The sequence below is a fragment of the Algibacillus agarilyticus genome (assembly GCF_003286125.1).
Taxonomy (GTDB): Bacteria; Pseudomonadota; Gammaproteobacteria; order Enterobacterales; family Alteromonadaceae; genus Algibacillus; species Algibacillus agarilyticus.
In genome coordinates this window covers 57,672-115,342 of record NZ_QMED01000008.1, presented here as the reverse complement: position 1 = coordinate 115,342, position 57,671 = coordinate 57,672, and the positions used below count along the sequence as shown (strand labels likewise).

46 protein-coding genes, 1 tRNA gene and 1 pseudogene (1 of these 48 only partly in view) are annotated in these 57,671 nt (G+C 38.4%); 24 read left to right on the top strand and 24 right to left on the bottom strand.

Translation table 11 applies throughout. From position 1 onward, the window contains the following. Positions 1-150: 150 nt before the first annotated feature. Positions 151-2,175 carry a carbohydrate-binding protein gene (locus DPX34_RS22270; protein WP_111978011.1) on the bottom strand — a complete coding sequence of 675 codons (2,025 nt, stop codon included), beginning with the start codon at positions 2,173-2,175 and terminating at the stop codon, positions 151-153. Positions 2,176-2,762: 587 nt separating this feature from the next. Between DPX34_RS22270 and DPX34_RS08625 the strand changes: the two genes are divergently transcribed. The 6 genes from DPX34_RS08625 (at position 2,763) to DPX34_RS08600 (ending at position 9,763) form a co-directional block, all read left to right on the top strand. Further along, positions 2,763-3,569 carry a UDP-2,3-diacylglucosamine diphosphatase gene (locus DPX34_RS08625; RefSeq protein ID WP_111978010.1) on the top strand — a complete coding sequence of 269 codons (807 nt, stop codon included), beginning with the start codon at positions 2,763-2,765 and terminating at the stop codon, positions 3,567-3,569. Positions 3,570-3,771: 202 nt separating this feature from the next. Next, positions 3,772-5,688: a bifunctional ornithine lipid synthase OlsF gene (gene olsF / locus DPX34_RS08620; RefSeq protein ID WP_111978009.1), complete on the top strand. Its 1,917-nt coding sequence runs from the start codon at positions 3,772-3,774 to the stop codon at positions 5,686-5,688. A gap of 131 nt (positions 5,689-5,819) precedes the next feature. Beyond that, positions 5,820-7,253, top strand: a complete 1,434-nt coding sequence (locus DPX34_RS08615; protein ID WP_111978008.1) for a sensor domain-containing diguanylate cyclase — start codon at positions 5,820-5,822, stop codon at positions 7,251-7,253. A 461-nt stretch (positions 7,254-7,714) separates the two neighbouring features. Next, complete coding sequence (locus tag DPX34_RS08610) at positions 7,715-7,987, top strand: hypothetical protein (RefSeq protein ID WP_111978007.1); 273 nt, start codon at positions 7,715-7,717, stop codon at positions 7,985-7,987. 66 nt (positions 7,988-8,053) lie between these two features. Further along, a complete protein-coding gene (gene hmpA / locus DPX34_RS08605; protein WP_111978006.1) occupies positions 8,054-9,235 on the top strand; it encodes an NO-inducible flavohemoprotein in 1,182 nt (393 codons plus the stop codon). 135 nt (positions 9,236-9,370) lie between these two features. Next, on the top strand, positions 9,371-9,763 hold the full coding sequence (locus tag DPX34_RS08600; protein ID WP_111978005.1) for an MmcQ/YjbR family DNA-binding protein: 393 nt from the start codon (positions 9,371-9,373) through the stop codon (positions 9,761-9,763). A 3-nt stretch (positions 9,764-9,766) separates the two neighbouring features. Here DPX34_RS08600 and DPX34_RS08595 read toward each other — a convergent pair whose 3' ends face one another. Then, positions 9,767-10,558, bottom strand: coding sequence for a helix-turn-helix domain-containing protein (locus DPX34_RS08595; protein ID WP_111978004.1), 792 nt, complete (start codon positions 10,556-10,558; stop codon positions 9,767-9,769). Positions 10,559-10,658: 100 nt separating this feature from the next. On the opposite strand from DPX34_RS08595, the gene DPX34_RS08590 reads away from it, so the two are divergent. Together DPX34_RS08590 and DPX34_RS08585 are read left to right on the top strand one after the other, a co-directional pair. Next, positions 10,659-11,036 (top strand): DUF3224 domain-containing protein, encoded by a 378-nt coding sequence (locus tag DPX34_RS08590; protein WP_111978003.1) that lies wholly within the window; start codon positions 10,659-10,661, stop codon positions 11,034-11,036. 59 nt (positions 11,037-11,095) lie between these two features. Next, entirely contained in the window at positions 11,096-11,845 is a 750-nt protein-coding gene (locus tag DPX34_RS08585) for a DNA alkylation repair protein (RefSeq protein ID WP_111978002.1), read from the top strand. A gap of 16 nt (positions 11,846-11,861) precedes the next feature. Here DPX34_RS08585 and DPX34_RS08580 read toward each other — a convergent pair whose 3' ends face one another. Then, positions 11,862-12,737: a LysR family transcriptional regulator gene (locus DPX34_RS08580; protein ID WP_111978001.1), complete on the bottom strand. Its 876-nt coding sequence runs from the start codon at positions 12,735-12,737 to the stop codon at positions 11,862-11,864. A 102-nt stretch (positions 12,738-12,839) separates the two neighbouring features. On the opposite strand from DPX34_RS08580, the gene DPX34_RS08575 reads away from it, so the two are divergent. Next, positions 12,840-13,970: an S-(hydroxymethyl)glutathione dehydrogenase/class III alcohol dehydrogenase gene (locus DPX34_RS08575; protein ID WP_111978000.1), complete on the top strand. Its 1,131-nt coding sequence runs from the start codon at positions 12,840-12,842 to the stop codon at positions 13,968-13,970. A gap of 73 nt (positions 13,971-14,043) precedes the next feature. Next, the gene (gene fghA / locus DPX34_RS08570; protein WP_111977999.1) at positions 14,044-14,889 is read left to right on the top strand and encodes an S-formylglutathione hydrolase; all 846 of its coding nucleotides are present in this window, start codon (positions 14,044-14,046) and stop codon (positions 14,887-14,889) included. A 51-nt stretch (positions 14,890-14,940) separates the two neighbouring features. On the opposite strand, the gene DPX34_RS08565 is transcribed toward fghA, so the two are convergent. The 3 genes from DPX34_RS08565 to DPX34_RS08555 all read right to left on the bottom strand — a co-directional run bounded on the left by DPX34_RS08565 (position 14,941) and on the right by DPX34_RS08555 (position 17,205). Beyond that, positions 14,941-15,783 carry a lipase family protein gene (locus DPX34_RS08565; protein WP_111977998.1) on the bottom strand — a complete coding sequence of 281 codons (843 nt, stop codon included), beginning with the start codon at positions 15,781-15,783 and terminating at the stop codon, positions 14,941-14,943. Between the two features lie 69 nt (positions 15,784-15,852). After that, positions 15,853-16,374, bottom strand: coding sequence for a DUF1993 family protein (locus tag DPX34_RS08560; protein ID WP_111977997.1), 522 nt, complete (start codon positions 16,372-16,374; stop codon positions 15,853-15,855). 171 nt (positions 16,375-16,545) lie between these two features. Next, positions 16,546-17,205 carry a dUTP diphosphatase gene (locus tag DPX34_RS08555; RefSeq protein ID WP_111977996.1) on the bottom strand — a complete coding sequence of 220 codons (660 nt, stop codon included), beginning with the start codon at positions 17,203-17,205 and terminating at the stop codon, positions 16,546-16,548. Between the two features lie 344 nt (positions 17,206-17,549). Here DPX34_RS08555 and DPX34_RS08550 point away from each other — a divergent pair, with 344 nt between their 5' ends. The 5 genes from DPX34_RS08550 (at position 17,550) to speD (ending at position 22,799) form a co-directional block, all read left to right on the top strand. Next, entirely contained in the window at positions 17,550-18,767 is a 1,218-nt protein-coding gene (locus DPX34_RS08550; RefSeq protein WP_111977995.1) for an aspartate aminotransferase family protein, read from the top strand. A gap of 2 nt (positions 18,768-18,769) precedes the next feature. After that, entirely contained in the window at positions 18,770-19,813 is a 1,044-nt protein-coding gene (gene astA, locus DPX34_RS08545; protein ID WP_111977994.1) for an arginine N-succinyltransferase, read from the top strand. Positions 19,814-19,885: 72 nt separating this feature from the next. Beyond that, the gene (gene astD / locus DPX34_RS08540; protein WP_111977993.1) at positions 19,886-21,355 is read left to right on the top strand and encodes a succinylglutamate-semialdehyde dehydrogenase; all 1,470 of its coding nucleotides are present in this window, start codon (positions 19,886-19,888) and stop codon (positions 21,353-21,355) included. A gap of 91 nt (positions 21,356-21,446) precedes the next feature. After that, positions 21,447-21,785 (top strand): DUF3802 family protein, encoded by a 339-nt coding sequence (locus DPX34_RS08535; RefSeq protein WP_111977992.1) that lies wholly within the window; start codon positions 21,447-21,449, stop codon positions 21,783-21,785. A 204-nt stretch (positions 21,786-21,989) separates the two neighbouring features. Further along, on the top strand, positions 21,990-22,799 hold the full coding sequence (gene speD, locus DPX34_RS08530) for an adenosylmethionine decarboxylase (RefSeq protein ID WP_111978056.1): 810 nt from the start codon (positions 21,990-21,992) through the stop codon (positions 22,797-22,799). 92 nt (positions 22,800-22,891) lie between these two features. Here the strand turns inward: speD and DPX34_RS08525 are convergent, their stop codons facing one another. Further along, positions 22,892-23,752, bottom strand: coding sequence for a transporter substrate-binding domain-containing protein (locus DPX34_RS08525; RefSeq protein ID WP_111977991.1), 861 nt, complete (start codon positions 23,750-23,752; stop codon positions 22,892-22,894). 275 nt (positions 23,753-24,027) lie between these two features. Here DPX34_RS08525 and DPX34_RS08520 point away from each other — a divergent pair, with 275 nt between their 5' ends. Further along, positions 24,028-24,753, top strand: coding sequence for a sulfite exporter TauE/SafE family protein (locus DPX34_RS08520; RefSeq protein WP_111977990.1), 726 nt, complete (start codon positions 24,028-24,030; stop codon positions 24,751-24,753). Between the two features lie 142 nt (positions 24,754-24,895). On the opposite strand, the gene DPX34_RS08515 is transcribed toward DPX34_RS08520, so the two are convergent. The 4 genes from DPX34_RS08515 to DPX34_RS08500 all read right to left on the bottom strand — a co-directional run bounded on the left by DPX34_RS08515 (position 24,896) and on the right by DPX34_RS08500 (position 29,005). Then, entirely contained in the window at positions 24,896-26,698 is a 1,803-nt protein-coding gene (locus tag DPX34_RS08515) for a TIGR03545 family protein (protein ID WP_111977989.1), read from the bottom strand. 2 nt (positions 26,699-26,700) lie between these two features. Continuing rightward, the gene (locus tag DPX34_RS08510; RefSeq protein WP_111977988.1) at positions 26,701-27,210 is read right to left on the bottom strand and encodes a TIGR03546 family protein; all 510 of its coding nucleotides are present in this window, start codon (positions 27,208-27,210) and stop codon (positions 26,701-26,703) included. 87 nt (positions 27,211-27,297) lie between these two features. Beyond that, complete coding sequence (locus tag DPX34_RS08505) at positions 27,298-27,609, bottom strand: DUF2845 domain-containing protein (protein ID WP_111977987.1); 312 nt, start codon at positions 27,607-27,609, stop codon at positions 27,298-27,300. A 31-nt stretch (positions 27,610-27,640) separates the two neighbouring features. After that, positions 27,641-29,005, bottom strand: a complete 1,365-nt coding sequence (locus DPX34_RS08500; protein ID WP_111977986.1) for a peptidoglycan DD-metalloendopeptidase family protein — start codon at positions 29,003-29,005, stop codon at positions 27,641-27,643. Positions 29,006-29,164: 159 nt separating this feature from the next. Between DPX34_RS08500 and tyrS the strand changes: the two genes are divergently transcribed. Next, positions 29,165-30,361 (top strand): tyrosine--tRNA ligase, encoded by a 1,197-nt coding sequence (gene tyrS, locus DPX34_RS08495; RefSeq protein ID WP_111977985.1) that lies wholly within the window; start codon positions 29,165-29,167, stop codon positions 30,359-30,361. Positions 30,362-30,463: 102 nt separating this feature from the next. Here tyrS and DPX34_RS08490 read toward each other — a convergent pair whose 3' ends face one another. After that, a complete protein-coding gene (locus DPX34_RS08490; protein WP_111977984.1) occupies positions 30,464-31,309 on the bottom strand; it encodes a DUF3014 domain-containing protein in 846 nt (281 codons plus the stop codon). 601 nt (positions 31,310-31,910) lie between these two features. Here DPX34_RS08490 and DPX34_RS21880 point away from each other — a divergent pair. The 3 genes and pseudogenes from DPX34_RS21880 to DPX34_RS08470 all read left to right on the top strand — a co-directional run bounded on the left by DPX34_RS21880 (position 31,911) and on the right by DPX34_RS08470 (position 34,652). Beyond that, positions 31,911-32,925: pseudogene (locus DPX34_RS21880) on the top strand (response regulator). Next, positions 32,925-33,884 carry a sensor domain-containing diguanylate cyclase gene (locus DPX34_RS08475; RefSeq protein WP_111977981.1) on the top strand — a complete coding sequence of 320 codons (960 nt, stop codon included), beginning with the start codon at positions 32,925-32,927 and terminating at the stop codon, positions 33,882-33,884. The pseudogene DPX34_RS21880 and the gene DPX34_RS08475 overlap by 1 nt, the downstream one beginning before the upstream one ends. Positions 33,885-34,256: 372 nt before the next feature. Next, positions 34,257-34,652 carry a DUF2750 domain-containing protein gene (locus DPX34_RS08470; RefSeq protein WP_111977980.1) on the top strand — a complete coding sequence of 132 codons (396 nt, stop codon included), beginning with the start codon at positions 34,257-34,259 and terminating at the stop codon, positions 34,650-34,652. Positions 34,653-34,792: 140 nt separating this feature from the next. On the opposite strand, the gene DPX34_RS08465 is transcribed toward DPX34_RS08470, so the two are convergent. From DPX34_RS08465 to DPX34_RS08455, 3 genes are read right to left on the bottom strand one after another with little or no spacing between them, the layout of a single operon-like run. Then, the gene (locus DPX34_RS08465) at positions 34,793-37,888 is read right to left on the bottom strand and encodes an efflux RND transporter permease subunit (protein WP_111977979.1); all 3,096 of its coding nucleotides are present in this window, start codon (positions 37,886-37,888) and stop codon (positions 34,793-34,795) included. Beyond that, positions 37,885-39,249, bottom strand: coding sequence for an efflux RND transporter periplasmic adaptor subunit (locus DPX34_RS08460; RefSeq protein ID WP_111977978.1), 1,365 nt, complete (start codon positions 39,247-39,249; stop codon positions 37,885-37,887). The genes DPX34_RS08465 and DPX34_RS08460 overlap by 4 nt, the downstream gene beginning before the upstream one ends. Continuing rightward, positions 39,249-40,628 (bottom strand): efflux transporter outer membrane subunit, encoded by a 1,380-nt coding sequence (locus DPX34_RS08455; protein ID WP_111977977.1) that lies wholly within the window; start codon positions 40,626-40,628, stop codon positions 39,249-39,251. The genes DPX34_RS08460 and DPX34_RS08455 overlap by 1 nt, the downstream gene beginning before the upstream one ends. A gap of 181 nt (positions 40,629-40,809) precedes the next feature. Between DPX34_RS08455 and DPX34_RS08450 the strand changes: the two genes are divergently transcribed. Next, positions 40,810-41,571, top strand: a complete 762-nt coding sequence (locus DPX34_RS08450; RefSeq protein ID WP_111977976.1) for a hypothetical protein — start codon at positions 40,810-40,812, stop codon at positions 41,569-41,571. Between the two features lie 29 nt (positions 41,572-41,600). Further along, positions 41,601-42,374, top strand: coding sequence for a 4'-phosphopantetheinyl transferase family protein (locus DPX34_RS08445; protein ID WP_111977975.1), 774 nt, complete (start codon positions 41,601-41,603; stop codon positions 42,372-42,374). 126 nt (positions 42,375-42,500) lie between these two features. Here DPX34_RS08445 and DPX34_RS08440 read toward each other — a convergent pair whose 3' ends face one another. From DPX34_RS08440 to DPX34_RS08410, 7 genes are all read right to left on the bottom strand, one after another. Next, the gene (locus DPX34_RS08440) at positions 42,501-43,979 is read right to left on the bottom strand and encodes a right-handed parallel beta-helix repeat-containing protein (protein WP_111977974.1); all 1,479 of its coding nucleotides are present in this window, start codon (positions 43,977-43,979) and stop codon (positions 42,501-42,503) included. A gap of 435 nt (positions 43,980-44,414) precedes the next feature. Continuing rightward, a tRNA-Ile gene (locus DPX34_RS08435) sits at positions 44,415-44,491 on the bottom strand. A 222-nt stretch (positions 44,492-44,713) separates the two neighbouring features. Next, on the bottom strand, positions 44,714-45,892 hold the full coding sequence (locus DPX34_RS08430) for an alginate export family protein (RefSeq protein WP_111977973.1): 1,179 nt from the start codon (positions 45,890-45,892) through the stop codon (positions 44,714-44,716). A 51-nt stretch (positions 45,893-45,943) separates the two neighbouring features. After that, entirely contained in the window at positions 45,944-46,792 is an 849-nt protein-coding gene (locus DPX34_RS08425; RefSeq protein WP_111977972.1) for an ABC transporter ATP-binding protein, read from the bottom strand. Positions 46,793-46,874: 82 nt separating this feature from the next. Then, positions 46,875-47,861 carry an ABC transporter permease gene (locus tag DPX34_RS08420; RefSeq protein WP_111977971.1) on the bottom strand — a complete coding sequence of 329 codons (987 nt, stop codon included), beginning with the start codon at positions 47,859-47,861 and terminating at the stop codon, positions 46,875-46,877. A gap of 160 nt (positions 47,862-48,021) precedes the next feature. Beyond that, complete coding sequence (locus DPX34_RS08415; protein ID WP_111977970.1) at positions 48,022-49,407, bottom strand: CmpA/NrtA family ABC transporter substrate-binding protein; 1,386 nt, start codon at positions 49,405-49,407, stop codon at positions 48,022-48,024. A 521-nt stretch (positions 49,408-49,928) separates the two neighbouring features. Beyond that, positions 49,929-51,467 carry a DUF3369 domain-containing protein gene (locus tag DPX34_RS08410; protein ID WP_111977969.1) on the bottom strand — a complete coding sequence of 513 codons (1,539 nt, stop codon included), beginning with the start codon at positions 51,465-51,467 and terminating at the stop codon, positions 49,929-49,931. 218 nt (positions 51,468-51,685) lie between these two features. On the opposite strand from DPX34_RS08410, the gene DPX34_RS08405 reads away from it, so the two are divergent. Then, the gene (locus tag DPX34_RS08405) at positions 51,686-53,011 is read left to right on the top strand and encodes a PAS domain-containing sensor histidine kinase (RefSeq protein ID WP_111977968.1); all 1,326 of its coding nucleotides are present in this window, start codon (positions 51,686-51,688) and stop codon (positions 53,009-53,011) included. A gap of 34 nt (positions 53,012-53,045) precedes the next feature. Here the strand turns inward: DPX34_RS08405 and DPX34_RS08400 are convergent, their stop codons facing one another. Together DPX34_RS08400 and DPX34_RS08395 are read right to left on the bottom strand one after the other, a co-directional pair. Further along, positions 53,046-54,263 carry a glycosyltransferase family protein gene (locus tag DPX34_RS08400; protein WP_111977967.1) on the bottom strand — a complete coding sequence of 406 codons (1,218 nt, stop codon included), beginning with the start codon at positions 54,261-54,263 and terminating at the stop codon, positions 53,046-53,048. A gap of 17 nt (positions 54,264-54,280) precedes the next feature. Beyond that, positions 54,281-56,059, bottom strand: a complete 1,779-nt coding sequence (locus tag DPX34_RS08395) for an HAD-IIB family hydrolase (RefSeq protein ID WP_111977966.1) — start codon at positions 56,057-56,059, stop codon at positions 54,281-54,283. A 342-nt stretch (positions 56,060-56,401) separates the two neighbouring features. Between DPX34_RS08395 and DPX34_RS08385 the strand changes: the two genes are divergently transcribed. Further along, positions 56,402-57,671 carry the 5' portion of an alpha-amylase family glycosyl hydrolase gene (locus tag DPX34_RS08385; RefSeq protein WP_111977964.1) on the top strand. Its footprint extends 443 nt past the window's final position, so 1,270 of the gene's 1,713 nt are visible here — the first part of the coding sequence; its start codon is at positions 56,402-56,404; its stop codon lies off the right edge, out of view.

Genomic DNA, 57,671 nt, shown 5'->3' with positions numbered 1-57,671 from the left:
CTTTTCTGATCAAATCAACTGTACGATTAGGTTAAACCTAAAATGGTAAAGTGTAAGATTAGATATGAGTTAATACACATTAAAAGAACAGATAAAATACTTTATCTGCTCTTTTTATACCTTGGCGTATAAATTCACCATTAAGTGGATCTATTCATTAACCAATGACCAAGTGCGTATCCAATCTACTTTCATGATGTTGTTATTGTCGTTTAACAAATCACTTTTTTGCGGCAAACCACCCACCCATGAAGAGTTTTGTGTCCATAGATCCCAAATTATATGTTGTTCAAGCGTGAAAGCTTGTTGGGTGTTCACTTTATTGACCGGCTCGCCATTTAGGTAAAATTGAACGGTATGAGCGTCTTTCCACCAAGCACCAAACACGTGATACTCTTCAGTCCAAAGTACACCTTGTAAGGTATTGCCGTCGGATAGATCAGTACGATTGTCTGAGTTACCGTGGTGACGTTCGGTTACGCCATTTTTAGTAATAAAATACTGCGAGTTCATTTTCCAAGGGTAGTCTGGTTGACAGTTACAGGTTGGTACTGGGTTTATTTCAATAATATCGATTTCGTCTCGGTTGTTAATGTCACCATTGTTCAACCAAAATGTACTGTAAGCCGATATATTGGCCACTTTTATTCGGCTTTCGGTATACATCGGAAACTTAATTTTGGCGTTAGAGCGAACGCGAGATGTTTCAAACCATTGGTCTGGATTGTTCTCGTTTAAGGTGGCTCGTATCCATAAGTTACCGTTTTCTACGCCAGAATTTTGATTCAACATGTTGACGGGAGTGCCGCCATAGTTCCAATTGGTTTTGATCCACTTTGAACTGTCCCACACATCAAACTCGTCTGACAAATTATTTACTTTTTGCCACTTTTTACCTTGCGGTGTATTGTCGTTAAACGATACAAATGATGGCAATGTTGGATCTGCCGTGTTGACATCAATGATATTGCCGCTTGGCAGAGCACAACCCGTATTGTCAACGGAGGTACCCGCTGGTGTTGCATTACACTGATCTATTTCATCATTTACGCCGTCATTATCACTGTCGAGTTGTGATAATGCACAACCGTTGGCATTTACGCTCGCATTGGCAGGGGTATTGGCACATTGGTCATTGGCATCAATGACACCATCGTTGTCGGCATCTAAATCTTGAACCGGGCCATCGGTTATATCTTGCTGCCAAACTAAACTAAATGATTCCAAGTTCCATTGCCAAGCATTGCTGCCGGATGCGTGAATTCTGACTTGTTGATTACCTGCAGGTAATTTGACGATCGCGGTGGCGGTAATGGGTCTAAAGTCATCCCAACCAAATGCAGGCACCGAGGCTTGAGCATAAGAAACCCATTGGCCTGCTTCTTTAACCAATATTTCAATTGCGCTATTATTTGTAATAGCTGTACCCACATTAAACGTAACTTGATACATGCCGGCTTCGCTAACCGCAACCGCATAATCGGTAAAATCACCCGCGTTGATATAGTTAATTGCGCCTTGGCCAGCTACATTATAGGTTGTTACCGGTGTTTGCTGTTGGTCGTTATAAGTGCCACCTTGGCTCACAAAACTTTCAGCTTCAACTTTAATGGTGCCTACGACTGGGTTATTACCTTCATCGTCATCATTATCATCTGCACTTTCTAAGCTAAATAAAACCGATTCTAAGTTCCATTGCCAGTCGTTATTGCCCGCTCCGACTAATTTAATTCGGCTAGTACCCGCAGGTAATGATATTTCATTTGTTAAGCTCAGCGCCTGAAAATTATCCCAACCGGCCGCCGGTACCGTGGTTTGCCCTTGGCTTTGCCAAGCGCCATTTTCATACATAAATAATTCAATGGCAGAACCAGAAGCAACATTCGTCCCAATAAAATACTCAACTGAATATATACCCGCCGTGGTAACAGCAAGATCATATTCTACATAATCACCTGAATTGATGTAGTTAATTGCTTGAGCGCCATTAACGCTATAGACATTAATCGGGTTGGCATTGCCGTCGGCAAATGTACCGCCACTCGCCACAAAACTTTCTGCTTGTAAGCGCACTGATTCGGCTTGAGCAGAATTGGCCATCCCCAGTAAAAATAGTGACGATAACGTAACATTCAGTGCTGAATATTTTAACCCCTGTTTATTTCTGTTATTCATTTTATCTCTGTTTTTTTATTGTTGATTTGAGCGTTCTGAGTTCGCCAATGGTTAAATAGAGAACAAACAGAACATAAATAGACCAAGATGGTCGATAAACAATCTATTTGTTTTTTAAAATAAATCAAGTTGTTAGGTGTTATTTGTTAACAATAATGTAAAGTGTCCACTTATTTGTGATTATTTTGTTTGTTTTTGCACGCAATTTGGTGTTTTTAGTTAAGGGGTTTAAGCGTGTTTTTTTATTTTAGAGTGTTTTTTTTGTTTATTGTTAAATTATGGGTCTGTTTTTTTTGATGTAGATGGAAGGGGTTGTAAGGCATTGGCTTCTTTTGTTGTTTTTTTTGATATTAAATTAATTTGTCTTTATGTTTTAAGCCATTAGTGACGTGTTTTAGCAAGATTTACTCACGTGATCTTAACGAGGATACTATTGGATTAAGGCCATAATGCGGCTCCGAAGATTAATGTGGTAAACAGGGGGAGTTGGGCAATATTTTTAGCCGTCATTTAATTTTAACCATTTGGTCAATTAATCGTCATCTAGCCTCACCATGCTATAGCTAATTTCTAAAACGAGAAACGTTATGGCTAGAGTTAGCAAACAATACAATGCAGTTTGGCTTTCGGATATACATTTAGGGTGTAAAGATTGCAAAGCTGAATTCCTGCTCGATTTTTTGGATAAAGTTAACGCTGATGTCATTTATTTAGTCGGCGATATTGTTGATTTTTGGGCGCTTGAAAAGCGTTTTCATTGGCCTGATTCGCATAATCAGTTGGCTTATAAATTGATGGACCTTGCGCGTTCGGGCTGTCGTATTGTTTATGTGCCGGGCAATCATGATGAAAAAGTGCGTAAATATGTTGGCCTGACCTTTTCTGATATTGAAATTCACCGCGAATTTGAACACACCACGTTAGAAGGCAAACGATTGCTAATTGCTCATGGCGATGATTTTGATGCTGAGGTGTGCTTAGGTAAATGGCATGCGCTTATTGGCGATGTGATGTATGACTTTTTACTTTTTCTTAATCGTTGGTGTTATTGGTTACGTGGCAAACTGGGTTTTGGTTATTGGTCGTTAGCGGGTTATATAAAAAGTAAAGTTAAAGGCGCTAACCAAGCCATTGAACGTTACAAAAAAGCCGCCGTTGATTATGCGCGTGAAAAAGGGATGGATGGCATTGTGTGTGGCCATATTCATCAACCCGGTTTAGAAGAAATTGACGGTATGTTGTATTGCAATGACGGTGACTGGATCGAAAACTGTACCGTTTTAGTTGAAAATCAAGATGGCTCGCTTGAATTGTTATATTGGACAGAGCAAGTTAAAAGCTTAAGCCAATATGTTAACAAGCCTATTTTAGTGCCAAATCGTCAAGCGGCTTAAACTTCTGTTTTATCTGCGCTGAAGCCTGTTAAAGCTAAGGTTTCACATTGGCTCGCCAAGCAAATATTGCAACAGTATTTGTCTTGGTGGCTAACTTTTGTGCGTATTGACATAAAAGTGCCATCAAAATAACCACATTCCGTAACATATTATTCATACATTGCCCAACAGAGAGTGTTCGTTAATCTAGTTGGAAAATGAAATGTTTAGTGTCGATAATATTTTAGAGCAAACTTATCCGCAATTAGCTGCACGTCCGTTATGGGGACGCTTTGCCAAATTTGTTTTACGCGGATTATTACACGAAAAAGACTTTGTTGAATTCGCCGAAAAATATCCACATTTAAGTGGCTTAGATTTTGTTGAGCAAGTGCTAGAGCACTTTGAATTTGGTTACAATATTAACGATAAAGAGCTAGAGCGCATACCGGCAACGGGGCGTTGTGTAATTATTGCGAATCACCCTATTGGCACGCTTGATGGTTTGGCGCTGATTAAATTAGTGAGTGAGGTGCGTAAAGATTTTAAAGTGGTCGCGAACCAATTGTTGATGTCGATCAACCCATTGCATGATTTACTTTTGCCTGTTAATAACATGAACGGCAGCACGCCAAAAGAAAACATTCAACGCATACACGAATACTTGGCCAATGAAGGCGTTATTATTATATTTCCGGCGGGTGAAGTTTCGCGTTTAAGCCCTAGTGGTGTTAAAGATGGCGAATGGCGCAGTGGTTTTTTACGTATGGCGACGGCGGCGCAAGCGCCTATTTTACCTATCTTTGTAAATGGTAAAAATTCGCCGATGTTTTACAGTTTATCTATTTTGTGCAAACCCCTCTCGACAATGCTTTTAGTTAAAGAGATGTTTAAGCATAAATCGAAAATATTGCCGATGCGGGTAGGTGATTTAATTCCTTACGAAAGTTATCGTAATTTACCAATCAGCTCAAAAGAGAAAGTGCGTTTATTTCGTCGTCACTTGTACCGTATTGCAAAAAAGCGTAAGCCGTTATTCGCGACTCAAAGTGCGATTGCGCGGCCTGAACCTCGACAAGAATTAAAAGTGGCTATCCAAGCTTGTGAACACATCGGTGAAACACAGGATAAAAAACAAATTTATTTATATCGTTATGAGGGTAGCTCGCCGGTGATGCGCGAAATTGGCCGTTTGCGTGAAGTCGCTTTTCGGGCGGTAGGCGAAGGCTCAGGTTTACGACGAGATGTTGACCGGTATGATTCTTATTATGAACATTTGATTTTATGGGATGAAAACGATCTTGAGATTGTCGGCGCTTATCGTTTAGGTAATACCGCGAAAATTTTGGCAAATGAAGACAATAAAAAGCTGTATACCGAAACCCTGTTTAATTATACCGAAGGCATGCAACCGTATTTTGATCGAGGTTTAGAGTTAGGGCGTAGCTTTGTGCAACCGCGTTATTGGGGCAAACGTAGTTTAGATTATTTGTGGTATGGCATTGGAGCCTACTTGGTTAAAAACCCGAATATACGTTATATGTTTGGTCCGGTGAGTATTAGCGATACGTTACCTAAAACGGCGAAAGATTTGCTCGTTTATTTTTATCGTTTACATTTTAGTACCAACAGTGTTGAACTTGCGCAATCAAAAATACCTTACGATTTACCACAAGATTTTTTAGTAAACATGCAAAAGCAAATTACTGGTGACGATTATAAAGCTGATTTTTCAGCACTTAAAAATTTATTGGCTAATATGGGCTGTAATGTACCCACGTTATACAAGCAATATAGTGAAATATGCGAACCGGGTGGGGTGAAATTTTTAGATTTTAATATTGACCCTGATTTTAATGATTGTGTTGATGGTTTAGTGTTAGTTGATATTAACGCGCTAAAAGCTAAAAAGCGTGCGCGCTATATGGCGGCTGCGGTTCAAGAAAGTGCGCCAGCCGTTAAAAATGTGGAGACTGCAAGCGTGATTAACAACGCAACAGACAGCGCAGCAGACAATGCAACAGACAATGCTGACAATCAACAAGATACGACTTTGAAAGCTGATACGCCGATAGAAAATCAAGCGATGAATGCGTCAGTGTTAGCGGCTCCAATAGTCGATATCGCCACAACGGCTTAACGGCTATTGTTCATTGTTATGGTTTTTATCATAACAATGAACTAACACTCGTTGTGTGTGTTAATTGAGTTGATGCCGTGGCTGTAGCTGTTATTATGGAATGACTCATCGCCTTTTTTAGCCCCCTGAATATGCAGTTTAATTATCGAATCGTTTTTATTATCACCGCTTTGCTTTTTACTTTGTCGGTTAGCCTGACAAGTGTGAATTATTATGCATCGATGGATTTAACGCATACACAATTAAAAAATAGTGCGTTACCTTTAACCGTTGATAATATTTATACTGAAATTCAAAAGCAGATCATCGAGCCCAATTTGATTGCCTCTATGATGGCTCACGATACGTTCATGAAAGATTGGTTAGCTAACGAAGAAAGTGATACCGAGCAAGTCGTTAAATATTTAGATACGATCCAAAATAAATACCAAATGTTTGCTACCTTTTTAGTCTCAGAGAAAACACAAAATTATTATTCTGCAGCAGGGCTGTTAGAAAAAATAAATAAAGATAACGCCCATAATCAATGGTATTTTTCGTTTAAGCAAACGCCTGAAGCGCAAGAAATTAACATCGATAAAAATGCACACATGGGACCTTCATTGGTCATGTTTATTAATCATAAAATTTTCGATAACGATTTTCATATGATTGGGGCAACAGGGGTTGGTTTAAAAACGTCTTACATAAACGATATGCTTAAGCAATTTCGTTTAAGTTATCATTTCAATGTGTATTTTATTAATGAACAAGGCCAAGTGATTATTTCGGAGCTTGATAGCCATTCGATCAATCACATCAATGAAGTGCCCGAATTAAAACAGATTAAAAGCGATTTAATTAGTAAAGGCTCACAGTTGTTTGAATATGAGCGCCAGGGTGAGCGTATTATTTTAAACCGTAAATACATTCCTGAGCTTGATCTGTATTTATTGGTTGAAGCTAAAATGAATGACTTTACAAAAGAAGTAAAAGAAACCTTCTATTTTAATATTGTTATCTCGTTGTTACTCACTCTTGCTATTACGCTTATTATCTTGATTTATGTGCGAAATATTCATCGTAAACTAAACCAATTAGCCGACAACGACCAACTAACAGGCTTGCCTAATCGTCGGTTTTTTAACCGGGGTTTAGCGCACGCAATGCAATTAAAAAAACGCAATAATATTAACCTATCGGTTTTGTTTTTAGATTTAGACAACTTTAAAAAAATTAACGATACCCAAGGCCATGATGTGGGTGATGAGGTTTTAAAACGAGTTGCAAAATTGCTTGATAACACAACCCGAGGTACCGATTTTGCTGCTCGCTGGGGCGGTGAAGAGTTTGTTATTTTGTTGTTTAACAGTAATGCCGAAGGTGCAGCCATCAGCGCTGAAAAACTGGGTAAAGCCATTGAGCAAGATCAGGCCTTGTTTGATTTAGTTGGCCATCAAGTGACGATTAGCTTGGGTGTTACCGCCGTGCAAGACGACGATGATATCGATGCCATTATTAAACGAGTTGATGGCGCGTTATACAAGGCTAAAGCGGCCGGCAAAAACCAATTTATAGTTGATTGATTTCGCCTGCTGAACTTATGTTTTTTGTTTATTTTTATTGTGCTTTCACCCTGTGAAACGCCATTCATAAATGAGTTTATCATCCAGCGTGTAGGTTAGTTAAACGGCTCTGCCCCCTCTATTTTATTCATGTTTATCTTCATTCTTTGGCAACTTGAATTCGTAAAGCACATATCGCTAAATCCATCCCTTCTTTAATGGTTGTGTGCATTTCGGATTATCGGTGTGCGATGCTTCTTATCTATTTAAATAAATTTAACGTTAAACCACGCGAGAGTCCAAATGACTCTTATGTGTTTTTGTTTGTGTTTTATTGTGAGTCTAAATGACTCTTTAATATGTGTGTGCTTATTGATTTTTATCTAACATATTGAAATAAATGACTAATTTTGGGTTGGAATGCTTTTTGTAATAGAAAGTTATAAACATTATTGAAGCATTAACCTTAAGTGAAATCAGCCATGCATGAACACAATACACCTGTAGATTCTTTAGATACTGATCCAAATCAAGAAAATTATAAATTGTGCTTAAAACTGGGTAATGGTTTAGGCATTACCGCTTTATGTATCACGTTGATTTGTATTTTTATCAATTTTGGTTTTGAGCAATATTTTGCTTTAGGTGCTCAAATTGCGGCTCATATTGGCACGATCATTTTTGCTGCTCTGGCTAAATTAGGTTATGTCATTCGATGCGTAGGTGCTTATGGGCTAGGGCACCGCGCTTTTTGAGCTTAGTGATTCGATTTTATGTTTATTTTTATTTTCAAACCAATTTAAATTATCTAGGAGATATTGATGTTAACGACTGAACATATTGCTGTAGTAAAAAGTACGATCCCTTTATTAGAAGTGGGAGGAGATGCGATAACCGAGCATTTTTATCAACGCCTGTTCACGCACAACCCAGAATTAAAAAATATTTTTAATATGAGTAATCAACAAACGGGTCGTCAAAAAACGGCATTGTTTGGTGCCATATTAGCGTATGCAAAAAATATTGATAACTTGGCTGTACTTAAACACGCGGTAGAGCGTATTGTGCAAAAGCACACGAGTTTTCATGTTGAGCCCGCACACTACGACGTTGTTGGTTTGCATTTAATTGAAACATTACGCGAGTTACTGCCTGAACAATTCACTGAAGAAGTTGAAACCGCCTGGACTGCTGCTTACGGTGTACTGGCCAATGTGTTTATTAATCGTGAAGAAGAACTTTATAGCCAAAGAGAAAATACACTTGGCGGCTGGCGTGGTAAACGCGCTTTTTGCTTAGTTGATAAAGTGGTTGAATCGGCATTGGTGACGAGTTTTGTATTTGAACCTATGGATCATCAGCCGGTTATTGATTATCAAGTTGGTCAGTATGTAGGGGTAGAGTTAACACCTCAAGGCAGTGATTATGTTGAAATTCGTCAATATTCGTTATCAAGCAAACCGAATGGTAAAAGCTACCGTATTTCGGTTAAGCGCGAATTGGGCGAGCATGATGGTTTAATGTCTAATCATTTACATGATCATTTAAATGTTGGTGATTTAGTTGATTTACACGCACCCGCTGGCGATTTCTTTTTTGTTGATCGTTCGGCTCCGGTGGTATTAATTTCGGCGGGTGTTGGTATTACACCAATGCAAGCCATGTTAGAAAAACTAGCGGCTGAACATTATGCTAAGCCGGTTTATTATCTTCATGCTTGCGAAAACGCATCGCAACATTCATTTGCCAACCGTACCGAAGCATTATGTAACCGCAACGATTGGCATTTTGCAACGTGGTATAAAGAAGAATGCAGCACTCAACCTCATGTTCATCATGGGTTAATCGATTTTAGCCAAGTTGATTTGCCGATCAAAGAGGGGCATTTTTATTTATGCGGGCCGGTTGGTTTTATGCAGTTTGCTAAAACTAATTTAATTAAACAAGGCGTTGACGAAAGCCGGATCCATTATGAAGTTTTTGGCCCACATGCAACCTTATAAATGTAAAAATGCATAAACAATATATACCCAAGTGACTTGGGTATATAATTTACATTATCTTATTGATACCGCTATATTTGTTTTTGTGGCTACCGTATTAATATGAAAAATAATTGATCTAGTGGAGGATCAGCCATGGATGAATCAACCTGCCAAGCTTATTTATTAGCCAAGCCCCATGCTATTTTAGATTACCCTTTTGGTGATGAGATTAAAGTATTTAAAGTTAAAAACAAGATGTTTGCGACGCTTGCACTGGGCAAAATGGGTAAAGCAAAAAACACAGATGAACAACCCGCTTATTGGTGGATGAACTTAAAGTGTGATCCTGATGAAGCTTTCATATTGCGTGATTTATTTACCGCGGTGATCCCCGGTTATCACATGAGCAAAAAACACTGGAATACTATTATTCTTGATGGTTCGATCCCGCAGGGGGAAATTGAGCGCATGATCGATAATTCGTTTAATTTAGTGGTCAGTAAAATGACCAAGAAAGATCAAGCTTCGATTATGATCCATCTTTAGTCTTTATTTAAGATACTGACTTGGCGTGACGCCTAATATTTCTTGAAAGTCTCGAATGAGATGAGGTTGGTCGGTATAACCCAGTTGCTCAACAATATCCAAGATATCTCGTTCTTTATTTTCTAACCGAGTTAGGGCTTGGTGTAGGCGATATTTTCGGATTAACCATTTTGGAGATAGACCTACATATTGTTTAAAGCTGCGTTGAATGCTTCTTACCGGAATATTTGACACCCGAGCTAAGCCATTAACAGACTGAATATCGGGATGAGTTTGGATAAGCTGCATAAGTTGGCGAACTTGTATAATTGCAGGCGACGGTGAAACGTTAAAGTATGTGTGCAACGCCGTTTGCAAGATCGCTATTTGTTGTTCATCCGCTTTATTATTAGCCAACTGAGTTAATTGATTTATTGTTTCTGCATTGAATATGTCACCTATATTGATCGTTTTATCAACATATTCATCAGCGGCGTTGTTGAGTAAATGCGTGATGGCTGCAACTTTAAATTTAACCCCGATAATTTCCCCTTGTCCTTCCATGCGGAAAGTGTATTTTTTGCTAACCGGACCAATGAGTTTGAATGTGTTTTTTTCATAAATGAGGTGAAAATTAGGATCGGGTAAATTTTCCTGCTGGTGCTGAATACCATCAGGTAAATTCCAGTCGACAAACCAAAACTGATCTATCCATTCACTTAAAGCTGTACTGGGAAAGTATCTTCTTAGCTTATAGTTTTTTGCACTGCTTTTGGGGTGTAAAATCCCCGTCAATTTTTGCTTGTTTATTTTCAAGGTGATGCACCATTTGACGTGTTTTTACAATACGCGGTATTTGTAAAGTGCTACTGTTAAACCACTCAATAAATGGATCAATACGGCAGAAGTGAATGTTATGAAAATTACCGGTGAATTTCAAATTACAGATTGGAAAGAAAACGTCGAACATGATTTTGATGATGGCAGTAAGTTAAGCTCTGCTTTGGTTAAACAGTGTTATCAAGGCGGTATTCAAGGAGATAGTGTTGTTAAATATCAAATGGCTTATGATGCTAATGGCCAGGCCCAATTTTTAGGGTTTGAAACGTTTTCAGGTCAATATAATGAAGCTTCATGCCGATTGATTTTAAAACATGACGGTTGCTTTGAAAAAGGCGTGGCTAGAAGTGAGTTTGTGATCATTGAGAGTGTACCCGACAAAAGCCTAGTGGGTTTAAAAGGTCAGTTTGAAACACTTTCTGATGGCACTGCTCGCTATGAAATCACATTTTAAAGCCTCATTTTTAAAAGCTACTCGGATTAGTGCAAGCAATAAAATAATGAATGAGCTACATGCAAACACACGAATTTTATTATCAAGGTTTAAAAACTAATTTAATACAGGTGAGTAGTGCCGAAAAAGCAGAGTCAAGCCGTCGGTACTTTCCGCATGGCATTAACTGTATCGGCGCGAATGCGGGTGATATTAAGCAGGTTATTCAAGCATTCCAAACGCAATATAGCGAATTAAGTGCCGACGATACACTTGAGCTGTGTGAATACCTGTTACAAAAAGCGGAGTATAACGAAGAGACTCTAATTGCTTTTGGTTTATTAAATAAATTTGTAAAACGTCATTACGATGATGGTTTGTTAGTGCGCTTTGAATATTGGTTAACGCATTACGCTAATAACTGGGCTTTGGTTGATGATTTGTGTATTAAAACCATTTATCTTTTTTTTATGGGACGCCCGCATTTAATTGAAAAAACACAGCATTGGTCGCTTTCTGATGTGGCATGGTGTCGCCGTGCAAGCAATGTTGTTTGGGTTAAATTTATTAAGCGCAAAATCGGTCAATCAATGTATTGTTTGGATACGCAGTTAATCTTTACTAATTGTGATCAGCTTATCAATGATAAAGATGAGTTCGTACAAAAAAGCGTAGGCTGGTTATTAAAGGTCACGTCTATTGAACATGAACGGGCAGTGATTCAATATATTGAAAAAAATATTAATACGTTGTCTCGTTCAACGTTGAGATACGCGATTGAAAAAATGGCGCCTGCCACTCGAAAGCACTTATTGGCGTTTGGCCGTTAACTGCGTTTTGATTTTATTAACTATTTAAATTTTGACTTAAGTAATCAATAAACAAGCGTATCTTAGGTGATACAAATTTATTATTTGGGTAAACCGCCCATACACCTTCATCGCCTAAACTATATTGAGTTAACAACGGAATAAGTTGCCCTGTTTTTATGTGCTCATCGACATAAAAACCAGGTAGTTGAATGATGCCGATGTTTTTAAGTGCGGCATCAACTAAAGCAACGCCACTGTTGCAACGTAAGTTACCGTGAACGCGTATGTGCTTTTCTTTATTTTGTTGCTTAAATTGCCAGTAATCACGAGTGCCTAATAAGCAATTGTGTTGATGCAGTTCTGACAAGCTGTGTGGTTCACCCTGTGTGGCCAAATAATGCGGCGAAGCGCAAACGTGATTAATTCTAGGGGCGAGGTATTTGGCAATTAAGCTTGAATCTTTTAATTTACCTAATCGAACCGCCAGATCGAATCCCTCTTCGATTAGGTTTTCGCGATGATTAGTGAGGTGTAATCGCACTTCTATTTCTGGATATTGCAAAATAAAGTTATTAACTAGAGGGACAACTTGTTGTTCGCCATAGGTGATGGGAGCTGACAGTTGTATTTTACCTTTGGGCGATGTTTGTAATTGCGTAATGGCTTGTTCGGCTGCACTTAAGCCATCTAACACGCTACGACAGTGTTGATAAAATACTTGGCCTTCTTGCGTGAGTGAGACTTTACGTGTGGTTCGGTAAAATAGTTTTACGTTGAGCCTTTGTTCTAGTGCGCTGACTTGTCGACTGACTTGAGCAGTGGATAACGCTAATTTTTGACTCGCTTGCGTAAAGCTATTGGCTTCTGCAACGGCAACAAATTCATTTATACCTTCCCATTGAGTTCCCATTTTATTATTACCACACAGTAAAAGTAATTTGTAATTTGGCTATATTATCATTCTGTTAGAAATAAATATAATTTGCGTACAACTGAATAATAGGAATTAAGCATGACTGATCAATTTATTAAATCTAAAGCTGCGATCGCTTGGGGTCCAAAACAACCATTAACCATTGAAGAAGTTGACGTAATGCTACCGCGCAAAGGTGAAGTATTAGTTAAAATTATTGCTTCAGGTGTTTGCCATACCGATGCTTTTACTTTATCGGGTGAAGACCCAGAAGGTATTTTTCCTGCTATTTTAGGCCATGAAGGTGGTGGTGTTGTTGAGCAAGTCGGTGAGGGCGTGACGAGTGTTGCCGTTGGCGACCATGTTATTCCTTTATATACCCCTGAGTGTGGAGAGTGTAAATTTTGCACATCGGGTAAAACAAATTTATGCCAAAAAATTAGAGCCACGCAAGGTCAAGGTTTAATGCCTGATGGCACAACTCGTTTTTATAAAGACGGCCAACCTATATACCACTACATGGGCTGTTCGACATTTTCTGAGTACACCGTATTACCTGAAATATCGCTTGCTAAAGTAAACCCTGAAGCGCCTTTAAAAGAAGTTTGCTTATTAGGTTGTGGCGTAACAACCGGTATGGGCGCCGTGATGAATACCGCGAAAGTAGAAGAGGGCGACACCGTTGCTATTTTTGGTTTAGGCGGTATTGGTTTATCAGCGGTTATTGGTGCTGCGATGGCTAAAGCAAAGCGTATTATTGCGATAGATGTTAATGAACGTAAATTTGATTTGGCACGTAAGCTAGGCGCGACTGATTGCATAAACCCTAAAGATTACGACAAGCCAATTCAAGACGTTATTGTTGAATTAACGGATGGCGGTGTTGATTATTCATTTGAATGTATTGGTAATGTAGATGTGATGCGCTCAGCTTTAGAGTGTTGCCATAAAGGCTGGGGCGAATCAGTGATTATTGGTGTTGCCGGTGCTGGGCAAGAAATATCAACTCGGCCTTTCCAATTAGTCACGGGGCGTGTATGGCGGGGTACGGCTTTTGGTGGTGTTAAAGGGCGTTCTGAATTACCTGATTATGTAGAGCGTTATTTAGCGGGTGAGTTTAAGCTTGATGACTTTATCACGCATACTATGTCGTTAGAAAATATTAACGAAGCGTTTGATGTGATGCATCGCGGTGAAAGTATTCGTACTGTTATTCATTTTGATAAATAACAATTTATACCAAGTGACTTGGGTATTCCCTTTGTCACTTGGGCGCAAATAAAATATGAAGGTTTGATCAAGCATGACGATTGAAAATATTAGCAGCAATAAAGTGATGGGTGGTTGGCATAAGCAATATAGCCATACATCAACTGTTTTAAATTGCGACATGCGGTTTGCCATTTATTTACCGCCGCAAGCGAGTGCTCAAAATAAAGTCCCCGTTGTTTATTGGTTGTCTGGATTAACCTGTACTGACGAAAATTTTATGCAAAAAGCCGGCGCGTTGCGCATTGCGGCTGAATTAGGTATTGCCATTGTTGCACCCGATACCAGCCCGCGCGGTGACGCCGTGCCGGATGCCGATGACAAAGCGTATGATCTCGGTTTAGGAGCCGGGTTTTATGTAAATGCGACACAAGCCCCTTGGCATGTGCATTACCATATGTACGATTATATTGTAGATGAACTGCCAACCTTAATTGAAAAGCATTTTCCCGTGACGAGTCAACGCGCTATTAGTGGCCACTCAATGGGCGGACACGGGGCTTTAATGATTGGCTTACGTAATTTATCGCGTTATCAATCAATCAGTGCTTTTAGTCCTATTGTGAACCCAGTTAACTGCCCATGGGGACAAAAGGCGTTTACGGCTTATTTAGGTAGCAATACGCAAGATTGGTTAAATTACGATACGTGCCATTTAATTAAACAGGCTAAACAACAGGCGCCTATGTTGGTTTCTCAAGGTGGAAACGATAATTTTTTAACCGAGCAACTTAAACCTGAGGCGTTAGTCAACGCGGCAAGTGAAGCTGAATATCCACTCGAATATTGCTTTGAAGCCGGTTATGACCATAGTTATTACTTTATCTCGAGTTTTATTGAGCAGCACTTACGTTTTCATGCCAAAGCATTGAATATGTAATGTGAATGGACCGCAGGGTTCATGATTAAGTGAAATCAAATAAGCCAGCGTTCAAGTTGCTTCTTTATCGCGCGCACGTTGGCGTAATTTTGGGATATAGCTCTGTGGCCCGCCCGTGAGTGTATGAAAATTGGCAAGCTCACTTAGGTGCTCTGCTTGATGGGCAAAAGCGCGGATCGCTTTGTATTGTTCTTCTAGCCAGCTTTCTTTGACTGCATCTTCTGTTATATCGGTTGCACAACTGAGAATAATGGGCTTACCACTATGACTAAATAAAGGTTCAGGTGGTGAATGTGGGATTAAATCGTTTTGATTAGCGACTCGATAATGTGGCCCCGTGATCGCCGCATTTAATTGTTTGGCAAATTCATCATTGGCCGGTCTTGGGCTGGCAAATGTATAACAGCCGTGCACGGGAATATTATTTTCAATTAACATGCCGGCAAATAAGCTGCATAAAGCGCCGCCTAAACTGTGACCTGTGATCCAAATGCGTTGTTTGTTATGACGTAATTTATTAATCGCATTTGCGAGGCCTATTGCAGCAGGGTAAATCGCTTGTTGAAACCCTTCGTGTGCTTTGGTGTTAGTCAGTGGGCCTGCTTCACGGATCGCATCAATATTCGTTAACCAATCAGTCGCATCCGATGTGCCTCTAAACACAATAATGATGTCGTCTTCATTCGCCACCACATAGCTTTGGGTATCGACATCGTTACCTTTGCTAACAAAAACCGTTTGAGTATCTTTAAATCCCCATTGATGGCTGGTTTGAATTATTTCTGTTTTAGGTGTGTAGGCTAGTGCACACAAAACCGCAAGTGATAAAGCGGTTTGAGGGTCGTATTCTGAACTCGGGTTTAGTGTTATATCGAACTGAGCATAATTTAACATGGTGTATGACTTTGCTTTTTTTGCCCTAGTCTAATTTAAACCCCTTTTATTTCAAGTTTGTTTTTGTTTTTATGATGCTTCTTGGGTTAAAAAACTAAAATCACTTGGGTAATCATGAAAACCATCGTAATCGCCTTTACTGATGTTTATTTTTTCTTGGCGTAAAATGGCATACACCATATTAAAATGAAAAAAGAAGTTGGGAAGGGCGTACAAGTTTAAAAAATCGGGTGCATTAAAGGTTAAATCGTTAAAACCGGCTTTTGTATTAATCGTGCGTAAGTGACTTTTTGAGAATTGCTCAGGCGTGAGTTGATCAATAAAATAAAGTGCATGTTTTATGTCGGTTTTTAAACCTAACCAGTTATCTGGGTTCGCTTCACGTTTAGGTATATCAATGTTTGCCAGTGGGCATAAGGTTCGATAAACAAAACTAATTGCAGTTTTTGCTTGTTGGTCTAGCGCAAACATGCCGGTTGTTAATGAAGCTGAATATAACGTGTTATGTATGTCGGCTTGCTCTGCTATTTCAGTAATGTGTGCTAGTTGAATTAAGTAGTGACGAAAGACATTAACTGAACTTTGATACATAAAGCGTTTTCCTGATTTGTTAATAACTGATTTGTAAATAAATAAGACCAATCACCGTTAACCGTAAATGTTGATTAGCGATTAACGGTGATTGGAATAAAACCACTTTTTAAAGTGGTTTTATTTTATATAAATGAATTAACCCACGAGGATACTACTTAATTATGGTATTTAGGTTACATTCAGTAATTGATAACGTTTATTTAATTCTTGATATAAGTCATCTTGATAACTTGCTGCTTTTACATCTAAAGTTGTCATGACTTCAACAAGGTGTTCGTTGTCTTCACGGCCGCTCCATTCTTTGATGTAAGTACCTTCTTTATAACCGTTATCTTGACGGAAAAAGTTAAGTACATTTTTACTCACGTATTGGGCGTATAAATCGTCCCATGTCATTTGACAGTCAACTAACAAAGCCGAAAATAAACCGATGCTGTAGCGCTTAGCTGACGCTAATCCTATCATTAGCTCCAGTTTGTCGAGCAGGGTTAATTCGCTGAATGTGATTAATTGGCCATCAAACGTTAATTCCGTTTGATCGATTGCCGCGAACACATCATCTAACGCTTTAGTTGGATCGCCTTCATGGTCAAGCAAAATAGCAGACAAAACAAAATGCCAAATATCGACAAGTTCCATTTGTAACTGTTCTAAATCACATTCTTGTTTTTTCCACCATTTCCAACCGTGGTGCTCTATGGCTTCAGAGGCTTCAATAACAACCGCACGTAAAAAGGGTGAGCGTGTAGCAACCCAATCTGGATTGACCTTGGCATTCATTTGGTCTTGTAAAGCTAACATGGTGCTAGCTTGAGTTGAGGCGAGCATAAGATCCCTTGTTCATTCTTAATTGTTTAATTGGGGTTAGTTTAATCTAGCTCAGTGTTTTTTTCGACGTTATTTAAGTCACTGACTATATTTAAAAGAAGATTGATGAAAAAGTAGTCGAGTTGGTGTGGTTTTAGTGTGTAGTGATAGGGGGGGCTAGCAAAAAATATGCTTGTAGGGCGTCGCTTTAGTTGTTTGAAATTTTTTTTGCAAAAAAAGGCATAACAAAACTACCAAATTAGCCAACTTTTGACATAATCGATGCAATCGCTGGTTTTTGATTGATGTATTGTTGAATGCCGCGTTTATTTATCTTTTTATATTTCTTTAGGAGAAACACCGTAATGTCAGACCACCCAGTAACCCGTGCCACTTTTGATGATGTCATGCTGCCGAATTATGCCCCAGCAGCGATTGTGCCTGTTCGAGCTGCCGGCTCACGCGTATGGGATCAAGAAGAGCGCGAGTATATCGATTTTGCTGGCGGTATTGCGGTTAATTGCTTAGGGCACTGTCACCCAGCTTTAGTTAATGCGTTGAAAGCGCAAGGTGAAAAACTTTGGCATGTGAGTAACATTTGGACCAATGAGCCTGCGTTGCGTTTGGCTAAAAAATTAACGGAAAAAACCTTTGCTGAAAAAGTTTATTTTTGTAATTCGGGTGCTGAAGCGAACGAAGCCGCTTTAAAATTAGCGCGTCGTTGGGCGTTAGAAGTACACGGTGCGGAAAAGAATCAAATTATTGCGTTTAATCAAAGTTTTCATGGCCGAACCTTTTTTACGGTTACGGTTGGTGGGCAAGCGGCTTATTCAGATGGTTTTGGCCCTAAACCTGGCGGTGTAGAGCACACTGATTTTAATGATTTAGCCGCTTTAGAAGCGCTAATGTCAGATAAAACCTGTGCTGTAATTATTGAACCGATTCAAGGTGAAGGTGGCGTTTTACCTGCAGATGAAGCGTATTTACAAGGTGTTCGTGATTTATGTGATAAACACAATGCGTTGTTAATATTTGATGAAGTGCAAACAGGAGCCGGTAGAACAGGACATTTGTATGCCTATCAAGCTTATGGTGTGGTACCTGATATTTTAACATCGGCTAAAGGTTTAGGCGGTGGTATTCCTATCGGTGCTATGTTGACGACCACTGACGTTGGCCAACATTTAGCGTTTGGTACACATGGCAGCACTTACGGTGGAAATCCATTAGCTTGTGCGGTTGCCGAAGCGGCGTTTGATTTAATTAGCAGTGACGCAGTTTTACAAGGTGTTGCTGCGCGTGAAGCGACTATTCGTCAAGCTGTTGCCGATATTAATGCTAAGTACAGTGTTTTTACTGAAGTAAGAGGTAAAGGCTTATTGTTAGGCTTAGTGTTAGCGGATGAATATAAAGGTAAAGGGCGTGATTTTATCGCGGCTTGTATTGATCAAGGTTTAATGATTCTAGTGGCTGGACCTAACGTGTTACGTTTTGCACCTGCGCTTGTGATCAGCGATGATGAGCTTGCCGACGGTTTGTCTCGTTTTGAAAAGGCCATCGCGGCCGTTGCTCAAGCGAGTTAACCATGATTATTGTGCGCCCAATTCAATCGAGCGATTATGCGGCATTGCATAAACTCGCGATTGAATCGGGGCACGGTTTTACATCATTACCTGATAATGAAAAACTGCTGAAACATAAAATAGCGCGTTCAAAAAAAGCATTTGAATGCGTTCCTACCTCGTTAAGTGAACTCAGTTACTTATTTGTTTTAGACGATACAGAGCTTAATCAAGTAATAGGGATCTCGGGCATTGAAGCGGCCGTTGGGCTAGAAGATTCTTTTTATCATTACCATATAAGTAAGGTTGTACACGCTTCTCGGCAACTTAATATTTATAACACCGCTGAATTACTCACTTTATGCAATGACTACACCGGGCAAACTGAAATTTGCACGTTGTTTTTATTACCCGAACACCGCAATGCCTTTAACGGTAAATTATTATCTAAAGTTCGTTTTATGTTTATGGCGGAACATCGTCAATGTTTTGCCCCTCGTGTGTTTGCTGAAATGCGCGGCATATCGGATGATTCAGGGGTTTCACCTTTTTGGGCTTGGTTAGAAAAAAACTTTTTTACGATGGATTTCCCCACCGCCGATTATTTGACCGGCATTGGTCAAAAAGTTTTTATTAGTGAATTAATGCCTAAATACCCGATATATGTGAATTTACTGTCGCCTGAAGCCCAAGCTGTAATTGGCAAAGTACACCCTAAAACGGAACCGGCCCTCAAATTATTAAAACGAGAAGGGTTTAGGTGGCGTGGTTATGTTGATATTTTTGATGCTGGGCCAACGGTTGAAAATGATTTAGAGAACATAACGAGTATTCGAGACAGCAAAAAGCTCAGTGTGCATATCGATACAAATGCGGGTGAATATACCTGTGAAAATGCGGAGGGAAAATCCATTCTTATTGCTAATTGCCAGTACAGCAATTTTAGGTCAACGGTTATTACCGGATATATTGATGAAATTAGCCAATCGATTAATTTAAGTGCGGCACAAGCTAAAACGTTACTGGTGAAAGAGAATGACAGTGTCAGGGCGTTACGCCTAAATTAAGCTATTATTAAAGTAAGTCGACATTTATCTTTAGGTTTTAAAAAAGACTTAAATAACGATAAGAAGGTACTTATGAAAACGGCTAATTTATTTATTAATGGTCAATGGCTTTGTGGTGACGGCGCCTTGTTTTCTTCTGTTGATGCTGCCAAAAATAAAATTGTTTGGCAAGGTCATGCAGCGAGTGTTGCCCAAGTTCATGATGCGGTATTAAGTGCTCGGCACGCTTTTATTACCTGGTCTTGTTTCGATTTCTCTGATCGGCTATCCATTATTAAACGTTTCGCTGAATTATTACCGCGCTACCAAGATGAGCTCGCTTTAACCATCGCGCAAGAAACCGGTAAACCGTTGTGGGAATCTAAAACGGAAGTGGGAGCGATGATCGGTAAAGTTAATTTATCTGAACAGGCTTACCTACAGCGCGCCGCAACGACCGAAAATAAGATACCGGGTGCTCAAGCTTTCACAAGACATAAACCGCATGGGGTGGTGGCTGTTTTTGGGCCTTATAATTTTCCGGGACATTTACCTAATGGGCATATCGTACCCGCTTTATTAGCCGGTAATACGATTGTTTTTAAACCCAGTGAATTGGCGCCTAAAACAGCAGAGCTCACCCTAAAAATTTGGCAGCAAGCTGGATTGCCTACTGGGGTAATCAACCTGGTGCAAGGTGAAATTGATACCGCTAAAGCGTTGGCGGCACATGCTCAAATAGATGGTTTATTTTTTACCGGTAGTTCGGCAACTGGTCAGCTTTTACATCAACAATTAGCAGGGCAGCCAGAAAAAATATTAGCGTTAGAAATGGGCGGCAATAATCCACTTGTCATTGATGAAGTTGAAAATGTTGATGCTGCCGTTCACCATATTATTCAATCGGCATTTTTATCATCTGGTCAACGCTGCACCTGCGCTCGTCGGTTATTAATACCGAGTTCTGCCCAAGGTGATGCAATCATTGCGCGATTAATTGAGGTTAGCGCTCGTTTGCGTGTTGGCGAATATGATGATAAAAATCAGCCTTTTATGGGATCATTAGTTTCTTATAAAGCCGCTTGCAATATTTTATCAGCGCAACAACAATTACAAGCTAACGGTGGCAAGCTGCTGTTAACAGCTCAATTATTAAAAGCCAATACGGGGTTATTGAGCCCGAGTATTGTTGATGTGACACAAGCGCACCAAAGAGAAGACATTGAATACTTTGGTCCTTTGCTGCAAGTGATTCGCTACGATGATTTTCAAACCGCAATAGATGAAGCCAATAATACTCGGTTTGGTTTATCAGCGGGCTTACTTAGTCAGCATCATGCGAAGTGGCAATTATTTTATGCACAAATTCGCGCCGGTATTGTCAATTGGAACCGGCCAATAACTGGAGCCAGTGGTGCTGCGCCCTTTGGTGGTGTCGGTGCGAGTGGTAATCATAGGGCAAGTGCTTTTTATGCCGCTGATTATTGTGCTTATCCGGTAGCGTCAGTTGAAGCAGAAGATATGAATTTGCCAGATGTTTTAATGCCCGGGATTGAATTTTAATTCATTTAAGGTGGCTGTCAGCTTAAATGTGTATCATACTTTTGAGTATTGTTCATTTATATAAAATTAATTAATAGGTTTTCATTTTTCTATGGTTACAGAATCTCAAGCGTATATCGAACTCATATCGTATTTTACTGAAAATCTCGATATGTTTAATCACACAAATGATGAGCAATTAGACAAAACGTTACGTGATTTAATTGAAGAGCATATTGCAGGAAAAATGATCTCATTTTTTTCACAACATGCTTCATTAGATGAAGATACACGGCTCGACGTTGTGCGAGAAGTTGATACGATTGTGACTGATTTAGAAGAGTTTTTAGCGCGTCGTTTAGATCAAAAAGCAACGGTACAACAAGAAGAGTTTATCGTGGAATATTCAGGGCTTATTAAAAACTTATTTGACTCTATATTTGTTAATTAATTGAGAGCTAAAGTGCTCACTTAATTTGAATTGATGTTTTTGACGTGAGTACTATTTTGTTTATTATTTTACTCATTTTTATGTGCTTCAGGGCTCGCTAAAATGCATATTTTGCGTATATAATTCACCGCTTTATACTAGCTGGTTTTTCACGGTTGACTACTCTGCTTGATGTGGCGTGCACCGAACACCGAACCAATAGGATTGAGCATGCCAAACCCTAAAATTAAATTAGACGGTTTCAATAACCTGACGAAAAGTTTAAGCTTTTCTATATACGACATTAGTTGGGCTAAATCAAAAGCGCACCGTCGTGAATACATCGAATACATTGATGAGCAATATAATGCTGATCGCTTAACTGATATTTTGAACGATGTGGTTGAAATTATTGGTGCCAATGTATTAAATGTTGCTCGTCAAGATTATGATCCGCAAGGCGCAAGTGTAACCATTTTAATCTCTGAAGAACCTATTCATGAAGACAATGTTGATACCAATGAAACGCCAGGCCCCTTATTGCCCGAGTCCGTCGTTTCACATTTAGATAAAAGCCATATCTGTGTGCATACCTATCCTGAAAGTCACCCCGATAATGGTATTAGTAGCTTTAGGGCCGATATTGAAGTCTCTACTTGCGGTTTAATTTCGCCTTTAAAAGCGTTAAATTTTTTGATTCACAGTTTTGATTCTGATGTTGTGACGCTTGATTATCGTGTTCGTGGTTTTACGCGCGATGTTGAAGGTAAAAAGCATTATATTGATCATGATATCAACTCTATTCAAAACTTTATGTCCGAAGATATTCATGAGCAATATGACATGATTGATGTGAATGTTTTCCAAGAGAATATGTTTCATACCAAAATGGTTAAAAAGAAATTTGATTTAGATGAATACTTATTTGGTACTGGCCGTGAGGGCTTGAGTGAAGCTGAAGTGTTGCAAGTTAGCCGTAGCTTAAAAAAAGAAATGCAAGAAATATTCTATGGCCGAAATTTACCTAATGTTTAACTTTTAAAATATTATCTAATCTAAAAAAACCGATGCATGCATCGGTTTTTTTGTTTATTCAATCTAATTCACATGCATCTAATTATTTAAACTTAGGTTTCGAACTTATCTACATCAAACCATAACCGTGCATCATCTAAAGGCGTGTCATCTGTTAGTTCTGGGTTCGTTAACTTAAATATTTTCCTTTGCTTAATATCACTTTGTTCTAATCCTTGTTTGATCATGTCATGGTTATAAAAATATTGGTCAAAGCTACCGTCTTCAATGGCTTGGAACAACCCTTCGGTAATTCTGCGGCTGAGCTCAATGTTATTTTTATTCACAAAAATGTACGCTGGTAGCGGATAAACAATCATGAGGTTTTCTTCAACATTAAACTTTAGGTCTGGATGTTTTGCCATTTCTGCCCAAGGTGAATAAACACTGCGCGGAAAGTAATCAAAGCGCTCGCCGTCTAACATATAAAATAGATTTTGATACTTGGCGGTGGTGACGACTGATAAGCCTGCATCTTTCATTATTTTTGCATCGGACCAGCTTGCTCCTTGACCTGCTTTAAAATGAGAAAGATCGTCAAGTGTTTTTATTTGATTGTATCGAGGTTGTTCTCCGTCACGGATTAGAAAAATGCGATGGCCGAGTAACCCTTTAAATAGTGGTATACGAACCGGTAAAAAACGGTCTTCGTATGCTTTTGACGTCCCAACCCAGGCTACGTCGATATTGTCTGTATCGAGGTCATTCAATAATTTAGTCTGCGTTAAGTAGGTATCACGTTCTTCAAATTCATAGTCACTTTGATCGTAAGATAAAGCTAATTTCAAAATGCCTAATTGATAAGCTTCTTTAGCTGAATCTATTTTATTGTGTCTAATGAGTTCTGCTGCATTGAGTGAAATAGTGCAAACTAAACAGATGATGAATAGAGATGATGATTTTACCGTTAGCATTTTAATCTCCAAAACGTCTTATATTCTATGTGGTTATTAAACTTGTTAGAACAATGTTAAAATCTGGTATAACAATGGTATTTACCAATTGTGGTTTTGTCAAATGTTTTGTTTTACATATTCCTGCATTGTTATTACCAATTTTAGGTTTGCAATGGCGAAAATAAATTTGACCCGCATATCAGCATATAAATTGATTATATTGCGGGTATGCTTCGGAATTTAAAAAGCATCAGTATATAATTGTTCCAGATATGTCTTTGAAGATAGAATAAATGACCGATATACCGCTTACTATAATTCTTATTGCTAATAGCATTGTTTTTACTGGAGCCCTTATACAAGGGGTTATGGGCTATGGCATCGGTATGTTTTGCGCGCCATTGCTCTTTATTTTATACCCTCAGTTTGTTCCTGCCCCGATGATTATTGTTGCCAGTGTTTTGACAACCATTATGCTGTTTAGAGACAAGTCATTTATTAATTATGCTCAAGTGAAATGGACAATGTTAGGAGGATTGTTGGGCACGGTGATCGCTGGACTTATTCTGTCTTCTATCTCGCTACAGGAGTTTCAATTAATTTTTGGCGGTTTAATATTAGTTGCCGTTGGCTTTTCCATTTTTGGTTTTTCGGTCAAGTTGAATCGTATTAATTGTACTATTGCAGGGGGGTTATCAGGGTTTATGGGGATTATTACTGCGGTTGGTGGACCTCCTGTCGCATTATTGTATCAACGCTGTTCGCTACAAGTGCTTAGAGCAAATATCTCCGCTTTCTTTATGTCTCTTAATATCATTATTCTGATTACTTTATATGTTATTGATCGTTTAACGTGGAATGATCTGCAGTTGGTGATGTTTGTTATACCCGGTATTATACTTGGTTTTATTGTTTCTAATTTTGTAGCCCCGTTCTTGTCTCCTTTAGTACTTCGGTGGTTTATTTTAACATTTTCAGCCATTGGTGGACTTGTTTCAATTGGCAAAGCTTTAGTCTGAATCCGGTTTATTTACTTGGTTGTTGTCTCAATATTTTATTGGTTACTGGCAAGAAGAGCAGATAAACATTAGATGAAACTAACGCTGAGCAGCGTTGCTTCATCTAATGTATTGTGATTGAGTAAAACGATTAGCTAATCGTTTAGCCGAATAGTTTACCAAGCCCTTTTTTTAACTTACTTTCAAGCTTGTCTTCTAACTTTTTCTTTTGTTTGTCTGCAATACTTGAATTTAACAATGAATTGAGTTTGTTGTCTTTTTGTTCAAGCATTTGACTAAGTTCATTAAGTTCAGCGCCTTCTGATTCATCCAAATTTAAGCCTTTGGAAACTTGACCTTTTAATTTGTCTTTAATTTTAACTTTAAAGGTGTCAAGTTTCGCTTTAGCTTGCTCTTTAACGGCTTCTTTTAGAATTGAGTCTAAAGAAGAGCGAATACTTAGATCGGGGTTTGTCACTTCACCTGTTGCACTGACTTTAATATCAAGAGTGTCTATATCATTAAGTGTTTTTAAGAGTGCTTTAGAAAAACTGGAAGATGTGTTACCCGTAAATTCAGGTTGCACTAAGTCAATATTAGCTTGGCTAGCCACTATTGTATTTTCAAATTTAAAATCACCTTGGCCGCTTAAAGCACTGTTTGCTAATGTTAGCTGTAAGGAATCACTGTCTTGTAACGGAAGATCACCCAGTGTGAATTCAGAAATCATCCAATCGCCATGTGTATTTAAATCTCCGGCTTGATTGATCGTTAGCTGCCCTTTGGCTTTTATTTGTTCTTTTGCTTGCTTCTGACTAGAATCAAGCTGCCATGTTGTTGGTTTATTTCGGATCCAATGTTGTGATGTGATCTCTTGGCTGTTAACCGTTAATTCACCTATTTGTGTTGAAATGCTTAATTTAGCTGTTTTAACTAGCCACTTTGGTAACGGGTTATCATCTTTAAAATGAACGTAACGTCCATTTTCGGTGTCAATGATAACGTCTTCAGTGGATGCATCTTTGGCTAACAAGGGTTTAATCTTGTTATATACTAATGTGGCTTTTTCAACGTAGCTGCGCGCTTTATCACCAAATAATAAATGCGCAACATCACCGGCATCTAAGTCGTCTAGCTGATATTTTGTTTCAATATATTGCCAATCATCTTCAGGTGCATTTTTAAGATCTTTTAATAATTTTGAAATCGTTTCTTGGCTATCCCTTAATTGATCTTTTAGGGCGCTTACCGCTTGTTTATCTTGTTTGAATTGCTTTTTCAGCTGCGACAATTGGTCTTTAGCTTGCTGAATATCTTCAAGCGATTTTATGTCTAATTCCATTAATGCTTTTACATCTTTCTCATATTGCTTTAGAGCATCATCGTTAGGTAGTTGATCTTTTAAAGCTTTGATTTTTATTTTGTCTTGCGCATACTGAGCTTTAAGTTGTTCAACTAATTTTGGGGTTTTTAACGCTTCATCTTTTAATGCGTTGTCTACTGATGGTAATTCAAAGTCGGTTGAAGGTAGAACTGAGTCTGATGCCTGAGCTTGCTCATCGGCTTTATTCTGTATTTGCTCATCACCATTTAATGGCTGATAGACCTCTCCGGCTGAGGTTCTGGGTGTGTTAAACGCTAAGGTGTCGAGTGTTAACTCATCAATGATGGTTTTACCAAATAAATACTGCAGTGCATCAACGGTTGCATTTGCTTGCTTAAAACTTAGCAAGTTGAATTCTGGGTCGGCCTTATCAGTTGCTTGGAACTGAGATATTTTAACACCGAAAGGAGACCAACTTACGTCAACCTCTTCAACATTTACTTCTGCGCCTAAGTAGTATCCTAGGCCTTCTTCAATCGCAATTTTCATTAACTGGCCAGCAAAGAAGTATACGAAAGATGCTATGAGTATTAAGGTAACGAGTAAGCCACTAAGACCTTGCCATCGCAAATATTTTTTCATCTTTATGCTCCTGCAACGCTTTGATAAATACTATAAAATTTTGATGCTTTGATGGCTCTAACAATTTTAAATTTCTCAATGAAGGCCTTAATATGCACGCGATATCGTATAATTAAAAATTGACTAAACCACATCACGGGTAAAAACAAAACTAAGCTAATCAGAAGTGAGCCCAAAGTGAGTGTATGGTGATAATGTGCAAGTTTAAGCGCACTTAATTGATACAATGCGTGCCACATAGCCTCTAAACTGCTGGAGGTAAGCAAACTTTCGCCTAATAAAATGGCTAGTGGATTTATAAAATAACTAAAGCCGGCAAAAAAGGTGATAGCTAAGAAAAAACCACCCAAATTAATGCGAATTAAAAACGCGATAATAAGTACCAGTAAGTTGTGAAGGCTGAACAATGGGGTTAAGCCTATTATTAAACCAAGGCTGATCCCCGCCGCTATTTGGCGCGGTGAGCTGTCTGAGTTTAAAGCATTTATAAGCTTTGCTAAAAGAGTTAGCATGTCTACTCCAATGATAATTAAGTCTTTGATTGTAAAGGGTAACAGAAGGCTGTTTTTTAGCCTAGAGCCCTATATGAATTTTTAATGTTAATAGGTGGTTCGTTTACCTTTTTCGATCACAAATAATTGTTTATCTATGAAATACAATTGTCGTTCAAAGTCGCCTGGCGCCATTGAATAATCGATACGTAATTTTTTGCCTTTCGGAAAGCTATGTTTTCGATAGTTTGAAGCCAATTTGACTTGTTTTTGCGGTTTTCCACACTTTTTTATAACGAGCGCTAACTCATCGCCTTCTGTGATATAACCATTGGGGCAATGAAGTCCGGCTGAAGCACCTGTCGAATATAATATGGAGCAGTAAAATAGAAGGGCAACAAATTTCGGTTTGCTGGTCATATTGTCCTCCTTGACAATATCGGTGTTCTTTTTAGTTAGTTTGAGCGATCAATAACTTTTTGTTTTGTTGTAATAGTTGACGCATTTTGCCCGCTTGGGCAAAAAACTTATCCCTTTCATGGGTAGCAATTGGCGTGGCTTTAGGTAACTTTACGGTTTTAGGGTTGCGATGTATGCCATCAACTAAAAACTCATAATGTAAATGAGGCCCGGTAACGCGGCCGGTTGAGCCAACTGTTCCAATTTTTTGACCTTGTTTTACTTTATCGCCTTTTTTAACGTAGCGACGATGTAGATGTAAGTATTTGGTTGTGTAATTTTCACCATGTTGAATAAAAACGTAATTACCATTTAAATTACTATAACCTGATTTTATGACCTTGCCTGAACCACTTGCACTAACGGGGGTTCCTGTTTTAGCCGCATAATCAATGCCTTTATGGGGTCTGACCTTGCCTGTTACTGGGTGCAATCGGCGTGGATTAAAACTAGAGCTAATATATTTAAAATTGACGGGGGCACGTAAAAACGCCTTACGCATACTATTACCTTCTAATGTGTAATAGTTGCCATCTTCATATTTTACAGCGGAATAAACTTGTTTTTGGTTGATAAATTCGGCGGCTAATATATCGCCAGGGCCTATATATTCACCATCAATATAGCGCTTTTCGAACACAACATTAAAGCTATCGCCTTTACGTAAATCTAAAGCAAAATCGATATCCCAGCCAAATATATTGGCTAAATTCATTATTTGACTTTCAGTTAAGCCGGCATCAACGCCTGCGTTCCAAAAGCTGCTGGTGATATTGGCAAACGAAAAAGCTTCACTGGTATCCACTTTTTTTGTTTCAATATGACTGTCAAAACCATTTTCATTAGCTTGTAAATGAATGGTTTCTATTGCGGATATTGGATAGGCTAATTGATGCAGTTCTTTTTTTGCATTGAATGTAATATCGAGGATATCGCCAGGCTTCAATTGTTGAATGATGGTTTCGGCATGTTCGCCTGATTTACTGACTTTTAGCAGTGTTCTGGCTGATAAATTATTGCGTTCAAAAATTTTAGCCAGGCTATCATTTTTTTTAACGGTTACCGATATCGTATTTAATGCTGGACGTTGAGCTTCAATCGAAGTCGATTGTTTTGTTTCTGTTTGAATTAAAGGTGGAGACGTTGTTGTTGCTGTTGATATGGGGTCTGGTTCTGATGGTATTTCAAGCTGAATACGTTCGCCGTGCGGTAAATCGGATAATTCAGTATTATCAAGGGTGTGTCTTGACGCTTCGGCATTATCTGTAGACGCTAGCAGCCCGCCTAATATAATAAGAGATAAGGCACTAATGGATATTTTATGTACTCGAGGAAACTGTCGCCAAAGATGAAGCATACTTATTTCTGAACTTGATTAGACTAATCTCAACGAGCATATAACGATTTTTACTAATTTACCAGTATATAAACTTTAAATGGCGGCACCAGACGATTACAATCATGGCAATTCGTTGGGTATTCAACAAACTTACTAAAAAAGAATTAGAGATATTACATGACAGATGTACAAACAGCGCTGGCTGAGATCAAGCGTGGCGCAGAAGAAATATTGGTAGAAAGTGAATTAGTTGATAAATTAAAAGAAGGACGCCCGTTACGTATTAAAGCTGGGTTTGATCCAACGGCACCCGATTTACATTTAGGTCACACGGTTTTAATTAACAAATTACGTGCGTTTCAGCAATTAGGTCACGAAGTTATATTTCTGATTGGTGATTTTACAGGACTGATTGGTGATCCAACCGGCAAAAATGTAACTCGTAAGCCGCTTACTAAAGAGCAAGTATTGGCAAATGCTGAAACTTATAAAGAACAAGTTTTCAAAATATTAGATCCAGCTAAAACGCGTGTTGAATTCAACTCTAAATGGATGGAGAAATTAGGCGCTGCGGGCATGATTAAGTTATCTGCTCGTCAAACGGTTGCCCGTATGTTAGAGCGAGATGATTTTAAAAAGCGCTATCAAAATAATCAATCAATTGCTATTCATGAATTTTTGTATCCATTAGTGCAAGGCTGGGATTCCGTGGCGTTAGAGTCTGATGTTGAGTTAGGGGGGACGGATCAAAAATTCAATTTATTGATGGGACGTGAATTACAAAAAGAAGAAGGTCAAAAGCCGCAAACTGTTTTAATGATGCCTTTACTTGAAGGGTTAGACGGTGTACAGAAAATGTCTAAGTCACTTAATAACTACATTGGTATTACGGATGCGCCTACCGATATGTTTGGCAAGGTTATGTCGATCAGTGATGATTTAATGTGGCGTTATTATGATTTATTAAGTTTCCGTCCACTTGATGAAATCGCAAGTTTAAAAGAAAAAGTGGAAGCGGGTACAAATCCACGCGATATTAAAATTGAGTTAGCGAAAGAATTGATTGCGCGCTTTCATTCTGAAGCTGATGCACAAGCGGCACATAATGATTTTATTCAACGCTTTCAGAAAAATGCGATCCCCGATGACATGCCTGAAATTAGCATAGAAAGTGATGATGCGATGGCCATTGGCAATGTATTAAAAGAGGCGGGTTTAGTTGCCAGTACTTCTGAAGCGATGCGGATGATAAAACAAGGTGCGGTTAAAATTGATGGTGAAAAAGTAGCTGACAATAAAGTACAAATTGAAAAGTCGTCTACTGCTGTCTACCAAGTGGGTAAACGCAAGTTCGCTAAAATAACACTGAACTAATTTATGTTTCCTTCTTTATTGGAAGGCTCCGTTATTAATTAAAAAGCCGTGAATATATCAATATTATTCACGGCTTTTTTATTGTATTAAATTGGCCCTTTATTAATTTAATGCGGCTTTAAATTGCATTAACTTTTCTCGTACTATTTTTTGATTTTCGGGTCCCATGCGTATCATTAATTTTTGAATAGGTTCTAAGTTTTCTAAATCAGGATTTGAAAACTGATACATAGCAGAAGGTGCAATTAAACGAATGTCGCCTTTGATCACGGGAGCCGATAAGGCTAAATCAATGGCTTTAACCAGCGTTGAATTAAACTCGTTACCCCCTGCATAACCTAGTTCTGTATACGCTTCTTCTATTAACGGTGAGCTTTTATTAAACAAACTAATACTTTGTTCAACAGGTAAGTTATTAATTAGGCTAGCAATACCATCATAGCGCTTATAGCTTTCTTTATTTAAAAGATAATACACTTCACCCTCTGTTTTGATAGTTTTAACACTAATTGCTTTTTGAGGTGCAATAACAGGGCTAAATTGATGCGCTAAATCACCTTTCGCAGCATTATCGATAAAAACCACGAAGTTTCTAATTAACTCACTCGAGCTGATTAAGGTTTCCGTATTATCAACTGCGGGTAAATCCGCTATTTTATCGAGCATCCAAGGTGTACTTTCGTCTAAAGCCGGTAAGGGTTCTTCTATTACCTCAGGTTCTATTACGATTGCAGGTTCGTCTACTTCTTCAACTTCAGGTTCAACGGGAACCGGAGGTTCATAAACTACAACTGGTTTGGGTGCCGGCGTTGGCTGTGTTTCGACTACGGGGTCAACTGTTTCTTCTTCACTACTGGATAATAGAAAAAAAGCCAGCACGGCTATAATAACTACACCAATAATACCAATAGGTAAAAGTGGATTCTTTGAGGCGGAATTATCGCTCATAATTGAACTCCAATGATAAAAGTAAAAAAGGGAGTAAATGCCATTTGTAAAAAATTAACGTCTAAGTTGTAAACGGTTTGTTTTAATTTATCCGTATTAAATGACTATTAAAATTAAATGGTTACGTTAAATTTAATTATAGTCGCTTGATTAAAATACACCTGATTAGTTTCAAGTATTTTACATTTTTTTTATTGTTACGAGCTCAAATGAAATTTAACGCATATTATGCTGACTAAACGTAACGAAATAAGTTCCCTTGTTAATTATATTTTTTATTTTGGTTCTTGAAATAATATGAGTTCAGTATAAATTGACTGTTAACTTATTATTGTTATTAGAATTTATAAGTTTTTACTGCAAAACTCTCTTATTTTATTGTTATGACCTATAATAAATTTACAACTTTGTAGATTGGTTTCTTTTATGAAATTTAATCGGTTGTGATAAAAATGTAATTTAGTCTTTAGTGTTTTACCGTGCGAGTACTGATTATGAATGAATATTGTTCATTTAAAGAATTTGCGAAATCGATCAATTTCAACAACACTTACATTTAGTTAGTTAAATAGTTTGTTGGATTAATTCAGAAAGCGAGATTATGGCAACCAAAGTTTTGATTTGTGATGATTCTAATTTTGCCCGCAAGCAGATGGCGCGCTCGCTGCCTGATGGTTGGGAAGTAGATATTACATTTGCCGGAAACGGTGAGGAAGCACTACAAGCGATTAAAGCGGGACAAGGTGAAGTTGTCTTTTTAGATTTAACGATGCCTGTAATGGATGGTTTTGAAACACTCGAAAATATCAAAGTAAATGATATGAACGCCTTAGTTATTGTTGTTTCAGGTGATATACAACCCGAAGCTCGTCAGCGGGTTAAAAACTTAGGCGCAATAGACTTTATTAAAAAACCTATTAATAAAGCGAAAGCCGAACTCATATTAAAAGAATATGGCATCTTGTAATTAAATAAATGGTTGAGAGTAGCGCACTGTGAATCAAGCTTTGAATGTTAAAGTGACAGAAGAGCAACGAGATTGTTATCAAGAAATTTCTAATGTTGCCATGGGTCAAGCTGCTGACTTGCTCGCCAGGTTATTGCACGTGCATGTTATATTACCCATACCCGTGGTCAATTTGCTTGAAGTCAACGAATTAAGAATGGCCTTAAGTGGGATTGAAAGTTCAAATTCTGTTTCGGGGGTATGCCAAGGTTTTATTGGTAATGGTATATCGGGCGAAGCCTTATTAATTTTTAATGATGCCAGTTTTAATGATATTTCTAAATTGCTCAAATATGGCGGTGAGTTAGATACTTCATTAGAACTCGAATTGTTAATGGATACAGCAAATATTTTAATTGGTGCATGTTTACGAGGAATAGCTGAACAATTGGATGTGGTGTTTAGTCAAGGGCACCCGATAGTGTTAGGGCAACATGTTAATTTAAACGATTTAGTTCAGGCGAATAATTATCGTTGGAGCAAAACTTTAGCGATTGAAATCAATTATAAAATCGAAGGCTTTGACATTAATTGTGATTTGTTACTTTTATTTGCTGAAGATTCAATTGATTCCTTGAATGAAAAAGTTAATTTTTTACTGGAAGATTAATGTCTAATACATCAGCAGACGATTTCAAAGAAATGCATGCTCTGATGAGCATGTTGCAAAACTTGGATGTGGGTTTAGTGATCTTAGATCGCAATTACCACATTCAATTATGGAATAGCTTTATGGAAAGCCATAGTGGAAAATATCCATATGAAGTGAAGGGTAAATCTATTTTCACTGAATTTCCTGAAATTAATGAAGAATGGTTTCGTCATAAAGCTGAATCTGTTTTTTTATTAAATAACCGTGCATTTACCACTTGGGAACAGCGTCCGTATTTATTTAAGTTTAAGAATTACCGTCCGATAACGGGCAAAGCAGAATTTATGTTTCAGAACTCGACACTTATTCCATTAGGCTCTGCAGATGGTAATGTAGAGCGTATCGGTATTATCATTTATGACGTAACGGATATTGCGGTTAATCGAGTTGAGTTAAAATCAGTTAATGATGAATTAAAACGCTTGTCACGTACGGATAAATTAACTCAGCTTTATAATCGAGGATATTGGGAAGAGTGCCTTGATAAAGAGTTTAAACGCTGTAAACGAACAGGTAGCACGAGTTCTATGCTCATGTTCGATATTGATCATTTTAAAAAGGTTAACGATGCCTATGGTCATCCAACGGGTGACGAAGTGATTAAAACAACAGCAAACATATTACGTGAAACGATGCGCGAAACTGATATAGCCGGGCGCTATGGTGGTGAAGAATATGTAGTTATATTAATTAACGCTAATGCTGAGCAGGCTTTTAACTTTGCTGAGCGGCTGCGCGAACGGATCGCGAAAACGGTTGTACATCATTTAGATTTTTCGGTTAATTACACGGTGAGCTTAGGTATTTGTGAGATCTCAGATAAAATAGTTAATCACTCTCAGTGGATTGAAATGTCTGATCAGGGTTTATATCGCTCAAAAGAGGCAGGGCGTAATACGTCTACAATTTATACTTAGCATTTTAATTTAAATGTTATTTTTCATGATGATGACATCTATAGGCATAAACTATTAAATCTAAAAATTAGATAAAATAGTTTATGCCTTTTTTGTTGGCTTCGTTTTATACTTTAACTATTGAATGTCCGAAAATGTTTAGCAATCGGCTTTTCATTTATGCCAATCACCGTTAATAAGTGATCAAGATTAGCGTTAGATAAAAGCTAGAGAATAAGGTGAAAGAATCATCTAGGTCATTAATCTACCCGTTGATTTTTAAACGTTGTTATCGATTTTTTAACCGACTAAGGTGCCCCGCTGTTAACGACGATTGGCATTAACCATTAATGCACGACCTTGTAAAAGAAACACGCGATAAAGAGAACTGACATGCTAAAAAATTTTACAGCTCAGCGCTTAGCTGAAATTGAGAAATATAATATTGATCAACGTTTTAAATATGCGTTGAAAGAAATGGTTAAGCATGGTGCAGTTTGGATTTTAACCGATGAGCATGGTTGCATGATGCTCACGATTGATGACGAAGATGGTATCCCTGTTTGGCCTAATGAATTTTTTGCACAAGAGTGGGCAACAGGTGAATGGGAAACATGCCAGCCTAAAGCCATCGCTTTTGATAAATGGTTTAGAGATTGGACAAGCGGCATGGCTGAAGATGAATTGTCGGTTGTGGTCTTCCCAAATAAAAATGAAGAAGGTGTGGTTTTATTTCCTGATGAGTTTGAATATGAGTTGAAGCAGCAATTACGCGCTAAATTAAATTGATTGAGTTTATTTACGTGTCGTTAGTTTGTCGCTGACTTTTAGTTAATGACCTTGTGATTTTAAATACAAAGGTAAGCGTTAAAAAGCCGTAAAGTATTAATATTTTACGGCTTTTTTATTTTAATTTAAGAGGACTATTTTTAATAGACTCTTTTATTTTGGTTTATTTTGGTAAGAAAGCTATCCAACAATATGTAATTAACGGGGACTAAAATAAGCGTAATTAAGGTCGCAAATAAAATACCAAACCCGAGTGATACTGCCATCGGAATCAAAAACTGAGCTTGAGTTTGTTGCTCAAACAATAGAGGCATTAAACCAATAAACGTTGTTAAACTGGTTAACATGACCGGTCTAAACCTAGCGGCTCCTGCCATTAATACGGCTTGCATGAGTCCATCGCTTTCTAAGCGTTTTTTATTGATATAATCGACCAAAACCAGTGAATCATTCACAACAACGCCAATTAACGCCATCATACCGAGTACACTCATAATGGTTAAGTCCATTGCCATGATCCAATGACCCATAACCGCGCCCAATAAGCCAAAAGGTATAATACTCATGACAATTAAAGGTTGAGTGTATGATTTAAAAGGGATCGCGAGTAAACAATAAATAATAAAGAATACAATCAGTAACCCCCAAGCTAATGAACCAAAAGATTCACGTTGTTCTTTAGCTTCACCTTCTAATGAATGACTAACACTGGGGTATTGTTCGACAAGTTCATCTAAAAATATTTTTAAATCGGCTTGTAGTACAGTCATATTGGTATTGCTTTTTTCAACATCTGCGGTGACGTTAACCGTGCGGTATCGATCGATTCTTCGTATTGTCGATGGGCTGGTACCCGGAATTAAGGTAACTAAATGACTTAACGGGACTTGACCTGTTTTTGTTTCGATTAGCATTTTTTGCAAGTCAGCTAACGATTGGCGTTCATTAAGAGGTAAACGCACCATGACTCTTACATCGTCACGGCCACGTTGCACACGTTGCACCTCAGAACCAAAATAAGCATTACGTATTTGGCGACTAATGTTACTGCGAGTTAAACCTAAAGATTGACCTAACGGTGTTAACTCTATTTGCAGCTCTTGTTTACCGTTAGATAAGCTATCACTTATATCGTAAACTGTTGGGTAGGTTGCTAGACGTTGTTTTACCTTTTCGGCTACATCTTTTAATGTTTGTAATGAACTTGCATTGAGTTGCACATCAATTGGATCCGATGAGCGGCCTATTTCAGCTCTGAACGTCACCGTTTCTGCACCCGGAAGATCACCAATAGCGCGTCGCCACTCTGCTAACAGCTGTTTAGACGATATATCAATAGAGCGTATTTCAGGTGGTTGGATTTCAAAACGCACTGAGCCAACATTAGATGCCCCACCGCGTGAACCTGTTCTAGATAATATATTGAGTACAATACTTTGTTGCTCATCATCTGTGTATTTAGTTTGTATTTGGTAGGCCGCTTCAGAGATCCGACTAATAAGTGCATCTGTGACTTCAAACGGTGTTCCGGCTGGCATGGTTAAATTCATGCGCACGGTTTCACTGGGTATACGGGGGAAGAATGTAAATTTATTCCAGCCGCTCAGAATTAAACTTAACACTAAAATAAACATGGCAACAAATACACTTAACGTTGTGCCTTTATTGTTGAGTGATTTTTTTAACAAGGGTTGGTAATACTTTAAAATTGCAGCTTCAAAGCCGTCTGCAAAGCGTTGTTGAAAAACAGTAAAGCGGCCTGGAGGCTTGGTATTATCTCTTAGCTTTACAAATTTTAAATGAGCCGGTAAAACAAATTTAGATTCGATTAACGAAAAAAGTAAAACGGGTATCACAATGTAAGGCAGTTGAGCAAACAAGACACTCCGTGAGCCTTCAATAAAGGCTAAAGGTAAAAATGCAGCCACCGTGGTTAAAATGCCAAAAGTAACCGGTAGTGCGACTTCTTGTGTGCCTTTAATAACGGCATGTTCGCTGGATTCGGCATTGCGCATATGAGTATAAATATTTTCGCCAGTGACAATGGCGTCGTCAACCACAATACCCAGTACGAGTATAAACCCAAATAAACTCATTATATTTAAGGTAATGCCAAAAATAGGCATCGCGATAAATGCGCCCATAAATGAAACCGGAATGCCAACCGAAACCCAAAACGCAATGGAAGGGCGCAAAAACAAGGTTAACAAAGCCATAACCAGTAGACCACCTTGCAGAGCATTTGTGATCAAGGTTGTTAATCGATTTTTCACAATCTGTGAATCATCATCCCAGTAGCTTAATTTAAAACCTTGAGGCAGTGTAGATTGGCGTTTATCAATATAGTTTCTGACTTTTTCGGCGACATCTATCGCACTTTGCTGGCCAATACGGTAAACCTCAATAAACGCAGCTTGTTGCCCATTAAAACGTGTTTTAATGGGCGTTTCTTCAAACGCATCAGAAATAGACGCGATATCATTTAACGTTAAAACACTCCCATCAGGCAGTGTTTTGATCACAATATGAGCAAATTCATCTTTATAATAAGCTTGACCTTTTGATCGGAGTAAAATATCGCCACCTGAAGTGCGCATATTACCTGCTGATGCATCTACTGAGCTACTGCCAATAGCCGATGCAATTTGGTTTAAAGTGAGGTTATATTGTTGTAATTTATCTTGAGCTATTTCGATGGTCAGTTCGTAGTTACGAACGCCGTCAAGTTCGACTTGGGTTATCCCTTCTATTTTTAATAAATCATCGCGCACATTTTCAGCAAATTTTCTGATTTCTAATTCAGAATATTCAGATGCCACCGTAACGGTTAACACTTCTCGTTTACGTTGGGCTAATGAAACACGTGGCTTTTCGGCTTCAACAGGAAAGGTATTGATCGCATCGACTCGACTTTTGATATCCGCTAATAACTCTCGGGCATCATAATCACTTTCAACCCGAATACTCACACTTGCGGAGCCCTCAGAAGAACGACTGCTTATTTGCTCTATGCCTTCCAAATCTTGAACTGATTCTTCTATTCTTATCGCGACACCTTGCTCTACGTCTTCTGGTGTTGCACCTCGTAATGATACGTTTACGTTAATCCTATTCGATTCAAAAGAGGGAAAAATTTCAAGCGGGATACGCTGCGATACAGAGAATAAACCTGCAATGAGTAGCGATATCATCAATAAATTAGCCGCCACATGATTACGAGCAAACCAAGCGATCATAATGTAGCCTCACGTTTGTTTTCGCCTGATCGCGTCTGGCGCTGTTCGCGTTTAGCTTGCATTATTTCGATAATACTCTTGTTTTGTTTTGCCGCTTGTTGTTTTATTTTTTTTTGTCTTTCAGCGGGTAAACTCTCGAACTTTTGCATTAAAGTGTCAGTGTCAGTTGGTTGAGTTCTTTTTGCTTTTTTCGCTATCGAATCATTGTTTGGCGGCATGTTACTTGGTTTAACTCGTGTGCCTGACGTAACCTGGCCTAAAGGTGTAGTCACTAAATATTCGTCGGCTTGTAAACCCGATTTAACGATCGCGTATTGACTATTTTGCCAAAGCAGTAACACGTCTTTACGTTGTAGAACATCATCTTTCACCGTGAATACGTAAGTACCTTGATATAAAGTGTTGTTCGGAATACTAATAGCATTGTTAATCATTTTGCCTTGAATTTTAGCGCTTACATATTCGCCAATTTTTAAAGACTGTTCGTTTTTATTTTGGTAAGGCGCGTTAATTTGTGCCACCACATATAATTGTTGTGATTCTGTGTTTATTGCCCCTTCTGTTCTAACTAAGGTGCCTTGCCATACTTTTTGTGTGCTAATAGACGAGGTGAATTCAACTGCTAAGCGATCAGCTGAAGCCGAGCTGCTTTCAGGCAGGACCAATAAGTTAAGATCCGCATTTTTGATTGGCAATCTAACTTCAACATAATCGGTAGCATAGATATCAGCCAGCTGTGCATTGCTGGTAACAACTTGGCCAACATCTACTTTTTTGCTTAAGATCCTACCATCATAAGGTGCAATGATTTTAGTGCGCTCTAAAGCTAACTCTGCTTTAGCAAGCTGAGCTTCAGCTGATAAAACGTTGGCTTTTACTACCGCAAGTTGAGGTTTACGTAAAACAAGTGCATTGGCTTCTTTGCCTTTTCCTAAACGTTGCCAATCGATGAGGGCAAGTTCTGATTTAGCTTGTTCTTCTAATTGCTTTTGTTGTGCTGAAAGTAAATTTGCTTGCGCTATTTTTACATTCGCAATGTGATCGCGATCATCGAGCGTTAATAGCACTTCATTTTGTTTAAAAAAGCCACCAGCACGAAAATTAGGACTAACTTGTTTGATTTGCCCGGATACTTGCGCAATTAACACGCCTTCGGTTCGAGGTTGAACTCGACCAAAGCTGTTAATGACCACTGGAATATCTTGTGCTTTTAACTGTTGCACACTGACTGACAGTTTATTACCTCTATCTGCAGGTTGACGCTTGGTTTGAGGTGGATTGCTAAAAATGAAAAACGCGACAAGCGCGGTACCGGCGAGAATTGCAATTGGAATTATTTTTTTCTTACTTATTGAGCGCATTATTCAACCTCGAATAAAGGAGTTAAGCCAGCAACAAAGTCGCCGCCAAGTGCGACAAAAACGGCAATGTGATTTTCAATCATGGTGTAGCGCAATTGAATTTCGCTGCTATTGGCATTAATTGCACGTTGCTGGGCATCTAAAACGGTGGTGTATTCAATTAAACCTTTTTGATATTTCTCAAATGCGAGAGCTTGCGCTAATTCGGCATTTTGTTTGGCTATTAGGGTTTGTTGATACCTATTTTGTAATGTTTGCGTTTTGCTCAGCGTATTCTCAACTTGGCTTAGCGCATTATAAAGCGTATCTAAATATTGTTGTTCGGCTTGTTGCAAGCTTAAACGCGCTTTATCTTCTAAAGCGGCTAACCTGCCGGCATCAAAAATAGGTAAGGCAAGCCCACTAACAAGTGACCATGCCAACGATGAGCTAGATAAAACGTCTGAAAGTATTTCATTAGATTGACCTATTGATGCCGATAAGGTTAATCGTGGAAAACGTTGTTTATGCGCAATGGCTAATGCTGCGTCTTTTATTAATAGTTGTTGCCAGCTCGCTTGTATTTCAGGTTTTCGTTTAAGTACGTCAAGTGGCATCACAATCGGAGGCGACGGTAAATCAGTTGGTAATTCGTCTGTTATTTCATTTATACCCGTTGGGTAAACGCCTTGCAGACGTTGTAATTTTCGAACTTGTTCAGTTAAGGTTTGATTTTGTGCTGCTAATTTTGCTCGTTCGTTACTTAGCGTATTGCGGGCTAAATAAACGTCTAGTGCATCGTTTAAACCAGCTGAATAGCCAGACTCGATTATATCGACTTGCTGATGAGTGTATTCAACTTGAAGTTGATATAAATGTTTAAGTTGTTGCTCTTTTATGGTTTGATAATAGGCATTAATCACATCCGCCACGAGTTTGTCTTGCCTGCTTTTTAACACACTTTTTTTATTCATTAATTGTAAGTTCGCTTGGCGGTGTGCTTCGCTTTGTTTTTGCCATAAATCCACTTCGTAACTGACTTTTAAATCGACACCAAAGCTGTTATCAACACCACTTTCTCTGCCTCTTCGGCTGGCCGATAAATCACCATCTAAACTTGGCCATAAAGCCGCTCCGGCAATGAGCACATCTTGCTCTGCCATTTGAACGGCTAGATACTGTTGTTGTATTTGATGGTTTTTTTGTAACGCCGTTTGAATTTTTTTATTTAAACTCGGTGTTGTGATGTTTTGTAACCAGTTTTTTTTAGTTACCGGTAGTTCACTGATGCTCCATTGTGCGGGTACCGAAGGCGAGTGAGCTTGCGAACTAATATTTTTGGTTGTGTTGCAAGCCGCTAAGCAACAGATAATAGGAATAAGGCAATAACGAAAATTCATAAATTTCTGTTCGATAGAGAGGTAAACCTGAGTATAGAAAGATGCGATCTTAATTTAAAGGTAATTAACAAAAGTTAACATTTAAACGGCTTTGGCGCAGTGACAAAATAAATACAGCAGCTTACAATTGGTCTTACAATAACAATAGAAAATTTTTCATTCACCATTTTAAGGTACATTTATGCACATAAGGCTCGACTTTAGTAAGTTAGTCGAAACGATTGATTTACTGCATCAACGCATCGACGAACGTTTTCCTGATTCTCGTTTAAAACACATCGCGCAAGATTTAAAAACCATGGCGGCTAAAAGCAGTGAAGACATAAAATGGATTAATAAGCCTAATATTTGGTTGCGCTTAGGCGTTGTTGGATTAATTACGATTGCCTTTAGCTTAATTACGTATTCATGGTTGCAATTTGATGCGCCTAAAGGACCGGCGGTAACGCAAGTTACGTTTGTACAAATTAGTGAATCTATTTTTAATAATATTATTTTAGCGGGTGCGGGTATATTCTTTTTGTTTTCGGTTGAAACCCGAATTAAACGTTCGCGGTTAATTCGTTCGTTGCATAATTTACGTGAATTAGCACATGTGATTGATATGTTACAACTGACAAAAGATCCTTATTATGCGACAGGTAAAGGGATAAGTACGTCATCATCGCCCATGCGATGTATGAATGTATTTGAATTACAACGATATCTTGACTATTGTTCAGAGACACTTTCGCTGGTAGGTAAACTTTCAGCGCTTTATGTTAAGCATTTTCCTGATCCTGTTGTTACTAATGCGGTTAATGAAGTTGAATTATTATGCAGCAATTTAAGCGGGAAAATCTGGCAAAAAATAATGATAGCCAATAACTTAGAACAAAAATATTTAGCGAGTGCTGATAGAGATGTTTTTAACACTCATGATGCACCTCCCCATTCGACTTAATACTATTTATATTAAAGGACGCTGTTTCAATGTCTCAATCTCATCCCATTGTGGCTAATACCATTGAAATATGGCAAGCATCAACAGAACAGTTTGATTTTGCCCATCTTAAAGCCAGTGAAGGCCATTTATTAAACGCCGCAGAACAAAAAAAATTATCCGAATTTAAATTTGAAGCCGATCAACTACGTTATTTAGTCACTCGGTTATTTATCCGAAAAATTTTATCGCATTATTTCTCGGGTATCTCGCCGGAGTATTGGCACTTTAAAACGAATGCATTTGGTAAACCGAGTATTGCTAATCAAAAAATGCCTTTTTTATTACCGTTTAACTTATCTCATACACGACAACAAATCGTGTGTGCCGTGAGCTCGGGCGTTGATGTGGGTATTGATATCGAACATGTAGATGCGTTACGTGAATATTCAGATATTGCCGCACGTTTCTTTTCAAGCCCCGAGAGTGATTATATACAAAGCCTTGATACTGAACACCAGCGACATGCTTTTTATCAAATTTGGACGTTAAAAGAGGCTTTTATTAAAGCTGAAGGTAAAGGTTTATCTTTGCCGCTTGATCAATTTAGCTTTAGGTTTGATGAACAAAATATTGCTTATTCCGGTAAAGGTGAATTGGCAGAGTTAAAAGAACAATATCAATTCTATCACCTTAAGAGTAAAGCCGATCATGTGCTTTCTTTAGCGGTTAAATCAACTAATCCGTTCCAACTGATTGGTAAATCATTTAATAGTTTAGGTTTTATAGAATCGGTTGCGCTGGACATTGAAATGTCGAGTTAACTTTATTCATTCGGCTCTATTTATTATTGCGTTTATGCAAAATATAAAAAAATCGCGTCATTCCATAAGTGAATAACGCGATTTTTTATTGTTTAACAATTTATGGTCCAGAAAATATTAGCCTCGTTAGTAAGCTCTGACTTTTATATATTGGCAATTATTACTTGGGATTAATTTAAATGTTTTGCCGCTTAAATTTGAGAATGAATGATAGTTTGCGGTTACAGAAACACTTACTGCTCCATCTGTTGATTCTATTAGCCCTCTGAAGTTGCAAGACGAATTTGCATCACTGTCCCATGCTTGTAATGTTTCATTGGCCAAATCATTTGGAAAGCTAATACAATTTGTATTGGCAATGCTTATTTCTGTTTTGCTGTTCCAGTTAACGGTTTCTGTACCCGCGCAATTACCCGTTATTGGTGGTGTAGTCGGTGATTCAGTTGTATCGTCGCCGTCATCTGGCTCTGTGGTGTCTGTATCATCTGGTTCGCTGGTATCGGTATCATTAGGCACGGTGCCACAGCCATTGGTTAACTCGTCATAACATGGGTAAGTATAAGCTGGCTTTTCAATACTTGAGTCCATTGCATCGTCGATTTTTCTCAGTTGATAATCCGCTTGAACAATTTTAGTTCCGCCGTCTAATCGAACATTATTGGCATCATGCACGGTTTCTTCTAGTAATTTATAGGTTGGAGAAGAACTGCTTAATGTAAATTCATTATCATAAATATTTGAAGATCGATGTTCTTGATAAGTAAAAATTGCGTGGTCTATATTGCTATCATTATTCCAATCCATGCGGTTATTTCTAATGATATTATCTGTCCCTTTTAGGTCTATAAAGCTATCGGCTGCTGGGCTGCCTGAAGTTCCTATAATACCACTGCCATTAATGTAATTAGATTCAATAATGGTTCCTTTAACACCGGCTTTTATATCAAATGCTTCTGCCGTTACGTTAGGACCAATCGAACAACCACCAATACGGTTATTATCGCTTTTATCGAGTTTTTCAGCCGTATGACCATCATGAGTACCTATATAAACGCCTTCACCAAAACCTTCTTGGCCTGTTCGTTTACCGGTGTCATGAATATAGCAATTAGATAAAATATTATTACTGCTGTAATAACGCATATGTACAGCTTCAGCACCTATATTCCAGAGTTCTACATTGTCAATCGTATTATTGTTGGCACCTTCTAACATGATACCTTTTTGTGCTTTTGTAAATTTCAGATCTTTAATAACCCAGTGATCACCCGTTAAATAAAATAGATATCCAGAATCTACCGAGCTGCCTTTTATGGTTTGTTTTTGGCTTTTATATTTACTGCGTACAGTAATTGGGTTGCTTGCGGTACCTGATTTACTACTAAAAAAGTGTGCTTTAGTGCTGCCACTCGTGGCCTTATCACCTAAATATGAACCACCCAATAGTAATATTTCATCACCGGGTGCTGCATTTTTTAAAGCGTTTTGTAATTGAGTTGCGTTATTTACTTCCAATGTATCGGCCCAGGCAAAATGACTAAAAGGTAAAATGCAGGCGCTTAATAAACACGATAATTTAAATGTTGATTTTGTATGTAGATTCATTGAATAACCTTACTCATTGTTTTTAGTTAAAGTAATAACTGTTTAAATTGTTACTGGATTAAGTTACTTAACCAGAACATGTTTTAAACAATACATTAACATAATTGGTAATGCAATCATGTTGTATGTCTTTGTTTTGGTAAGGCGGTCAGCCGGTAGGTATTTACTAAAGAATCGAGTTATTAAGTTAGTGATTTAATTGATAATTAATATTTTTGGCATTAATTAAAAAAAATTTAAATTAATGAGAGGTGGTCAGCTAATTTAGCTTTAGTTCGCTTATTTTGCACTTAAAGTTGGCGTGTAATAGTCAATTGATGTGTATTTATTATGACATTTGAGTAGTGAAAATAGGGATGGGTAAATAGAGGTTATATTTTGAAACAAATTTTAGGTACAAAAAAAGACGCATGATAGCGTCTTAGATGTTGAAAATGGTGGGCCTTCCCAGACTTGAACTGGGGACCTACCGATTATGAGTCGGGTGCTCTAACCAACTGAGCTAAAGGCCCATTTTCAAATTTCTATGCTAAAGCATAAAAGTGCGGCGAAGTATAAGTTACATTTTTAACCTTGTCACCCACTTTTTTAAGTTTGTAATTCAATTGCTTAAATAATAGTCACTCTGTCGATTATTCGTTCTTAACGTGAGTGTTTTATTATTGTTTTGGTTATCTAATATACGCTAAAGCCCCAATTAATGGGGCTTCGTCGTCAGTTGGTTTTAGCCTAAATTAGAATTTAGCGCCAACCCAAACCCATAATTTGTTTGTATCCACTTTAATATCACCAGCAGAATACATGGCTAATTTAACACCACCAGAATAGACGTCAGTTAATTTTTTAGCATATAACACGTTAAGTTCTGAGCCTAAATCGACACTGCCTACATCAGAATCAAATAAGTGATAAGCTGCTACGACTTTACCGCCCATCGCTTTTGTGGCGACACTACCGTAAATATCAACTAAGCCACCCGCTGGTGTACCTAAAAATTGATCTGACCAACCGTTAAATTTGTGTAAGGTTGCTAATGGTGTTGCAAAACCATGCGTGCCGTTATCAGAACCTAATGATTCGTAACCTAATTTAGCGGTGTAGCCATTGATCACATAACCGGCTTCTAAGAATAGGTAATCAGCATCCATCTCAGCGCCGCCTGCTTCTTTAGTTTGAGTTGCTAATTCAGCTGAATATAAAAAGTCGCCAGATTTACCGGTAAAGCTAACACCATAGGTATCTATTGTGTTTTCAGCACCTGGGTTTTCATTTTCTAACATGTATGAATAACCCACTAATTTACCAGCACTGGTTTTGTATGAAAGATTAATTAAGTGATCTTGTGAATCAATATCTTTTCCTTCACCAAAAATACGGTTACGTTGATTAAAGTAAGCGTAGTTAGCTTCAAATTTGTCTGCTGCATATTTAACACTTAAACCATCAAATGTTTGACGGTCTTGACGCCAACCCACATGACCAACATGACGATGGCCATCAAAAGTAACAACTTGGTTACCTAGTTTTGCTGTTATACCGTCTGCACTATATTGAATGTAGCCTTGATCGATTTCTGTTGTCTCTGGATCTGCAACAACAGAGTATTCTGTGTTTTTACCGTTGGTATCGTTATAGTTGTCTAAAATAGCAAATGTATTTGATACGCCAAACACAGCAGAGAAACCATCAACCGTGCCTGTTGTATAAGTTAAGCGTGTACGAGCGGTTAATGCTGTTGCATTTTTAGCTGCATTATCTTGATCCACACCTTCAAAGCGTAAATTAATATCACCTGCTACTTTACCGCCAATTAATGCGTCAGTGTATTTGTCTGCTGCGTAAGCAGCTGGGTTTACAGCTAAAGCTAATAACGTTACTGATGTACCTAATAATGTATTTTTAAGTGTTTTCATTGGATAGTTTCCCTAAGTTTGTAAAATTTAAATTTGTTTGATTTTTTTAAGTTATGCAGCTTCTGTTGAAGACGCTTTTTTAGATTCTTTTTTTGCTTCAATTGGCTCTACTTTACGTTGTTTTTCGTATAAGAATCGCAATACTTCAGAGCGGTAATGTACGTATTTAGGATCTTCAGCTAATTCTAAGCGGTTACGCGGCTTAGGCAGATCAATTTCTAAAATGTCTCCTATGGTTGCGGCTGGGCCATTTGTCATCATAACAATACGATCAGACAGTAATACGGCTTCGTCTACATCATGGGTGATCATAATAACGGTATTTCCAAGCTCTTTTTGGATCTCGATCAAAGAATCTTGTAAATGTGCTCGGGTTAATGCATCTAATGCACCAAAAGGTTCATCCATTAATAGAACTTCTGGTTTCATCGATAAAGCACGAGCAATACCTACACGCTGTTTCATGCCGCCTGATATTTCATCCGGGCGTTTATCTGCAGCGTGCGTCATGTGTACAAGCTCTAAATTGTGATTTACCCATTCTTTAATTTCGGCTTTGCTCATGGTTTTACCAAAGCATTGCTTAACGGCTAATTCCACATTTTCATAAGAGGTTAACCAAGGTAATAAAGAGTGGTTTTGGAAAACAACTGCGCGTTCAGGACCTGGTGCGTTGACTTCTTTATTGTTTAGTAATACGCCGCCTTCGGTTGCTTCATATAAGCCGGCGACTATGTTAAGTACCGTTGATTTACCACAGCCAGAGTGACCAATAAGTGAAACAAATTCACCCTTTTTTATAGATAAATCGACATCGCGTAATGCTCTAAAAGGACCTTTTGGCGTTGGAAATTCGATACCGCATTTTGTAATAAGTAAGTGAGCGTTTTCAGTAGTCATGATGTACCTCTGTGTTTTCTGAGTAGCGCCTGTTTTCGTAGCGCTACTGAATAATTAGATTATTAGTTAAGTTTGTGACGGATTAACGTAAGTTGGCGTTTTTGTCCCAGCTAACATGTTTTTGAATTGTTAACATGATGCGGTCTAAAGCAAACCCGATAACACCGATAACCAGTACTGCCACCATGATGCGAGCTAATGAATTAGAGCTACCGTTTTGGAACTCGTCCCATACAAACTTACCTAAACCTGGATTTTGCGCTAGCATTTCAGCAGCGATAAGTACCATCCAGCCTATACCTAGCGATAAACGTAAGCCGGTAAAAATCATAGGGATTGAACAAGGCATCACTATTTTTGCAATATGACTAAAGCGACCTAAACGTAAAACTTTACTCACATTTTTTAAATCTTGTGGAATATTTGATACACCCACTGCGGTGTTGATCAATGTTGGCCATAAAGAACATAACGCAACGGTTAACGCTGATGTTACGAATGATTTTGAAAATGTCGGGTCATCACTCACATATACGGCACTCACAACCATGGTAATAAGGGGTAACCAAGCAAGTGGTGATACAGGCTTAAATAATTGTATTAATGGATTAATTGCTGCGTAGGTGCTTTGGCTTAAGCCACAAGCTATGCCTAAAGGTACCGCTATAATCGAAGCGATAATAAAGCCGACTAATACGGTGAATAAACTGGTCCAGATTTGATCAACAAATGTTGGCTTGCCTGTGTAAGGGCGTGTTTTAACTTTTGCATCTGGGTTTTTAGCTAATTTCTTTTGATTACGTGCTTCTTGGCGTTCGTGAAACTTGACCTCTTGTGCTCTTTCTTCATTGTGTTCTGCAATTAAGGTTTTAGCTTGTTCAAAGGTTTGTGAAGGACCTGGAAATTGACCTAATGAGGTATCAATGCTTTTAGCCATAATGTGCCAGCAGAATAAAAACACGACGATGCCGGTGATAGGTAAAAGGGCTATGCGAGTCCATAATTGGACTATATCGCTGCTTAAGAATGTTTTAATTTCTGGCATTGTAATTTTTGCTATTGTACTCATTGTCGATCCTTACGATTAACGCCTTTGTTAGTGCCTGCTTGTGCAGGAGTAATAGCGTCATTTGCTATTACGTATTGTCTTATTTGATTCAAGTGACTATGTGGTGCAAGTGGCTTGGGTTGTTGTGTTTTATCCTTAAAACCAACCCAAGCTGTTCCTTTTACATTTTATCTTTCGTTTTTAAACCAATTTTTAAGCTTTCAATGTATGCATTTGGTTTTGTACCATCATATGCAATGCCATCAATGAACTCAGTTTGCGTGGGTTTAAAGCCAGTTTCCGTTTTAAAGTTAGGGAAGTCAGATGGTTTTGCTAAACCTTCGGCTATTAAATCTTTAGCCGCTAACGCATAGATATCAGGACGATAAACTTTTTTCGCGATATCCATGTACCATGAATCAGGTTTGTGCTCGCCAATTTGACCCCAACGACGCATTTGCGTTAAATACCAAATTGCATCTGAGTAGAACGGGTAAGTTGCGTTATAACGGAAGAATACGTTGAAATCAGGTACTTCACGTTTGTCACCTTTTTCATATTCAAATGTACCTGTCATGCTGTTGGCGATAACGTCGTAGTCAGCACCAACATATTTGCTTTTAGATAGAATTTTCACTGCTTCTGGGCGGTTAGCATTGTTGTTTTCATCAAGCCACATTGCAGCTCTGATCATCGCTTTAACTACGCGAGCATGTGTATTAGGGTATTTTTCTGCCCATGTTTTGCTTACACCAAATACTTTTTCTGGGTTGTTTTTCCAAATTTCGTAATCGGTAATAACCGGTACACCAATACCTTTAAATACGGCTTGTTGATTCCATGGTTCACCTACGCAGTAACCATAAATAGTGCCGGCTTCCATTGTTGCAGGCATTTGTGGTGGCGGTGTAACAGACAATAATGCATCTGCACTGACTTGACCTGAAATATCGCCTTTAGTGGGTGCGTAAAAACCAGGATGGATGCCACCCGCTGCTAACCAGTAACGAAGTTCATAGTTATGCGTTGATACTGGAAATACCATACCCATATTGAAAGGCTTGCCTTCTGCCTTATATTTATCGATAACGGGTTTTAAATAATCCGCTTTGATAGGGTGCACAGGTTTACCGTCTTTATGTGGTACATGTTTCTTCATTTGTTTCCAAATTTCATTCGAAACCGTTATACCGTTACCGTTTAAATCCATGCTGAAGGCTGTGATGATATCGGCTTGTGTACCAAAACCGATTGTAGCGCCTAATGGTTGACCGGCTAGCATGTGTGCGCCGTCTAATTGGCCATCGATTACGCGGTCGAGTAATACTTTCCAGTTGGCTTGTGCTTCAATACTCACGTAAAGACCTTCATCTTCGAAGTAGCCTTTTTCGTATGCAATCGCAAGTGGTGCCATATCGGTTAATTTAATGAAACCAAATTTTAAATCTTCTTTTTCTGGCTCGCCTAATGCCGCCCATGCTGATGGAGCTAGAGCAAAAGTTGCGATCGCTGAAAGCGTTGCAAGTGATTTTATTGTTTTTTTAACAAAGCGCTTAGTAAGCTGCATTTATATTCTCCTACCTATAAAAACGAAAAAAGCCCACTGAGCTGAACTCGCTTGCGCGGGTTAACTCTAGTGGGCTTCGATGCCTTGTATCTAATTGATACGCCTTTGTATCAGATACTTATAAATTGTAACTGATTAGGCTCTTGCACATGGTGTGCCAGTTTTTAAAAGGTATTTAAAATCAATGACTTAGGTTTGTTTTTTGTTTTTTTGTTTTTTTGTTAGGTTTTGATGCTTTTGCTATGCGCGTTGTAAGTGCGAGGTTTGCACTTATCGTATATTACTAATGTTTCAAAAGTAGACTGGTATTTGATTATTTCGTTATATATAAAATAGGATTTTCCACTATAGGTTTTTATTTTATTTATATAAAAATCAATTAGTTATGCGGTATTCGGTTGCTTTTTTAAGTAACAGATATTGATTTGTTAAAGTGGATAATACGGCCGGTTATAAAGTAACCAGATGCACCAAATTAGGTTTGCACTTAATTAGTGCTATTGAATAAATTAATTCAAGTATTAGTCATTTGGATCGGGAAATGCGTCTCGAATCGCAATAAAATCATCTAAATTATCGAGTAATAAGTCGACTAATTTAGGATCAAAATGTTTTCCTCTTTCTTCTCTTAATAGTTTTAATACTTTTTTAAGTGGCCAGGCAGGCTTATAACAACGCTCACTCGCGAGTGCATCAAATACATCGGCTAACGCGGTAATACGACCGACAATGTGTATATCTTCTCCTTTTAGGCCTTGTGGGTAGCCCGTGCCGTCGTATTTTTCATGGTGCTGATAGGCTATTTGAGCGCCAAGTTGCAGTATTTCATTATTTGATTGATTTAACACGTCATACCCTAGTTTGGCGTGCGTTTGCATGATAGCCCATTCTTCTTTGTCTAATTTAGCCGGTTTATTGAGAACCCGATCCGGAATGCCGACTTTACCGACATCATGCAAAGGAGACGCTAGTTTAATGTGTTCACATTGTGTTTTGTCTAAACCGGATAAGCTTGCGAGCATATAGCTGAAATTAGCGACGCGTTTAACGTGGCTGCCCGTTTCTTTTGAGCGCTTCTCTACAGCTTCGCCTAAAATGTAACTCAATTCTTTTTGTGAATCCTTGATCACTTCACGTAAACGGATATTGTCATAAGCCACCGCAATGTTATTTGAGAAAAATTCTAGTAAGTTGTGTTGAGTTTGATCAAGTTCTTCATTGTTGCTGACATAAAGCAAGTTTTCGAGGCCGCGTTGAGTTGTAAAGTAGCCGATAAAGTTGCTGTCGCCTCGAATTGATTGTTTATTAAAGTGGGCTTTTTCAAACCAGGCTTGCACGTCACCAGGTATTTCATTTGCATAAGTAGCAGAGGACGAATCTGGATCTGATAATGCGAGAATTCTAAAGTCTGTGCTGCTTTGGTCATTGTTTACGGCAACACAGCAATAAATTTTATCGTTTTGTAACCCTAAAATATAAGCGACTTGTTCTAAAACAACAGAGCCAAACTCTTTTAAAGTATCGCATTCTAAAAAGTTAATGGTAGATGCTATTATTTTCTCAAGGCCTATGCGATGCTGCTGGATCATGTTTAAATCACGATAAGAGCGCAGTGTGGCATACATGAGGGTTTTTAGTTTTATATCGGTTAGTTCTGTTTTGTTTTTGTAATCATTGATGTCGAAGTCACGAATGACAGCTTCTTCAGGTGCTTGCCCTGGTTGACCTGTGCGTAAAATTAAACGGATTAATTTGTTGTTTAAGTCTTCTCTAATGTATTTAACTAAATCTAACCCTGCATGGTTAGTTTCCATAACAACATCAACAAAGGCGACCGATATATCGGTATTCTCTTTTAAGATTTCTTTGGCTTCTTCACCTGAATAGGCATTGATAAATTCAAGTGTGGCACCATCGAGCTCAAAATTTCGTAGCACCAACTTTGTGACTTGGTGCACATCAGCTTCATCATCTACAATGAGAACTTTCCAACTGCGAACCGCCTTATTTTTGAGTTCTTCTGGTTCACCTGCGTCACAAAAGAGAAAATCACCGTTCATTAAATTAACCTACTCACACACTGTGTTAAAAAGTATAGACAAAGGTTAAAAAAAAACTACCTCAAGCGGTTTAACTTTTATCGGCATTTTTTAATTATTTAATGTCTATTTTGTACAAAAAGTGAGCTTTAGCTGGTTAATTGTTAATGCTAAGTAACGGTGAATAAAAAAATGGACTATTTTATAAGGAGTTATTGTAATTTTTTTAGCTGGATATTATGACAAATCAGCAAAACGAGAGAGCACCTAAAATTCTTGAGTTTGAAGCACGGCTTGCTTTGGCTATGCAAACCACACAAACCATTTTTTGGGAGATAAACTTAACTCGACAATTATACTTTACTTATGTGGCGAGTCATGGGGTTTGTAAAGAGTATCAATCAGAGTGGTTAGAGAAAAAAACACTCGCCACGTTTATGCACCCTGATGATATAGACAATGCTTATGATGTTATTATGCAAGCCTTAGAAAATGACGGCAAAGTGATTGATGTGCGTTGTCGTATATTAGATTTAGCTCAGCGTGAGGAATGGGAATGGGTTGTTTTTAGTGGGCGGAAAATAAAATCAGATTCGTTTGCTAATTACAAAACTGATAATGGCATTACAACCGATGACGTGATCGCGGGAAGCGTGCAAAGCATTGCGGCATTGCACGAAGTTGAAAGCAACTTATCCGAATTAACGCTTGAACTCGAAAGCCGAGTTGTTGAACGTACCGCGGAGTTAAATCGTTCTTATCAAGAAGTCGCAGACGGTATTTTAGAGTTACAGCAAGCACAGGCTCAATTGGTTGAATCGGAAAAAATGGCTGCTTTAGGCGGTATGGTTGCGGGGGTTGCCCATGAAGTTAATACGCCTTTGGGCATTTGTGTTACGGCGTTAAGTCATTTGCAAACCCGATCTCAAATTATTGAAAAAAAATATAAAGAAGGTAATTTTAGTCGAAAAGATCTTGAAAGCCTTTTTGCTGAAACTAATGAGAGTATTGATTTAGCGTTATCTAATGTCAGTCGGGCGAGTGAGCTCATTAAAAGTTTTAAGCAAGTTTCTGTTGAGCAATCTTCTGAGCTTTCACATGGATTTGAGCTTGTTGAGTTATTGTCTGATACGCTGGAAACATTAAAACCTAAATTAAAAAATAAACCTTTTATCTTATCGTTTATTAAACCTGCTCCCATTGAAATGCGTAGTTTTCCGGGGGCTATTTCGCAAATTATTATTAATTTAGTGTTGAACTCGTTAACGCACGCTTTTATTGGACGCGATACGGGAGAAATGTGCATTGAAGTTTCACTGTGTGGCGACGATGAAATATTGATTTTGTATAAAGATAATGGAAAAGGGGTGGTGCCTGAAAACTTATTTAAGTTATTTGAACCGTTTTATACCACTAATCGATCGGGCGGTAATACGGGGTTAGGTATGCATATTGTTTATAATCTCATTACGCAAAAATTAAAAGGCCAAATTATTGCCAACAGCTGGCAAGAGCAAGGAATCGAATTTTACATTCGATTACCTCGCGACATTGACCTTTATTAATCAACTTAAGCATTCTGTGAGTGAATGCGGCTAATTAATAGTCTGAGTTGTCGAGTTCTACGGCATCATAAAGTTGCTCAAAAACATCAGGTTCAGCGGCTTTTATTCTATTCCAACTTGGAATAAAAGGGGTTGCCATTGGATTTTCTAAATATTGTTGACCGGCTTCAACAATATTTTTGGCAAATAATTCTACCGCTTCCTCTTCACCGTGCCGGTCTATTGTTAAGCCATTAAACATTGCATCGTTGTAATACATTTCAACAAAGTCTAACGCATTTCTGAAATAACAGGCTTTTATCGTTCTAAAGTGCTCTTCGGTGAAAACAAAGCCATTGGTGGCTAACTTTCTGAATACGGCTTTAGTAATATCGGTGCTCATTTTAGATAAGCCCGTATTCGTATCTTCTTTTGATAGCGGTTGATGTTTATGATCGTAGCAATCAGAAATGTCGACTTGGCAAATGTTGCGCTCGTTATAATTACGATATAGCTCTGATAACACACCGATCTCTAAACCCCAATCACTCGGAATACGTAAATTACTGATCACATCGGTGCGTAAAGCAAATTCACCGGATAAAGAATATTTAAAGCTGTCTAGATATTCTAGGTACTCGTTTGAACCGCAAACTTGTTTTAGTGCACGCAATAAAGGCGTGACCAACAATCGACATACACGGCCATTAAGCTTGCCATCGGCGTAGCGGGCATAATAGCCCTTTGAGAATTGATAACGGAAGTTGGGGTTTGCGACCGGGTAAATTAAGCGAGCAAGTAAGCCGCGATCATAAGTTTTAATATCGCAGTCATGCATAGCGACAACTTTAGAATTACCTTGTGCAAGCGCATAACCATAGCAATACCAAACATTTCGACCTTTACCTGCTTCTTTTGGGGCAAGCTCAAGTTTTTGCAGTTTGTCATCGATAGCGCGTAATCTCGGCCCATCATTCCAGAGTATTTTTAAATTTTGTGACAGTCGGCCAAAGTATTCTTTGGCGTGTTCAAACTCTTCTTTAGTTGCGCGGTCTAGCCCGACAATAATTTGATTTAAATAAGGTACATCTTTAAGTTCTTGTATGATGCCCTCAAGTGCATCGGTTTCTAATTCTGAATAAAGTGAAGGTAAAACGAGTGTCATTGGCATTGTGCGTGAAAAGCCCATTAACTCTCTTTCTAAGTCTTCAGTCGTTCTATCGGCTAAATTATGTAATGTTGTTATAGTACCGCTTTGATGAAAATCACCCATGCTAGTTCTCCTGAACGTTAACTTAAAATAATATCGGTTGCTTGCATTACGCCCTCACACCAACCTTGTGAACCGTGTGTAACGGGGTTGATTTGTAGGTTGGAGCTCGTTAGCTCAAGGTGTTGTCCTTGCGCATCTCGAATGCAAATAGCTATATCTGTTTCTGATAGCATCGCGAAATCGTTGGGACTATCGCCTGCTGATAATGTGTTCCAATTGACGTATGGATTATTGATCGCATACAGTTGAGTTAACCAATTTACGGCTGTTGCTTTATTTACTTCACCTAATACATGATAAAAACGACCGCCTTTGAGTAACGTTAACTTCTGCTTTTTTAATTCTGAACTGAATTTTTTTAGTGCTTTATCGGTGTCTTGCCAAACTAACGGCTCGCTCGCATAACGTTTTTTTGCCAATTTAGCTTTGTGTAACGGCAACGATGTTAATTCGGCAACCTCTATGGCGCTTAATTCACTAAACCCCGTAAACTTAAAAGCGTATTGCTGTTTTAGGCTTTTTAAGGTGCTGGTAATGGTTTGCACGCTTGTACCTAAATTAATCAAGTGATAATTTTCGTACTGATTAACCTGCACATCGGGTAATAGATACTCTGGTATTTTTATGTGTTCGGGTAAGCAAACCATGCTGCCGTTTTCAATAACAAATCCTGCGTCGTTGTCGAGTTCAATATTAAATGCCGCCACTTCGGCAAAGGTTTTACTGGTATTAAAGATAACGGGAATATTGAGTTGGCGTAATTTATTAAACGCAGGTAAGGCAGCTTGGTAGTTGTAGTCATGGTGATCTAAAAATGAGCCGTCTAAATCTGAATACATTAACCAGTGTGTAAATTTTTCATTGGGTTTATGGGGTAGTGCAATATGTGTTACTTTTTGATGTTCATCTATTTCGAGTATGGCATCTGATTTTTTACTTAAAGTGAGTAAGTTTGTTTCAGTGATACGCTGAAAGTGCTGAATGAAACGTTCTATTTCAACGTTAGACATGCCAGCATCTGCCCCTTGTAAACTTTTTAACCTTTGTTCTTGTTTTACACGCCAGTCTACAACATGCTCAAAACTGGGCGCTTTCATTAATATATTTACATCGATCAAATCAAATAATTCAGGGTAAACGCTGCGTAGTTGACGGTTTACCCAAGTGCGCCATATGGCATATTCATCTTCATCTTTTTCTAATTGGTTAAGCGGTGTATCGAGCTCGCAGTCATTAACGGCTTGGCTATTAACGCACCAACCTTCTAGAAAAATAATATCGGGCTGTTCGGTTATTTGTTGCCATTGATCAGCATCAGCGCGATCGTCTATGGCTTTGTTAAATACCGGAATAGCACAGTTAAAATCATCTGTGGCCGTTGAGTTTTTTAATTGTTTGATGATCTTGGCGCCTAGCGTTACGTCATGGGTGCCAGGTACGCCGCGTGTTGCTAACAGAGGGTGAATATTATCTGCGAGTGTTTGTCGTTCTTTTTTTGTTAAGTACAAATCATCAATTGAAACTACGAGTGCTTTTTTATTAAAGGCTTCACTTAATAACCACTTCAGCATTGAGCATAATGTCGATTTTCCTGAGCCTTGTGTACCGTTAACACCAATCACAATTGGGCGGTTTTGATGCAGCTTATTGCAATATGAAGCAAGTGGGTAGTACACGCCATGCAATTGCTTTGCTAATGATTGAGGGTAATGTGACTTATTCAAAAAACGCTCAAATTGTTGAGTAAATAGCTCACTTTGAAATTGCGTATCCATGCTCGCTGGTTGTTTAATCATGACCTTTGCTGCCTCTGCCTGTGGTTTTCGTTCGCTGGATTAACACGTAGCAAAATCGTGTCCAGTTTTTTTTATTTGTTTAAAATCAATTGGTTAGGTTGTTTTGAGTTTTTGTTGTTATTTTCAATGCATTATTTTGGTGCGTATTTGGTTAATGCATAAAAAAGAGTCGTTGCGTTTTGTTGTTTCTATCATTTACAGCCTAGTTGAATGCCTTTTTGCAGGCGGCATAAATGTTGCAACACCTTGTATAAGATCGCATGGTTATGGGGTCGCGCATCGAGCGTTATTATTTTGTGGTTTTAAGTTTAGCCATGTCGAACTAATTTTGTAGGAGATACTATGACAACTGAGTTTTCGACTCTTTTTATTGAGACTGTTTCTAAGCGTTTAGATCATTTATATAAGCCAGACGAGAGTAAATTAGCACTTGATGCATTAACGCAATTGATACAAAAGTATCGTGATTCTTTCCCTCAAAAGGTGCAAGAACATCGCTGGAGTGAGCAAGATATGATCTTGATCACTTATGGCAATACGATTGGCGGCTTAAGTGATAAGCCATTAGAAAGTTTGCACTTGTTTTGGAAGCAATACTTGGATTCTGTTATCCCGTGTATCCACATTTTACCTTTTTGCCCTTTTAGTTCTGACGATGGCTTTTCGGTTGTTGATTACAAAATGATTGACCCTTTATTGGGTGATTGGGAAGATATAGGGGAGATGAGTGCAGATGTCGATTTAATGTTTGATTACGTGTTAAATCACATTTCGCGTGAAAGCTTATGGTTTTTAGATTATGCCAGTAATAATAAGCCTTACACCGATTATTTTATTGAACTGCCCGCGGATACCGATACCCATTTAGTGACTCGCCCCCGTAATACACCTTTACTGGCGCCCATACATACGCGGCAAGGTTTAAAGCATGTGTGGGCTACTTTCAGTGAAGATCAAATCGATTTGAATTATGCCAATTGGCGTGTATTAGTGGCCATGATCGATGTGTTTTTATTTTACATTGAACAAGGTGCACGCTTTGTTCGCCTTGATGCGGTGGCTTTTTTATGGAAAAAATTGGGTACCAACTGTATTCATTTACCTGAAACGCACGAAGTGGTGAAGTTGCTGCGAGATATTATTGACGAAGTAGCACCTTGGGTGGTGATTATTACCGAAACCAATGTGCCGCACCGTGAAAACTTAAGTTATTTTGGTCAAGGTGACGAAGCGCACATGATTTATCAGTTTGCGTTACCGCCGTTGGTGTTGTTTACCATGAATCGGGGTAATTCAGAAACGCTTACCTCGTGGTGTATGAGTTTAAATCCCCCCCCTGATAACTGCTCTTTTTTAAACTTTACCGCTTCTCATGATGGGATTGGCCTTCGCGCTTTAGAAAATATTTTACCCCCGCATGAATTACAAAGTTTAGTTGATTCTATGCATCAATTTGGTGGTTTTGTGAGTATGAAGAGCAATGAAGATGGCTCTGAAAGCCCATACGAAATTAACATCGCTTATTTTGATGCAATGCAAGGCACACGTACGGGGCCTGACCAATGGCAACATGAGCGATTTATTTGTTCACAAACATTAATGATGAGCTTAC

Coding starts and splice junctions, on each gene's coding strand:
- DPX34_RS08455 (WP_111977977.1), bottom strand. CDS start 40,628: ATGAATTTTCGTTATTGCCTTATTCCTATTATCTGTTGCTTAGCGGCT.
- DPX34_RS22270 (WP_111978011.1), bottom strand. CDS start 2,175: ATGAATAACAGAAATAAACAGGGGTTAAAATATTCAGCACTGAATGTT.
- DPX34_RS08565 (WP_111977998.1), bottom strand. CDS start 15,783: ATGTTAAATTATGCTCAGTTCGATATAACACTAAACCCGAGTTCAGAA.
- DPX34_RS08425 (WP_111977972.1), bottom strand. CDS start 46,792: ATGACTACTGAAAACGCTCACTTACTTATTACAAAATGCGGTATCGAA.
- DPX34_RS08550 (WP_111977995.1), top strand. CDS start 17,550: ATGTCAGACCACCCAGTAACCCGTGCCACTTTTGATGATGTCATGCTG.
- DPX34_RS08410 (WP_111977969.1), bottom strand. CDS start 51,467: ATGAACGGTGATTTTCTCTTTTGTGACGCAGGTGAACCAGAAGAACTC.
- DPX34_RS08560 (WP_111977997.1), bottom strand. CDS start 16,374: ATGTATCAAAGTTCAGTTAATGTCTTTCGTCACTACTTAATTCAACTA.
- DPX34_RS08575 (WP_111978000.1), top strand. CDS start 12,840: ATGACTGATCAATTTATTAAATCTAAAGCTGCGATCGCTTGGGGTCCA.
- DPX34_RS08395 (WP_111977966.1), bottom strand. CDS start 56,059: ATGATTAAACAACCAGCGAGCATGGATACGCAATTTCAAAGTGAGCTA.
- DPX34_RS08615 (WP_111978008.1), top strand. CDS start 5,820: ATGCAGTTTAATTATCGAATCGTTTTTATTATCACCGCTTTGCTTTTT.
- DPX34_RS08450 (WP_111977976.1), top strand. CDS start 40,810: ATGCACATAAGGCTCGACTTTAGTAAGTTAGTCGAAACGATTGATTTA.
- DPX34_RS08445 (WP_111977975.1), top strand. CDS start 41,601: ATGTCTCAATCTCATCCCATTGTGGCTAATACCATTGAAATATGGCAA.
- DPX34_RS08510 (WP_111977988.1), bottom strand. CDS start 27,210: ATGCTAACTCTTTTAGCAAAGCTTATAAATGCTTTAAACTCAGACAGC.
- DPX34_RS08490 (WP_111977984.1), bottom strand. CDS start 31,309: ATGAGCGATAATTCCGCCTCAAAGAATCCACTTTTACCTATTGGTATT.
- DPX34_RS08520 (WP_111977990.1), top strand. CDS start 24,028: ATGACCGATATACCGCTTACTATAATTCTTATTGCTAATAGCATTGTT.
- DPX34_RS08505 (WP_111977987.1), bottom strand. CDS start 27,609: ATGACCAGCAAACCGAAATTTGTTGCCCTTCTATTTTACTGCTCCATA.
- DPX34_RS08500 (WP_111977986.1), bottom strand. CDS start 29,005: ATGCTTCATCTTTGGCGACAGTTTCCTCGAGTACATAAAATATCCATT.
- DPX34_RS08405 (WP_111977968.1), top strand. CDS start 51,686: ATGACAAATCAGCAAAACGAGAGAGCACCTAAAATTCTTGAGTTTGAA.
- DPX34_RS08415 (WP_111977970.1), bottom strand. CDS start 49,407: ATGCAGCTTACTAAGCGCTTTGTTAAAAAAACAATAAAATCACTTGCA.
- DPX34_RS08590 (WP_111978003.1), top strand. CDS start 10,659: ATGAAAATTACCGGTGAATTTCAAATTACAGATTGGAAAGAAAACGTC.
- DPX34_RS08610 (WP_111978007.1), top strand. CDS start 7,715: ATGCATGAACACAATACACCTGTAGATTCTTTAGATACTGATCCAAAT.
- DPX34_RS08585 (WP_111978002.1), top strand. CDS start 11,096: ATGCAAACACACGAATTTTATTATCAAGGTTTAAAAACTAATTTAATA.
- astA (WP_111977994.1), top strand. CDS start 18,770: ATGATTATTGTGCGCCCAATTCAATCGAGCGATTATGCGGCATTGCAT.
- hmpA (WP_111978006.1), top strand. CDS start 8,054: ATGTTAACGACTGAACATATTGCTGTAGTAAAAAGTACGATCCCTTTA.
- DPX34_RS08535 (WP_111977992.1), top strand. CDS start 21,447: ATGGTTACAGAATCTCAAGCGTATATCGAACTCATATCGTATTTTACT.
- astD (WP_111977993.1), top strand. CDS start 19,886: ATGAAAACGGCTAATTTATTTATTAATGGTCAATGGCTTTGTGGTGAC.
- olsF (WP_111978009.1), top strand. CDS start 3,772: ATGTTTAGTGTCGATAATATTTTAGAGCAAACTTATCCGCAATTAGCT.
- DPX34_RS08525 (WP_111977991.1), bottom strand. CDS start 23,752: ATGCTAACGGTAAAATCATCATCTCTATTCATCATCTGTTTAGTTTGC.
- DPX34_RS08555 (WP_111977996.1), bottom strand. CDS start 17,205: ATGCTCGCCTCAACTCAAGCTAGCACCATGTTAGCTTTACAAGACCAA.
- tyrS (WP_111977985.1), top strand. CDS start 29,165: ATGACAGATGTACAAACAGCGCTGGCTGAGATCAAGCGTGGCGCAGAA.
- DPX34_RS08515 (WP_111977989.1), bottom strand. CDS start 26,698: ATGAAAAAATATTTGCGATGGCAAGGTCTTAGTGGCTTACTCGTTACC.
- DPX34_RS08420 (WP_111977971.1), bottom strand. CDS start 47,861: ATGAGTACAATAGCAAAAATTACAATGCCAGAAATTAAAACATTCTTA.
- DPX34_RS08600 (WP_111978005.1), top strand. CDS start 9,371: ATGGATGAATCAACCTGCCAAGCTTATTTATTAGCCAAGCCCCATGCT.
- DPX34_RS08460 (WP_111977978.1), bottom strand. CDS start 39,249: ATGCGCTCAATAAGTAAGAAAAAAATAATTCCAATTGCAATTCTCGCC.
- DPX34_RS08470 (WP_111977980.1), top strand. CDS start 34,257: ATGCTAAAAAATTTTACAGCTCAGCGCTTAGCTGAAATTGAGAAATAT.
- DPX34_RS08475 (WP_111977981.1), top strand. CDS start 32,925: ATGTCTAATACATCAGCAGACGATTTCAAAGAAATGCATGCTCTGATG.
- DPX34_RS08400 (WP_111977967.1), bottom strand. CDS start 54,263: ATGGGTGATTTTCATCAAAGCGGTACTATAACAACATTACATAATTTA.
- DPX34_RS08465 (WP_111977979.1), bottom strand. CDS start 37,888: ATGATCGCTTGGTTTGCTCGTAATCATGTGGCGGCTAATTTATTGATG.
- DPX34_RS08625 (WP_111978010.1), top strand. CDS start 2,763: ATGGCTAGAGTTAGCAAACAATACAATGCAGTTTGGCTTTCGGATATA.
- DPX34_RS08430 (WP_111977973.1), bottom strand. CDS start 45,892: ATGAAAACACTTAAAAATACATTATTAGGTACATCAGTAACGTTATTA.
- fghA (WP_111977999.1), top strand. CDS start 14,044: ATGACGATTGAAAATATTAGCAGCAATAAAGTGATGGGTGGTTGGCAT.
- DPX34_RS08580 (WP_111978001.1), bottom strand. CDS start 12,737: ATGGGAACTCAATGGGAAGGTATAAATGAATTTGTTGCCGTTGCAGAA.
- DPX34_RS08440 (WP_111977974.1), bottom strand. CDS start 43,979: ATGAATCTACATACAAAATCAACATTTAAATTATCGTGTTTATTAAGC.